Origin of the sequence: Psychroflexus longus, from assembly GCF_020164595.1 — a bacterium.
GTDB lineage: Bacteria > Bacteroidota > Bacteroidia > Flavobacteriales > Flavobacteriaceae > Psychroflexus > Psychroflexus longus.
On the sequence record NZ_JAIQZE010000001.1, the window covers coordinates 173,015 to 229,254 of the forward strand.

Sequence of the window (56,240 nt, forward strand, 5' to 3'; positions counted from 1 at the left end):
TGCTTCTACTGTATAAAGTGCTTCATCAGCTGCATAATCTCCTCTAAAAGGTTTGAAGTTTGCTAAAAAACAAGCTCTATCGTCCTTTGCGTAAGGACCACCCCATGGATATGTTCCTCCTTCAATACCTCCTCTTGCAGCGTATTCCCACTCAGCTTCTGATGGAAGTCTGAAAAAGTTAACATTAGCTTCCTTTTTCTTTTTCCTGAAGTCATTCAAATATTTAGTTCTCCAGTTAGCGAAAGCTTTAGCTTGCCCCCATGTCACACCGACTACCGGATAATTATCGTAGGCAGTATGAGAGAAATAATCATTGTGCATTGGTTCATTATAAGAATAGTTGAAATCTTTTATCCAAACGGTTGTGTCTGGATAAACCATAACTTCCTGTTCTGTGATAAAATCAGTACGCTCACCTTTTTTTCTTGCGGCAGCATCAATATCCATCGTTTTGTAGCTGTACTTAAATTGGGTAACATCCAGCATTCGTCTGCCGTTATAAGACTGGTCGTTAGATAAATAAAATTCATCCATGACGTAAACATAATCTTCATCAGGATACTGTGCAGGATCCCATATGATCTTAGGGTTCCAGTTCAAAGCTTGATCTAAAGGATCATAATGCTTTGAAAATTCTTCGTAAGGACTTAGCTCCTCTTCATCATTGTTGCCTGCGTTTTTAAAAGCATACCTCTGTATACCTTCCTCATTTCCATCGGCATCTCCAGATAACTCTGCAGCTTCTGCCAATTTTTGTCTAATAACTGAGTCCCTTACTCTTTCAACGAATTGTCTATACTCTGAATTTGTAATTTCTGTTTCATCCATGTAGTAAGAAGGAACTGTTACAGTCTTGGGAGGAGCATTTTGAACACCTGCTAAATCATCGTCCGATTTACCCATGATAAAAGAGCCTCCTTTAACTAAAACCATACCGTATGGTTTTTCAGGATACCACTTCTTTCCTTCTACTCCAACAAGCTGGCCTTTATCGCTTTTTCCACAACTCATCACTAGAAAGGCTAGCAATGCGACATAAAAACCTTTAGAAGATGCAAAATAAAATTTCATAATTTATTGATTAAATTCAAATCTTGTGTACAAATAAACAATTTTTTTCTTAACAACAATTAAATTATTTATGATTATATACTGTTTTTATATTTGGCTTTCAGCCATCTATCCGGTATTGTGGAAGAAATGGCATCCAAATAATCTTGTTTATCACATGCTAATAACGAGGGTTTATGTTCATTATTATTTGCATTAGGAATTTTGATCCACCAACGGTCTGAAACTTCACTTTTGATAAAGACCAAAATTTCATCCTGAATAGGTACGTTGTATTTCAAAAAGCTGGAGTTATTCTCCGATACTTTTTCATTTAACCTCAAACTGAAACCTTCCAAAAAATACCATAACATTTGAGAAATCAAATGAATGAGGCTTTCAGACTTTTTCATCGCTTGCAACTCATATATTCCAAAAGAACTTAATTTGTCACTCATCCCTGCATATCTTGACAACTTGCACAAATCAAATGTACTGAATCCATTAATATTTTTATGACTTGGATCAGCAATTTCTGAAGATTTAACACAATAAATATCAACACTAAATAAGTCAGTGTCTCTCAAAACTGGTTCAGCTCTAGTAAAATCTTGCTTCAGCTCTCCTAACCTGAGGGTTTCAAAAAAAAGCTTTTCCATCAAATCAATTTCTTCCTGAGGAGACAAAAATGTTTGATAACCCAAATTGCAATAATTAAAAAGATTATAAGGCTCATCAATAATCATTTTACCAACATAAGATTGTCCATCCATTGGTAGATCTGAATTGCCCAGGTCAAATTTATGATCTGCACTAGTAAGATTAACCATGTACTTAACACCATCATAGGCCCTATATTGATAAAAAGTGAAATCCTGACTACCCCCCAAAACAATTGGAATAATCGATTTCTGATAAAGTCGATTAAGAATTGTTTTTAGAACATAGGCTGTATCTGACACCTCATCACCTTCTAAAATATCTCCTAAGTCTAAAATATTCAACTTCCAATTACCTACATACATATTGTAAAGTTGAGTTCTTATATCATCAAAGTAAAAATCTGTTTTATCCGCATAATTACTATTACGAGAATCTTTTACACAAATTATAGCTAGCTGAATGTTTTCTAAACTTACCTCCTCGCCGTTATAAAAACTTACGAAATTGGATAAAGTTTGGTTTGAAAAAGATTGGAAACTTCCCTGTAATTCTTCACTTACGGGTTTTAGATATTCAAATACCATTTAATTCGGTTAGGATTTTTTTGACTTAGATTTTGTGCTAGTAGATTTTTTAGCAGCAGTTTTTTTTGCTTTAGAAGTTGTTTTCTTTTTAGCAGGTGCTTTCTTTGTTTTAGTTGCAGCTTTCTTTTTAGCTGGTTTTTTCTTAGTCTTCGTATTTTTTTCCAGAATAGCTTGAGCTTCATCTAGCGCCATTCCTTCAGCATCAGTGGTCTTAGGAAGTTCTACTTTCGTTTTTCCTTTAGACAATTTATACCTTCCCCATCTTGCTTTTTCCAGCTTTATACCTTCTTCCTCCCAGTGATGAATGAGTTTATCTTTTTCCTTCTGAATTTTATCCTCGATCAACTCGACAATGTTATCTTCACTTAAATTATCAAAGTCGTATTTCTTGTTTACATTAATGAACATACCATCCCACTTTAAAAAGGGACCAAAACGACCGACACCTTTTTGTACTCCTTTATCCTGATAATAATAAATAGGTTCTTCAGCTTTTTCCTTTGCTTTGATCAATTCAATAGCCCTGTCATAGGAGACATCCAAAGGATCTTCCCCTTTTTCAAGAGAAACGAATTTCTTACCAAAACGCACATACGGTCCATATCGACCAATATTAGTTTCTACTTCCTCACCCTCATACTCTCCAAGTTGCTTAGGAAGCTTAAACAGGTCCATTGCTTCCTCATAAGTCACAGAATTTAAAGTCTGACTTGGCTTTAGACTAGCAAATCTTGGCTTTTCATCATCTTCTACAGAACCAATTTGAACCATAGGCCCAAATTTACCTAAGCGGGCACTTACTGGCTTTCCTGTTTCAGGATCTTCTCCAAGAACCCTTTCACCAACTTCTCTCTCAGCATTTGCTGCAACATCTAAAACAGTTGGATGAAAATGGATATAAAAATCACTCATCACCTTAGTCCACTTGGCATTCCCTTCAGCAACCTCATCAAAATCCTGCTCTAGTTTGGCTGTAAAATTATAATCCAATATACTCTTGAAATGCTTTACAAGAAAGTCTGTCACAACCATTCCTACATCTGTTGGAACCAGTTTTCCTTTATCACTTCCAACTTTTTCTGAAAGGGTTTCCGTCTTTATTTTATCGTTTTTGAATGTGTATTGAACATATTCGCGTTCAGTCCCATCCACATTTCCTTTTTCAATATACTTTCTATTCTGAATGGTAGAGATTGTCGGAGCGTAGGTTGACGGTCTACCAATACCGAGCTCTTCTAATTTTTTCACTAAAGAAGCTTCTGTATATCGTGAAGGCGGTCTAGTATAACGTTCGGTAGCCTGAATGTATTGATTCTGTAAAGACTCCCCCACCTTCATTGCTGGCAGCAATCCGCTTTGCTCTTCATCTTCTTCGTCTTTCCCTTCCAGATATACTTTAAGAAATCCGTCAAATTTGACTACCTCGCCATTGGCTGAGAATTCTCTTTCATCTTTGTCTGAAGATATTCTAACGTTTGTTCTTTCTAAAGCTGCATCACTCATTTGTGAAGCAATTCCACGTTTCCAGATCAACTCATAAAGTCTTTGTTGATCACGTTCGGCATCGATTTGGTGAGTCGCAAAATTAGTTGGTCTTATAGCTTCGTGAGCTTCCTGAGCACCTTTGGACTTACCTTTATAATTACGTGCTTTATGGTATTTATCACCGTACGCACTTTTAATTTCGTCTTCGGCACTTTGTTTTGCCTGGCTGGATAGATTAACACTATCTGTCCTCATATATGTAATATGACCAGCTTCGTAGAGACGCTGAGCCATATTCATTGTTTTACTTACCGAGAAATAAAGCTTTCTAGCCGCTTCCTGTTGTAATGTTGATGTGGTAAATGGTGGCGCAGGAGATTTTTTTGCTGGCTTTTGAGTAAGATCGCTTACCTCAAAACTGGCTTGTTTTTGAGCTTCAAGAAATGCTTCTACCTCCTTTTGAGAGCTTAAGTTTTTAGGAAGCTTAGCTTTAAAACTAGATCCTTTTTCTGTTTTAAATTCTGCATCAACTCTATAAAATACTTCTGGGTTAAAATCCAGAATCTCACGTTCGCGCTCAACTATTAATCTGACAGAAACCGACTGAACTCTTCCTGCAGACAAACCGCCTTTTACTTTTCTCCATAAAATTGGAGAAAGTTCGTAGCCTACCAAACGGTCTAAGACTCTCCTGGCCTTTTGAGCATTTACCAGATTATAATCAATTTCTCTAGGATTTAAAATTGCGTTTTTAATGGCAGATTCAGTAATTTCAGAAAAAACTATACGTTTGGTTTTTTCCTTGTCAATTTTTAGCTCATCCGACAAGTGCCAGGCTATTGCTTCTCCTTCTCTATCTTCATCACTTGCAAGCCAAACCGTTTCAGATTCCTTTGCCATCTTGGTAAGTTTTCTTACCACGTCCTTTTTATCGCTGTTTACAACATATTTGGGTTTGAAGTCATTATCTACATCTACACCTAGTTCCTTTGAAGGTAAATCGGCAATGTGTCCAAAACTCGAGGCTACTTTATAATCTTTCCCTAAAAATTTTTCTATAGTCTTTGCTTTCGCAGGAGACTCAACAATTACTAGATTTTTGGCCATTTAGTTATAATTTATATTGCAAAAGTATACGATTTTTTGGATTTCAATTTAAGAACTTCTGTAAAGTAGTCATATTAGCTACTTCAAGTTTGCTTTTCGATATAAAAATAGAGATTTCCAAAAACAATAAAATGACAGTTTGTCAGTAAATACAGATCACGTATCTTTGCGTAAAATTTACAGCTTTACATGGAGAAGATTATTGATGAAACTCTACAGGGACAAACCCTGGTTAAGAAAGAGAAAAAAAGCAATTCAAAGAAGCTTTACATTGAAAGTTATGGGTGCGCTATGAACTTTAGCGATAGCGAAATTGTGGCTTCTATTTTAGATAAACAAGGTTACAATACCACAAGAGAACTAGCCGAGGCTGATTTGGTACTTGTAAACACTTGCTCAATAAGGGACAAGGCAGAGCAAACCGTGAGAAAGCGCCTTGAAAAATTCAATGCGATCAAAAAAGATAACCCCTCTATGAAGGTTGGGGTTTTAGGTTGCATGGCAGAGCGATTGAAACATAAATTTCTAGAAGAAGAAAAAATCGTAGATCTTGTTGTTGGTCCAGATGCTTATAAAGACTTGCCAAATTTATTGGAAGAAGTTGAAAATGGCAGAGATGCTATAAATGTGATTCTTTCCAAAGAAGAAACTTATGGAGATATTTCGCCCGTAAGGTTACAAAGCAATGGCGTTTCAGCATTTGTTTCCATCACAAGAGGTTGCGATAATATGTGTACGTTCTGTGTGGTTCCTTTTACTCGGGGTAGAGAAAGAAGCCGTGATCCAAAAAGTATTTTAGACGAAGTAAATGATTTGTGGTCAAAAGGTTTTAAAGAAATTACTTTACTCGGGCAAAACGTTGACAGTTACCTATGGTATGGTGGTGGACTAAAAAAGGATTTTAAAAAGGCTACAGATATGCAAAAAGCAACCGCAGTTCATTTTGCTGATTTGCTGGATATGGTGGCAAAAGCCCAACCTGGGATGCGCATTAGGTTTTCAACGTCCAATCCTCAGGACATGACTCTCGATGTGATTAAGGTTATGGCAAAACATTATAATATTTGTGACTATATCCATTTACCGGTGCAAAGTGGTAGTGATAGAATTTTAAAGAAAATGAATCGCTTGCATACCAGGGAAGAATATTTCAAACTCATTGATGACATAAGATCCGTTATTCCAGATTGCGGTATCTCTCAAGACATGATTGCAGGTTTCCCAACAGAAACTGAAGAGGATCATCAAGATACTTTATCGTTAATGAAGTATGTCAAATATGATTTCGGCTATATGTTCGCTTATTCTGAACGTCCAGGAACGCTAGGCGCTAAGAAGTTTGAAGACGATATTCCAGAGTCGACCAAAAAGAGAAGGCTTCAAGAGATTATAGACCTACAACAGGAACATTCACGTTTAACTACTGAAAAACACCTAGGAAAGATTGAAGAAGTATTGATCGAGAAAGAATCAAAAAAATCAAATCTTCAATGGAGTGGTAGGAATACGCAGAATACTACGGTTGTTTTCCCAAAAGAAGATTATAAGGTTGGCGATTATGTCCTTGTAAAAATGAAAGATTGCACAAGTGCTACATTGATAGGCGAAGCCGTAGGTTATGGTCCAATGCAAACCATTTTATCCTAAATTAAATTCAGAATATGGAATCACCACAAGCTGTCAAACAGCGATTTGAAATTATAGGAAACGATCCCAGTCTTAATAGAGCAATAGAAAAATCCATACGTGTTGCACCAACAGATATTTCTGTACTGGTAACAGGTGAAAGTGGTGTAGGTAAAGAAAGTTTACCAAAAATAATACATGCCTTATCTCACAGAAAACACGCAAAATATATTGCTGTTAACTGCGGCGCCATACCAGAAGGCACCATAGATAGTGAATTATTTGGTCACGAAAAAGGGGCATTTACTGGTGCAAATCAAGCCAGAGACGGGTACTTTAAGGAGGCAGATGGCGGAACTATATTTCTGGATGAAGTAGGAGAATTACCCTTGACCACTCAAGTTAGATTACTTAGAGTTTTGGAGACAGGCGAGTTCATTAAAGTAGGATCTTCTAAAGTTCAAAAATCAAGTGTAAGGATTGTTGCCGCTACTAATGTTGACATGATCGAGGCGATTAAGAATAATAAATTCAGAGAAGATTTATATTATAGATTAAATACGGTTGAAATTAATTTATCCCCGTTAAGAGAGAGACGTGGTGATATTCATTTGTTATTTAGAAAATTCGCATCAGACTTTGCTTTGAAGTATAAAATGCCCACCATTAGACTTACTGACAGAGCTGTGAAAGCTCTCGAAAATTGCAGGTGGCCTGGAAATATCAGACAGCTAAAAAATGTAACTGAACAAATTTCAGTCTTAGAGACCAGCAGGGAGGTTGATGAAGATACTTTGAATCACTACTTGCCTAAAAGCTCAAGCTTACCTTCGGTAATTTCTAAAGAAAAAAGCAGTAGCAAAGGGGATTTCAACAATGAAAGAGAAATTCTTTACAAGGTACTTTTTGATATGAAGGGTGACTTAAATGACTTGAAAAAACTCACTATGGAACTCATGGAAAGAGATAATGATGAGAAATTCAAGGAGGACAATATCAATTTAATTAAGAAAGTTTATGGGGAATCTGATTCAAAAAAAGAATTCACAGATGAGACCCATGAAGAGCAATTAGAAATTCTACAGCTTCCTAATCAGAAAAGAAATCGGGAAATGGATCAAAAAATCGAAGATCCCTATGATTATGCAGAAGATATTGAGGAAGAGGAGACATTATCACTGCAAGATAAAGAAGTTGAACTCATAAAAAAATCACTTGATCGTCATCACGGTAAACGCAAGCCCGCTGCCGATGAACTTGGCATAAGCGAAAGAACCTTGTATAGAAAAATTAAGCAATACGATTTATAATGAAGATAAAATATTTGGCAACCCTATTATCAATTTTGATTTTGCAGTCATGCGGAAATTATTCATTCACAGGGGCAGATACTGGAAATGCAGAAACTTATCAAGTTAACTTTTTTCAAAATACAGCCCAGCTTGTTGAACCGGGAATTGACCGGGATTTCACCCTGCAATTGCAAGATTTAATCCTAAATCAAACCAAACTTAGTTTGGTAAACGCCAACGGAGATTTGATATACGAGGGTGAAATTATAAGGTATTATGTAGCCCCTATGACTGCGACAGCAGATAGCAGAGCAGCGCAGAATAGACTTACGATAGAAGTAAACGTTAGATTCTACAATACTTTAGATCCGGAAAAGGATTTTGAACAAAGGTTTTCTTTTTACTTTGACTTTGATGGTAATGCACAATTGACTGGTGCTCAAAAAGAGGAAGCCATCAATGAAATATTCACAAGAATTACGCAAGATGTTTTCAACGCCTCACTAACAAATTGGTAATGGAAAAGGAAAATTTACTCAACCTCATCAAAACACCAATTAAATTTGAGACCAAAACCTTGAGTTTAATCGATGAGACCATTGAGAAATATCCATACTTCCAACCTCTTTTTGCCTTAAAATTGAAACTTTTAAAACATTCTGGAAGTTTTAATTATAACAGGTTTTTAAAAGAAACGGCAGCAAGAACTCAAGATAGAGCTGTACTTTTCGACTATATCACTTCCAAGGAATTTCATCAACTTGAAATCGCCAACAAAATTGATTTACTGATTCAACATTCTAAAGAAAGTAGTGAATTCGAAATCAACGAAGAAGTTGCTAGTAAAATAAACGATCCCGATCTTTTTATTGAAAAGGAAACTAAGCAGCCAGAGAAAACAGGAAAACCTTTGGAGTTTAATTCTTCAGAGACTCGCTCTTTCAAAGAGTGGTTGAAATTAACTCAAATTGAACCCTTAAAAGAAAAAGAGGAAACTCAGGAAATATTGGTAGCTAACCCTCAATTTCAGGTGATAGACGAATTTATCAAGAATAATCCTAAAATTGTTCCTGCCAAATCTTATGAGAGTTCAGATAAAATAAATGCAAGGCACGAACCTTCATCTAGCCTGATGACAGAGACTCTGGCAAGAGTTTATATGGAACAAAAAAGATACGATAAGGCAATTCAAGCATTTAAGATATTAATTTTGAATAATCCCGAAAAAAGTTCTTTCTTTGCAGACCAAATTCAAGAAATAGAAAGACTTAAAGAAAATAAATAATGAGTACATTTTCAATATTTTTAATTTTAATCGTTATCGTAGCTTTTTTACTAATTGTCGTCATTATGGTCCAAAACCCTAAAGGTGGTGGATTATCTTCTTCATTTGGTGGAGGTGGCTCTCAACAAGTTGGTGGAGTTAAACAGACTTCAGATTTTTTAGATAAAAGTACTTGGGCACTTGCTACATTACTTTTAATACTGATTTTACTATCCAATGTAACTATCATCAGTAATAGAACTGGAGGTGACTCCAAATTATTAGATGGAAATCAAACTCCTGTAGAAAACACTCAACAACAGAACAATCTACCTCCTTTAGAACAAGAATAATACAAGGATATATACAAGATTTAAAATGCCAGCTTATGACAAGCTGGCATTTTTTTTTGGCGTTTGACATGCTGAAGCTAGTGGCACACTTTTAGACAATTTATTTAATATAAAACTAAAAACTTATTAATAATGGCAGTAAACATTAAACCATTGGCAGATAGAGTGCTTGTAGAGCCTCAAGCCGCAGAAACTAAAACAGCTTCTGGAATCATTATTCCTGAAACTGCTAAAGAAAAACCACAACGTGGAAAAGTTGTAGCAGTTGGAAATGGTAAAAAAGATCATGATATGACAGTGAAAGTTGGAGATGTCGTTCTTTATGGAAAGTTTTCAGGAACTGAGCTTAAGCATGATGACAAAGATTACCTCATCATGAGAGAAGATGATATCTTAGCGATCGTATAAAATATAATAACTAACTAAAACTAAATAAAATGGCAAAAGATATAATTTTTGATATTGAAGCAAGAAATGGCGTAAAGCGAGGTGTAGATGCACTTGCAAATGCTGTAAAAGTGACTTTAGGACCTAAAGGTAGGAATGTCATCATTGGCAAATCATTTGGAGCGCCAATGGTAACTAAGGATGGTGTAAGCGTTGCTAAAGAAATAGAACTTGAAGATGCTCTTGAAAATATGGGAGCTCAAATGGTAAAGGAAGTTGCTTCTAAAACCAATGACCTTGCTGGTGACGGAACAACAACAGCAACAGTACTTGCCCAAGCTATTGTAACAGAAGGATTAAAGAACGTTGCTTCAGGAGCAAATCCTTTAGACCTAAAAAGAGGTATTGACAAAGCTGTAGAAGCAGTTGTTGCAGAGTTGGCTAAACAAGCTAAATCTGTTGGTGATACTTCAGAAGAAATTAAACAAGTAGCTTCAATTTCAGCTAATAATGATGACCAAATTGGCGAATTAATCGCTGAAGCTTTTAGCAAAGTTGGTAAAGAAGGAGTCATTACTGTAGAAGAAGCTAAAGGAACTGAAACTTATGTGGATCTTGTAGAAGGAATGCAGTTTGACAGAGGTTTCTTATCTCCTTATTTTGTGACTGACAGCGAGAAAATGACAACCGATCTTGAAAATCCATACATTTTACTTGTGGACAAAAAGATCAATTCCATGAAGGACTTGCTTCCAGTATTGGAACCTGCTGCACAAAGTGGAAAACCATTGTTGATCATCGCAGAAGACATCGAAGGTGAAGCATTAGCAACACTTGTTGTCAATAAATTAAGAGGCTCTCTAAAGATTGCTGCTGTAAAAGCTCCTGGATTTGGAGATCGTAGAAAAGCAATGTTAGAGGATATAGCCATTCTTACAGGCGGAACTGTTATTTCTGAGGAAAGAGGCTTTACATTAGAAAATGCTACCCTGGATATGCTAGGAACGGCTGAAAATGTAACTATCGATAAAGACAATACTACAATTGTAAACGGTGGTGGAGAAAAAGAAAATATTCTTAATCGTGTTAACCAGATAAAAGCACAGGTAGAATCTACAACAAGCGACTATGATAAAGAAAAACTACAAGAACGCTTAGCAAAACTTGCTGGAGGTGTTGGAGTACTTTACGTTGGAGCAGCTTCAGAAGTGGAGATGAAAGAGAAAAAAGACCGGGTAGATGATGCACTTCACGCAACTCGTGCTGCAGTAGAAGAAGGTATTGTCGCTGGTGGTGGCGTAGCCTTAATAAGAACTTTAAAAGCTTTAGAAGGCCTAAAAGTAGAAAACGCAGACGAACAAACTGGTATTAACATCATCGCTAAAGCCATAGAATCCCCTATGAGAACTATAGTTGAAAATGCAGGTGGAGAGGGCTCTGTTGTCATCAATAGAGTGTTGGAAGGCAAACTAGGTTACGATGCCAAAACCAATACCTTTGTAGACATGCTTAAAGCAGGTATTATAGACCCTAAAAAAGTCACGCGTATCGCTTTAGAAAACGCAGCTTCTGTTGCAGGAATGATTCTAACTACAGAATGCGCTCTTGTGGACATAAAGGAAGACGATAATGGTGGCGGCGGAATGCCACCAATGGGCGGCGGAATGCCAGGAATGATGTAAAATCACCCATACAGAATTCATACTAAGCCGTTTCTTTCATTAGAAGCGGCTTTTTTATTTGGAGCTTTTCCAGCTTTCCGCTTGTATTCCTCAACCCAAGAAAATTTGGGTTTGCGGGATACCGCTGCAATCTGGGCTAGGGTACTCATTGTAAAACATTGATTTCTTTACAACCATTTTTTAAATATAAAATACCTGTTCACATAAGAATCCCAGATTTAACTGCACATTTTTTGAAAGCTTAGTATATTTAAGCCAAAATATAAACACATGAAAAAAATAGTAACACTACTTCTCGTCTTTGCATCATCTTACGCTTTCTCTCAATCTGTAGACTTCAACGTAGATGAAACCGTAATAACGAATCATGAGGTTACCATCAATGGTAAAAAATTAAATTATACTGCAGAAACTGGCATGCAACCTGTTTGGAATAAGCAAGGTGAACCAATAGCCGGTTTACAGTTCACCTATTATAGCAGAGGAGACCAGGGCTCCAAGGCATATAAAGAACGCCCTCTAGTTATTTCCTTTAACGGTGGACCAGGCTCTGCTTCAGTCTGGATGCATTTGGCATATACAGGTCCTAGAATATTAAATATAAGTGACGAAGGGTTTCCTGTACAGCCCTACGGCTACAAAGAAAATCCTCATAGCATTTTAGATGTTGCTGACATTGTTTACGTCAATCCAGTGAATACAGGTCATTCAAGACCTATATTGGACGAAAATGGAAATTTTGATAGAAAAACATTTTTTGGTGTAAATCCAGATATTGAATATTTAGCCGAATGGATCAATACATTCGTGAGCAGAAAAGACAAATGGCTTGCTCCAAAATATCTGATTGGTGAAAGCTATGGAACACCCAGAGTTTCCGGATTGTCTAATGAGCTACAAAATTCACATTGGATGTATATCAATGGTGTCATATTGGTATCGCCAACTGAACTTGGTATAGAAAGAGAAGGACCTGTAGAAGTAGCAAATAGACTACCTTATTTTGCTGCAGCTGCCTGGTATCATAATAAACTATCTCCAGAATTACAAAACAAACCTATTCTAGAAATGCTTGATGAAGTTGAAAGCTTCACTATTCAAGAACTGATCCCAGCACTCTCAAAGGGTGGATTTTTAGATACTACCAAAAAAATGGAGATCGTGAAGAAAATGTCTTATTATTCTGGTATAAATGAAAAAGTATTTCTTCAAAATAATTTAGAACTCCCTTTTAATACATTCTGGAAAACTTTGAAAATTGAGGATGGATTTACTGTAGGTCGACTGGACTCAAGATACATGGGATTGGATGCAAAAGAGGCAGGAACCCGCCCAGATTACAATTCAGAATTAACTTCCTGGTTACAATTGTTTACACCAGCCATTAACGATTATTTAAAAAATGAACTCAACTATAAAACAGATTTGAAATACAATATGTTTGGAGATGTTCGCCCTTGGGATAGATCAAATAACAACACAGGTAGAGGTTTGAGACAAGCTATGGCACAGAATCCAAGTATGCAAGTCTTAATTCAATCTGGATTGTTTGACGGAGCTACCACCTACTTCAATGCTAAGTATACCATGTGGCATATTGATGAAAGTGGAAAAATGAAAGACCGACTTCACTTTAAAACTTATGAAAGCGGTCATATGATGTATCTAAGAAAAGAGGATTTAAAAAATGCTAATGATGACATTAGAGAATTCATCAGCAATAGTATTCCTAAAAACAATGCTCCAATCAAATACTAGGTTTTCACATACTCTAGAAAAGTAAAGTCAAATTGATAATGTTCAATTTAAACTCTTGAAAAAGTAATTTTTCAGGAGTTTTTTTACAGTGAAACTGCCATTAATGATAAAAGTCAATAACCCATTTGATCCACATCAGGTCATTAAAAAAGCCTTTCAGAAGAATCTGAAAGGCTTTGTATTTAATTTCTAATAGGATAATTTATTTCACAGTTAAAACCCCATTCATTAAAGCAACGTGGCCAGGAAAACTACAGATATAATCGTACTTCCCTTTAGCAGGTGCTTTAAAAGTGATTTCGGTTTTTTCACCTCCACCAAGCATTTCAGTATGAGTGATGATAGCGTCTGAACCTTCTGGAATATAATCGTTTTCCTTAAATTCTAGTGCTTCTTGACCAAACTCCTGAACATTTGTACCTTCTTTAAGAAGTACGAAATTATGCCCCATTGTCTCCTTAGGCAATTTTCCAACGTGTTCGAAAGTCAAGATTACTTTATCCCCAGCATTGACTACAATTTCATTCTTATTGAATTTCATTTGGTCACTACCCGTTAAATAAACTCTGGTTACACCTTCTTCTTTTTCTTCATTAGGCTTTTCTTGAGTATTTAATTTTATAGAATTCTCTTTTTTCTCTTCTTTTTTGCCATCTCCACCACAACTTATAAGTAGTGTTGTTGAAAGCAATAACATTAAAATCTTTTTCATTATATATTTTTTAAAAATTTACTTAATTATCTTTTATCTAAAGGTTTGAATTCTCTGTGTGTTTCTCCAGTATAAACTTGTCTTGGTCTGCCAATAGGTTCATTGGCAAGACGCATTTCTTTCCACTGTGCAATCCAACCTGGAAGTCTTCCGAGAGCGAACATTACTGTAAACATCGATGTTGGTATTCCAAGAGCTCTATATATAATTCCAGAGTAGAAATCGACATTAGGATAGAGCTTTCTTTCAATGAAATAATCATCATTTAAAGCTACTTCTTCAAGACCTTTAGCAATTTCCAGGATTGGATCATCAATACCTAATTTTTCTAAAACATCATCAGCTGCTTTTTTGATGATTTTTGCTCTTGGATCAAAATTTTTGTAAACTCTATGACCAAATCCCATTAGTCTAAATGGATCATTTTTATCCTTAGCTTTCGCCATGAATTTATTTACATCACCACCATCGGCTTGAATAGCCTCAAGCATTTCTATTACAGCTTGATTTGCTCCTCCATGCAATGGTCCCCAAAGTGCAGAAATACCTGCAGAAATTGAAGCATATAAACTCGCGTGAGAAGACCCTACAACTCTTACAGTAGCTGTAGAACAATTTTGCTCATGATCTGCGTGTAATATCAATAACTTATCAAGTGCTTTTGAAATAACTGGGTCCACGTGATACTCTTCAGATGGTACAGCAAACATCATTTTCAAAAAGTTAGAAGGATAATCTAAATTATTGTCAGGATAATTAGCCTTATGACCTACTTTGTTTTTGAAAGCCCATGCTGCCATAGTAGGCATTTTGGCAATCAATCTCATGATGGTTTGATCTACTTCAGCAGCAGATCTGTTTGGGTCTAAAGATTCTGGATAAAAAGCTGTTAACGATGATACTAGAGAACATAAAACTCCCATTGGATGAGAATTCGATGGGAAACCATCAATAATGTTTTTAATATCTTCATGTATTAACGTATGGTATGTGATTTCCTTTTTATAGGATTCTAGAACACTCGCTGTTGGTAGTTCTCCATAAATTAACAGATAGGATACTTCCAAGAAGCTGGCATTCTCAGCTAGATCTTCAATTGAATATCCTCTGTACCTTAATATACCTTTTTCACCATTCAGGTAAGTAATATCACTGGAGGTTGACCCCGTGTTTTTGAAACCTCTATCAAGAGTGATGTAACCCGTAGAAGCTCTAAGAGAACTTATATCAATGGCTTTTTCATTTTCACTACCTGTGATTATCGGGAGTTCAATTTTTTTCCCGTCTAAAATTAATTCTGCTTTATCTGACATTTTGAATATTTTTTATGCAAAATAAGTTTAATAAAAACAATTACAAAATTTAGCTTATTAAATGTATGTGAAGCTATTTAAGAGATACGACGCCTTTCATGACATCAATTTAAGCTTCAAATCATTAAATAAATAGTTCGCAATTCTTAAGTCGTTTTCATTTAAAACCTAAGTCTGGTTAATGTATTATTTTTTTATTTTGAAAGCCTTCATTTTTGGAAAATAAGCATTGTCTCCAAGCTCCTCTTCTATTCTAATTAACTGATTGTATTTAGCCATACGATCACTTCTAGAGGCTGAACCTGTTTTAATCTGACCTGTAGATAGAGCTACTGCTAAATCTGCAATTGTATTATCTTCAGTTTCACCAGATCTGTGTGACATCACTGAAGTGTAACCTGCATTATGAGCAAGGTTTACAGCTGCAATAGTTTCAGTAAGCGTACCGATTTGGTTCACTTTAATCAAAATAGAATTTGCGATATTGTTTGTAATACCTTTTTGTAGACGTTTCACATTAGTCACAAAAAGATCATCTCCGACAAGTTGAACCTTATCACCGATTTTTTCGGTCAATATTTTCCATCCATCCCAATCATCTTCATCCATTCCATCTTCAATGGAAATTATTGGATATTTTTCAGAAAGTTCAGCTAGATAGCTTGCTTGTTCTTCAGAAGACATGGTTTTGGCAGAATCACCTTCAAATTTTTTGTAATTATATTTACCATCTTCATAAAATTCTGCTGCAGCACAATCAAGCGCAATCATTACTTCATCTCCAAATTTATAACCCGCATTTTCGACAGCGAGTTTAATAGAATCCAAAGCATCTTCAGTCCCTTCTAGTTTAGGTGCAAAACCACCCTCATCACCAACAGCGGTACTTAAATTTCTTTCTTTTAAAACCTTTTTAAGGTTGTGGAAAATCTCAGTACCCATCTTCAGAGCATGAGTAAAGTTATCTGCTTTTACTGGCATCACCATAAATTCTTGAAAAGCAATAGGAGCATCACTATGAGATCCTCCATTGATGATGTTCATCATTGGTACAGGAAGCGTGTTTGTAGAAACACCACCTATATATCTGTATAATGGTAAATTTAGTTCGTTTGCAGCAGCTTTTGCAGCGGCAAGAGAAACACCTAAAATGGCATTTGCGCCTAGTTTAGATTTGTTATCAGTTCCATCTAAATCGATCATAATTTGATCAATTTCAGATTGTTCAAAAACTGAAATTCCAAGTAAAGCGTTTGCAATTGTAGTATTCACGTTTTCTGCGGCTTTAAAAACCCCTTTTCCCATATAATCTAAACCACCATCTCTGAGTTCTACAGCTTCATGAACTCCTGTAGAAGCTCCGGATGGAACTGCAAATCTTCCAAGAGTTCCAGTTTCTGTAATAACGTCTACTTCCAAAGCTGGATTACCTCTTGAATCGAATATTTGTCTCGCGTGTATGTCTAAAATTGCACTCATTTTATTTATTTTTTGATTTGTTGCAATTTACGAAATAAAAGCTTATTCAAATCGATTTTAAGGTTATGTATGGATGAGCACGTTTAGCTAAAACGATATAGTTGATTTAAAGAACTGTGTAAAATTTGAATATTAATCTCATACAATGTGAAGTTAAATTATGAATGTAAAAAAACCAAGTGGCTTTTTCTTACGTACATTTAAATAACATATAAAAAAATGTCATGAAAAATTTAAAATTACAATTAGTCTTAGTTATGAGTGTTTTAGTAACCACTCTTTCTTACGCTCAAAACAAAATGGTAGGTGGAGCAGAAATGTATCCTACAAAAAACATTGTTGAAAATGCCCTAAATTCCAAAGATCACACGACTTTGGTGGCCGCAGTGAAAGCGGCAGAACTTGTTGAAACGTTATCAAGTGATGGCCCTTTTACAGTATTTGCTCCTACAAATTCGGCTTTTGGAAATCTTCCAGAAGGTACTGTTGAATCTCTTTTGAAGCCAGAAAACAAAAAACAACTTCAAACGGTATTGACTTACCATGTCATTGCAGGGAAATTCAACGCTGCAGATGTTGTTAGTGCTATTAAAAAAGGGGATGGAAAAGCAGAGCTGAAGACAGTGAGTGGCGGAATTCTTATAGCAATGCTTGATGGTAAAAATGTAAAAATTGAAGACTCTAAAGGCAATGTTGCAACTGTAACTATTGCAGACGTTAATCAATCCAATGGAGTGATTCATGTTATTGATACCGTATTATTACCATAATAGATTTCAAAATGAAATAAAAAGTGGGCATTTGCCCACTTTTTTTATGCTTCAACTTTTTGTTTATACATCATATCAAAAAAATCATCGAAGAGATAAGTAGCGTCGTTTGGTCCAGGACCAGCTTCAGGGTGGTATTGAACCGAAAAACAAGGTTTGCCTTTGATACGGATACCCGCAACAGACTCATCGTTCAGGTGTTGATGTGAAATTTCAACTCTGGAATTATTAACAGTAGAATCTTTATCTATAGTAAATCCATGATTTTGAGAGGTGATCTCACTTTTGCCTGTTTTGAGATTCTGTATAGGATGATTGATACCTCGATGTCCATTATGCATCTTGAGCGTTGGGATATCCATAGCAAGTGCAATAATTTGATGACCTAAACATATTCCAAAAGTAGGAACTTCATTTTTAATACACTTTTTTGCCAGTTCAATAGCCGAAGCCAAAGGTTCTGGATCTCCAGGACCATTGGAAATAAGAACTCCATCAGGATTCCAGTCCATAAGATCTTCAAAAGTAGAATCGTAAGGAAATACTTTTACAAATGCACCTCTTCCGGTGAGCCTTCTTAATATGTTTTTCTTAGTACCAAGATCAAGAACAGCTACTTTGTGATCAGAAAGTTTGTCTCCAAGTGAATAGGGGTCTTTTGTAGAAACTTTAGAAGCCAATTCAAGTCCTTTCATAGAAGGATGCTGAGATAACTCATTTTGCAATGCCTCGATGTTATGAATATCTGTAGACATGATTGCATTCATTGCACCATGCTTTCTAATATGAGAAACAAGAGCTCTAGTATCGACATCAAAAACAACAGGTAAATGTGCATCTTTTAGAAAATCTTCAAGAGTCTGGGCAGAATTTACCCTAGAAGGTGTGAATGAAAAGTTTTTACAAATCAAACCAGATATTTTAACCGAATCCGATTCGCTTTCATCTGAATTTACACCGTAGTTACCAATATGTGCATTGGTAGTGACCATGATTTGGCCGAAATAAGATGGGTCTGTAAATATCTCTTGATATCCAGTCATCCCGGTATTAAAACAAATTTCCCCCATCCGATTGGAAGTAAAAGGTTCAGTGGTCTTGCCATGAAAGACAGTTCCATCGGCAAGCAATAATACTGCGGGTGTTTTTAAGTTATATTTCATAGGTGTAGATATAAAAAAAGGATAAACTAATTAAAGTTTATCCTTTTGATTGAATTAAATATGTGATGTGTATTAAGCCTCATCAGTTTTAGTTTCAGAATCGTTTGAAGTTTCTGCTTGGTCTTCTACTTTTACTTTCTTACCAGCTCTTCTAGTTGATTTCTTCTTAGCTTGTTTCTTACCTGGTGTGTAAACATCATTAAAGTCAACAAGTTCTATCATTGCCATTTCAGCAGCATCACCAAGCCTGTTTCCCAACTTAATGATACGTGTATAACCACCTGGACGCTCTCCAACTTTAGGAGCAACCTCTCTAAAAAGTTCAGCAACCATATATTTATCTTTTAGTTTAGAAAAAACCAAACGACGATTATGAGTTGTATCTAATTTAGATTTAGTGATTAATGGCTCTACAAATGTTCTAAGAGCTTTAGCCTTAGCCACGGTAGTATTTATTCTTTTATGCTCAATTAGGGAACAAGCCATATTAGAAAGCATTGCTTTTCTATGTGAGGATGTTCTCCCTAAGTGATTAAATTTCTTTCTATGTCTCATGATTAATGTATTTTGAGCTTAACAAAAGTTAGTCTTTGTCAAGTTTATATTTTGAGAGATCCATTCCAAAGTCAAGACCTTTATTTTCTACAAGTTCTTCTAGTTCAGTAAGTGATTTTTTACCAAAGTTTCTAAACTTCATTAAATCACTTTTGTTATGAGATACTAAATCACCTAAAGTTTCAACTTCAGCAGCTTTCAAGCAGTTAAGTGCTCTTACTGAAAGATCTAAATCTACCAACTTAGACTTAAGTAATTGTCTCATATGTAGAGACTCTTCATCATATGTCTCAGCTTGAGACATTTCTTCAGTTTCTAAGGTTATTCTCTCATCTGAAAATAACATGAAATGATGAATAAGAGTTTTTGCAGCTTCTGTAAGTGCATCTTTAGGATGAATAGAACCATCACTGCTAATTTCGAATATCAGTTTTTCGTAGTCAGTTTTTTGCTCAACTCTAAAGTTCTCGATGCTGTACTTTACATTTTTTATTGGAGTAAAAACAGAATCAGTAAAAATTGTACCAATAGGAGCTTTTGAAGTTTTGTTTTCTTCAGCAGGAACATATCCTCTGCCTTTTTGAACAGTGAGTTCAAGATTGAGAGATACTTTCTTATCCATCGTACAAATTTCAAGATCTGGATTTAAGATATCAAAACCTGTAAGGTATTTTTGAAAATCTCCAGCAGTCATTTTTTCATTACCAGAGAAAGAAATAGAAACGGTCTCGTTATCTACATCTTCTGCTCTTTTTTTGAATCTGATTTGCTTTAGATTTAAGATGATTTCAGTAACATCTTCAACAACTCCCTCAATTGTAGAGAATTCATGATCAACACCTTCGATTCTCACAGATGTGATTGCAAAACCTTCTAATGATGATAACAAGACTCTACGTAAAGCGTTTCCTACTGTTAGACCGTAACCAGGTTCTAATGGTCTAAATTCGAAAGTGCCCTCAAAATCGGTAGAATCGATCATGATCACCTTATCGGGCTTTTGAAAATTAAATAATGCCATAAATTTGAGTGTTGTCAGTTATTATTTAGAGTATAATTCGACGATGAATTGCTCATTGATTTTTTCAGGAATCTGAGATCTTTCAGGAATATTTACAAGTGTACCTTGCATTTTCTCGCTATTCCAGGTCATCCATTCATGAACAGATTTGCTATTTGAAAGAGATTCTTGGATTACATTAAGAGATTTTGATTTCTCTCTTATTCCAACAACATCATTTGGTTTTACTTGGTAAGATGGTATGTTTACTAACTCGCCATTTACAGTAATATGTTTGTGTGAAACCAATTGTCTTGCAGCACTTCTTGAAGGTGCAATACCTAGACGATACGCAACGTTATCTAATCTTGATTCACATAATTGAAGCAAAATCTCACCAGTAATTCCTTGAGATCTAGTTGCTTTTTTAAACATATTACGGAATTGCTTTTCTAGAATACCATAAGTATATTTTGCTTTTTGCTTTTCCATAAGCTGAACAGCGTACTCAGACTTCTTGCCTCTTCTTCTGTTATTTCCATGCTGTCCAGGAGGGTAATTTCTTTTTTCGAAAGATTTGTCGTCTCCAAAAATGGATTCTCCAAATTTTCTAGCTATTTTGGTTTTAGGACCGGTATATCTTGCCATTGTTATGTATTTATTATTTTTCTATTATGAATTAAGGTCTTATCCTTCGATAATAGTAATGATTGATTTATAATAATTAGACTCTTCTACGCTTAGGAGGTCTACATCCATTGTGAGGTATAGGTGTTACATCTATAATCTCTGTAACTTCAATACCTGAATTATGTAAAGATCTGATTGCAGATTCTCTTCCGTTTCCAGGACCTTTAACATATACTTTTACTTTACGCAAACCTGCTTCGTGTGCAACTTTACCTGCATCTTCAGCAGATAATTGTGCAGCATAAGGAGTGTTCTTCTTACTACCTCTAAAGCCCATCTTACCTGAAGATGACCAAGAAATAATATCACCATTCTTGTTTGTCAATGAAACAATGATATTATTAAAAGAGGCAGAAATATGAGCTTCGCCATATGCATCTACAACTACTTTACGCTTTTTTGTTGTTGACTTTGCCATTTTAATTATTATTTAGTTACCTTTTTCTTATTAGCAACTGTTTTTCTTCTTCCTTTTCTAGTACGGGAGTTGTTTTTAGTTCTTTGACCTCTTAATGGAAGTCCAGATCTATGTCTTATTCCTCTGTAGCAACCAATATCCATTAATCTCTTAATGTTAATTTGTACTTCAGATCTTAACTCACCTTCTATTGTGAATTTACCAACAGCTTCTCTAATTTTTCCGATTTGATCATCATTCCAATCAGAGACTTTGATACTTTCGTCTACTCCGGCTTCACTAAGGATTCTTTGAGCTCTGCTCTTTCCGATACCGAAGATATAGGTTAAAGCTATAACTCCGCGTTTTTGTTTTGGTATATCTACACCTGCAATTCTAGCCATAATTATCCTTGTCTTTGTTTAAATTTAGGATTCTTTTTGTTGATGACATAAAGACGTCCTTTTCTACGAACTATCTTACAGTCAGCACTTCTCTTTTTTATTGATGCTCTTACTTTCATAGTAATTAATATCTATAAGTTATACGAGCCTTTGATAAATCATAAGGACTCATTTCTAATTTTACTTTATCCCCTGGTAAAAGTTTAATGTAGTGCATTCTCATTTTACCAGATATATGAGCTGTAACTATGTGCTCATTTTCGAGTTCTACTCGAAACATTGCATTGGACAATGCTTCAATAATAGTTCCATCTTGTTCTATAGAGGGTTGTTTTGCCATAATTATGCTACTGCTTTTCTATTTTTTCCAGATTTCATTAATCCATCATAATGTCTATTCAATAAGAAAGAATTTACTTGTTGGATAGTATCTATCGCCACACCTACCATGATTAAAAGTGAGGTACCTCCAAAAAATAAGGCCCATCCTTGTTGAACATTTAAAAGTGAAACTACAATTGCTGGAAAAACAGCAATGATTGCTAAGAATACTGAACCTGGCAATGTGATTTGTGACATAATTCTATCCAAATACTCAGAGGTTTCGGATCCAGGTCTTATACCGGGAACAAAACCACCACTTCTTTTTAAGTCTTCTGCCATTTTATTGGTTGGAACCGTTATCGCTGTATAAAAATAAGTAAAAACTATTATCAATACACCAAAAACTAGATTGTACCAAAAACCAAACATATCTTGAAAAGCAGCTGTAATACCTTGTGCCATTTCAGTGTCGGACAATCCGGCAACAGCGGCAGGTATAAACATAATAGCCTGAGCAAAAATAATTGGCATAACACCAGAAGCATTTAATCTCAAAGGAATAAACTGTCTAGCACCCCCAACTGAAGCTTTCTCATACTTTCCTGAAGCATTTTTTCTAGCATACTGTACAGGTATTTGCCTAACAGCTCTAACTAACATAACAGATGCTAAGATGATAACGAACCAGATTACTAATTCAATAAGAATTAAAATTAATCCACCATTAGATTCAGTCACTCTGGAAATAAATTCTTGAATAAAAGCCTGTGGTAATGTTGCTATAATACCTACCATTATCAACAAGGAAATCCCGTTACCGATTCCTTTATCAGTAATCTTCTCACCTAACCACATTGCAAAAATACACCCGGTGGTAAGAATGATAACAGATGAAGCAACAAACGTAAAAGTACTGTCCATTAAAAATGCCGACGATGGCAAAATATTATACAAATTAATGATATAACCAGGACCTTGTACTAAAGTAATAGCAATAGTTAACCATCTAGTAATTTGAGTAATCTTTTTCCTTCCACTATCACCTTCTTTTTGAAGCTTTTGAAGATAAGGAATTGCTATTGTCATCAATTGCACGACAATTGAAGCAGATATATAAGGCATAATTCCTAATGCAAACACTGAAGCATTAGAAAATGCACCACCTGTAAAAGCGTTCAATAAACCAAGAATTCCACCATCAGTTTGAGATGACAAGCTAGCTAGCTGAGCTGCATCGATACCAGGCAAAACGATTTGAGCACCAAATCGATAAACCAGTAATAAACCTAAGGTGAGAAGAATTCTGTTTTTTAATTCTTCTATTTTCCAAATATTCTTTAATGTTTCAAAAAACTTCATAAGGTGATTAGTTAAATAGTGATAGCTTCTCCACCAGCTGCTTCAATTGCAGATTTAGCTGAAGCAGAAAATTTGTGTGCAGAAACTTTCAATTTTGCTTTCAATTCACCTCTACCTAAAACTTTAAGAGGTAAGTTTTTATTGACTTGATCCATCGCATGTAAAGTACCAAAATCAACAGAATCAGAAATTAATTTATGGTCTACTAATTCTTGTAAACGATCTAAATTGATAGTCTGATATTCAACTCTGTTAGGATTGGTAAATCCAAATTTAGGAACACGTCTTTGCAAAGGCATTTGACCACCTTCAAATCCTATTTTTCTGGAATAACCAGAACGGGACTTGGCACCTTTATGTCCTCTACCAGCAGTTCCACCATTACCAGTCGCCTCACCTCTACCGAGTCTTTTGGATGTGGTTTTAACGGAACCTTTGGCAGGTTTTAAATTGTGTAATTCCATAGTATTAATTTATTTCTTGTACAGAAACTAAATGTTTCACTTTATTAATCATACCCATCAATGAATCTGAAACTTCAAACTCATTAGACTGGCCGATTTTTCTCAAACCCATCGCTTCTAAAGTAAGCTTTTGGTTTTTTGGACGCTTTATAGCGCTCTTGGTTTTAGTAACTTTAATTTTAGCCATAATAAGGGTCTTAACCATTAAATAATTTCTCGAGGGTAATTCCTCTTTGCTTAGCAATTTGCTCTGCACCTCTTAATTTTAAAAGGGCATCGAAAGTTGCTTTAACCATGTTGTGTGGGTTAGATGAACCTTGATTTTTAGAAAGTACATCATGCACACCAACAGATTCCAATACCATACGAGTTGGTCCACCAGCAATAACACCAGTACCTTCAGATGCAGGCAACAAGAAAACTCTCGCTCCACCATACTTACCTAACTGCTCATGTGGCAATGTAGATTTATGTAATGGAATTCTAACTAAGTTTTTCTTAGCATCTTCAACAGCTTTAGAAATAGCATCAGCAACCTCTTTGGATTTACCTAAACCATGTCCTACTACACCGTTTTCATCACCTACAACAACAATAGCAGAAAAACCAAATGCTCTACCACCTTTTGTAACTTTCGTAACACGTTGAACTCCAACTAGACGATCTTTAAGATCGAGTCCACCTGGTTTTACTGTTTCAACATTTTTATAATCTTGATACATATATTAAAATTTTAAGCCTCCTTTACGAGCACCTTCGGCTAATGATTTTACTCTACCGTGATATAAATAACCACTTCTATCAAAAGAGATTGAGTCAATTTTTTTATCTAATGCTTTTTTAGCAATAGTTTCACCAACAATAATTGAAGCCTCAGACTTCGTTTTATTAGTGACATCAATATCTTTATCTCTTGAGGATGCTGAAGCTAGAGTAACTCCATTAACATCATCAATCAATTGCGCATAGATTTCATTATTACTTCTAAACACGGAAAGCCTTGGCTTAACCGGTGTACCAGTAATTGTTTTTCTTACACGCTTGCGTATCTTAAGTCTTCTTTTTTCTTTAGAAAATCCCATAATTAAGCTGATTTACCTGCTTTTCTTCTTATATATTCACCTACGTATCTGATACCTTTTCCTTTGTAAGGCTCAGGTCGTCTAAATGAACGAATTTTAGCAGCTACTTGTGAAACAAGTTGTTTGTCAAATGACGATAATTTAATGATTGGATTCTTACCTTTTTCTGAGATTGTTTCCAATTTTACTTCGGGTGCCAAATCTATAACAATGTTGTGAGAAAAACCAACAGCGATATCTAATTTTTGACCTTGATTTGATGCTCTATAACCAACACCTACAAGTTCCAATTCTTTAGTAAAGCCTTCAGTAACTCCTTCGATCATATTGTAAACAAGAGATCTGTACAAACCATGCTTGGCTTTGTGCGTTTTCTTATCAGAAGGTCTCTCAAAAAGAATTTCATTGTCCTCTATTTTGATTGTAATCTCACTGAAAGTTTGTGTTAACTCCCCAAGCTTACCCTTCACTGTAATAGTATCATCTTTTAAATCAACTGTGACGCCTTCTGGAATACTAACTGGACTATAACCTATTCTTGACATAATTTTTGTCTTTTTATATTAGTATACGTAACAAAGGATTTCACCTCCAACGTGTTCTCTCTGTGCTTGCTTTCCTGTCATTACCCCTTTTGAAGTAGATACGATTGAAATACCAAGTCCGTTAAGAACTCTAGGAATTTCATCGGAACCGGAATACTTTCTTAAACCTGGCTTACTTACTCTCTGTAATTTTTTAATTACAGGATCGTTTGTAAACTTGTCATATTTTAAAGCTATCTTGATAATACCTTGAGTATCATCATCGATAAACTTATAGCTTAAGATATAGCCTTGATCGAACAATATTTTTGTGATCTCCTTTTTTAGGTTAGAAGCCGGTATTTCGACAACTCTATGAGAAGCCAAAACTGCGTTTCTAACTCTAGTTAAATAATCTGCAACTGGATCAATATTCATTTTATTGCATTTTTAAATTAATTACCAACTTGCTTTTTTAACCCCTGGGATGAGACCTTGATTAGCCATTTCTCTAAACATTACTCTAGAGAGACCAAATTGTCTCATGTATCCTTTTGGTCTACCTGTAAGCTTACATCGGTTATGCATTCTCACAGGAGAAGCATTCTTAGGTAGTTTTTGTAAAGCTTCAAAATCTCCAGCTTCTTTCAAAGCTTTTCTTTTTTCAGCATATTTTTCAACCGTTTTCTGGCGTTTCACCTCACGGGCTTTCATTGATTCCTTTGCCATAATTATTTCTTTTTAAATGGTAATCCCAATTCAGTCAACAAAGATTTTGCTTCTTGATCAGTTTCAGCTGAAGTCACAAAACTTATATCCATTCCTGAGATTCTATTTACTTTATCAATGTTAATTTCAGGAAAAATAATCTGCTCAGTAATACCAAGGTTGTAGTTTCCTCTACCATCGAATCCATCTGGATTGATACCGTTGAAATCCCTTACTCGAGGTAATGCTGAAGTTATTAGTCTATCCAAAAATTCATACATTCTATAACCACGAAGAGTCACTTTAACACCAATTGGCATTCCCTTTCTTAATTTGAAAGAAGCAACATCCTTCTTTGATATAGTCTGAACAGCTTTCTGGCCAGTTATTGTAGAAAATTCTTCAATAGAGTGATCTATTAATTTTTTATCTGCAATTGCTGCACCAACACCCCTACTCAATACTATTTTCTTGAGTCTTGGAACTTCCATAGTATTGGAATAACTAAACTCTTCACGAAGAGCTGGAAGTATTTTACTGTTATATTCTTCTTTTAATCTTGGTACGTAACTCATAATTAAATCACTTCATTTGTTTTCTTAGCAACTCTTACTTTTTTGCCATCTTCTATTTTAGTTCCAAGTCTTGTAGTTTTACCATCTTTAGTGATAAGGGACAAGTTTGAAACATGAATAGGAGCTTCTTTTTTAGTAATTCCACCTTGTGGATTTGTTGCAGAGGGCTTTTGGTGTTTAGAAATCATATTGACTTCTTCGACTATTGCCTTATCTTTTTTTACAAGTATATCTAATACTTTGCCTTCTTTTCCTTTATGATCACCAGCAATTACTCTTACTTGATCACCTTTTTTAATTCTACTTCTTTTCATCATGATAGATTTAAAGCACCTCAGGTGCAAGTGAAACAATTTTCATAAACTGATTTTCACGAAGTTCTTTGGCAACTGGTCCAAATACACGTGTACCTCTCATTTCTCCAGTAGGATTTAATAAAACACAGGCGTTGTCATCGAAGCGAATGTAAGAGCCATCAGGACGTCTTACTTCTTTACTTGTTCTTACAACTACGGCTGTAGATACAGCACCTTTCTTTATATTACCGTTTGGAGTAGCTTCTTTAACGCTGACTACAACTTTATCGCCAACCGAAGCATATCGTCTATTCGTACCACCTAGGACACGGATAACTAAAACTGATTTAGCACCAGTATTGTCTGCTACTCTTAATCTTGATTCTTGTTGTACCATAGTTATTTAGCTCTTTCAATTATATCAACCAATCTCCAGCGCTTTGTTTTGCTGAGAGGTCTAGTCTCCATAATTCTTACTGTATCACCGTCATTGCAGTCATTCTTTTCATCATGCGCAACGTACTTTTTCGTTTTCAAAACGAACTTACCATACATTGGATGCTTTATTTTCTTGACTTCAGAAACGACAATGGATTTATCCATTTTGTTGCTAGTCACAACACCGATACGTTCTTTTCTTAAATTTCTTTTTTCCATTGTAAGTAGAATTAATCTAATTCTCTTTTATTGATTTCGGTAGCGATTCTCGCAACTGTTCTTCTGACTTTTTGAATTTCAGAAGGATTTTCTAAAGGAGAAAGTACATGAGTCATTTTCAATTCAGACAACTTAGTCTGCTGGTTTGTCAATTCTTCGTGCAATTCTTCTACCGAAAGCTCTTTTACTTCAGATTGTCTCATCTTTATTTATTCTTGATAATCTCTAGCGACTATAAATTTTGTTTTAACAGGTAATTTTTGGGCGGCTAATCTCAAAGCTTCTTTTGCAACAGCTTGAGGTACACCACCAATTTCAAATAAAATACGACCTGGCTGTACTACAGCTGCCCAATATTCTACTGAACCTTTACCTTTACCCATACGGACTTCAAGAGGCTTCTTGGTTATAGGCTTATCTGGAAATATTTTGATCCAAATAGAACCTTCCCTTTTCATGTAACGCGTTGCTGCGATACGTGCAGCCTCAATTTGTCTTGCAGTAACAAAAGAAGAATCTAAAGATTTGATTCCAAAAGTTCCATTAGAAAGTCTGTGGCCTCTTTGCGAGACTCCTTTCATACGTCCCTTTTGCTGCTTACGAAATTTTGTTCTTTTTGGCTGTAACATCTCTTATCTTAATCTTTAATGATTATTTTCTACGACGTGCTTTAGGTCGTCTCGCTTTTCCTTTAGTCTCATTTTTAGCTAAGCCAACTAATGGAGATAGCTCACGCTTTCCATAAACTTCACCTTTCATGATCCATACTTTGATACCCAATCTACCATAAGTAGTGTGAGATTCAACCAAAGCATAATCAATGTCAGCTCTAAAAGTAGACAAAGGAATTCGTCCTTCTTTATAAGTTTCAACTCGAGCCATTTCAGCTCCATTTAAACGTCCAGATACCTGAATCTTAATTCCCTCAGCATTCATTCTCATAGCTGCCGCGATAGCCATTTTGGTAGCTCTCCTATAAGAAATCCTGTTTTCAACTTGTCTAGCCACACTGGTAGCCACAAGATGCGCATCTAATTCGGGTCTTTTGATTTCAAAAATATTTACCTGAACTTCCTTATCCGTAATTTTTTTAAGCTCTTCTTTCAACTTGTCTACCTCTTGGCCACCTTTCCCGATAATGATACCTGGTCTAGCAGTAGTGATAGTAACGGTTACAAGCTTAAGAGTACGCTCAATAATTACGCGCGAAACACTAGCTTTAGTTAAACGTGCATGGATATACTTTCTAATCTTGTAGTCTTCTGCAAGATTATCACCGTAATCGTTGCCTCCGTACCAGTTGGATTCCCATCCTTTAATGATACCGAGTCTGTTACCGATTGGATTTGTTTTTTGTCCCATAGTCTATCTAGCTTTCAGTGTTATTTTTTTCTCCTAGTATAAGAGTGACATGATTGGAACGCTTACGTATTCTGTGAGCACGACCTTGTGGTGCTGGACGTAGACGTTTTAACATACTGCCACTATCAACTTTAATCTCTTTTATAAAAACTCCAGCTTGCTCAAGATCTGCATCTTCGTTCTTAGCCTGCCAGTTAGCAATAGCAGAAAGAAGTAATTTCTCCAATCTACCTGAAGCCACCTTAGTGCTAAACTTTAATATTTGCAAAGCATAACCAACATCCTTACCTCTCACCAAATCAGCAACAAGTCTCATTTTACGTGGAGATGTTGGACAGTTATTCAATTTTGCAATAGCAAGTTGACTTTTCTGTTCCTTAAGCATTTCTGCTCTATTTCTTTTTCTTACTCCCATTGTTCAATTATTTTTTTCCTTTATTCTTGGAACCTTGGTGACCTCTGAAAGTACGAGTTGGAGAAAATTCCCCAAGTTTATGACCTACCATGTTTTCTGTTACAAAAACAGGTACGAATTGTCTTCCATTGTGCACACCAAAAGTCTGACCAACGAAATCAGGAGTAATGGTGGATGCTCTTGACCATGTTTTAATCACAGATTTTTTACCTGAATCAAGGTTTTGAGCAACTTTTTTATCTAATTTATAATGGACAAAAGGTCCTTTCTTTAATGAACGTGCCATATCTTATTTCTTTTTACGCTCTATGATGTGCTTATTACTAGACTTCGTCTTAGAACGTGTTTTATAACCTTTAGCAGGTATACCGTTTCTTGATCTTGGATGACCTCCTGAAGATTTACCTTCACCACCACCCATTGGGTGATCGACGGGATTCATTACTACAGGTCTTGTTCTAGGTCTTCTTCCTAACCATCTGCTTCGACCAGCTTTTCCTGATATTGTCAATTGGTGATCACTATTGGATACTGCACCAACTGTAGCTATACAGGAAGATAATACCATTCTAGTTTCTCCAGATGGAAGTTTGATTGTTACATACTTACCATCTTTTGCCATCAATTGAGCAAAAGTACCAGCACTACGAGCCATAACTGCTCCTTGTTCTGGTCTTAGTTCAACACATGATATGATAGTACCAAATGGTATCTGGGATAATGGCATTGCATTACCAATTTCAGTTGGAACCTGTGAGCTGCCAGATATAATTTTTTGACCTACTTTAATTCCGCTAGGTGCAATAATATATCTTTTCTCACCATCTTCATAATGTAACAAAGCGATGAATGCTGTTCTGTTTGGATCATACTCTACAGTCATAACTTCAGCTTGGATATCTTTTTTATCCCTTTTGAAGTCAATAATCCTGTAACGCTTCTTGTGACCACCACCAATGTAGCGCATGGTCATCTTTCCTGAATTATTTCGTCCACCGGAACGTTTGCGAGAGGCAAGCAAAGATTTCTCTGGCTTGCTTGCAGTAATAGCATCAAAGCCATTAGCCACTTTAAATCGTTGTCCTGGTGTGTTTGGTTTTAGTTTTTTAACCGACATGTTTTAAGCTTATAGATTACTATACAAATCAATTGTTTCTCCTTCAGCTACTTTTATAATAGCTTTCTTGTACGCAGAAGTTTGACCTGTTACCATACCCGTTTTTGTATAACGAGATTTGATTTTAGGGATAACATTAAGTGTACGTACTTTTTCTACCGTAACGCCATAAGCTGACTCAACTGCCTCCTTAATTTGGATTTTGTTGGCATTACGATCTACGACAAATGAAAATGCGTTTCTTAGTTCGCTTTCATTTGTTGCTTTCTCTGTAATAATTGGTTTTACCAAAATGCTCATAGCTACTATTTGTTGAGATTATTTTGTAATTCTTCTAATCTGCTTTCAGTAATTAATAAAACAGTGCTATTTAAAATATTGTAAGTGTTTAATTCTGAGACATTTACAACTTTAGCAGATTTCAAATTACGGGACGACAAATATACGTTTTTATTCGACTCATCCAAGACAAGTAGAGATTTTTTATCTCTAATGTTCAGATTATCAAGAACATTAAGAAACTCTTTTGTTTTGGGTGCTTCGAAACCAAAATCTTCGACAATCATCAATTGATTGTTCTTTAATTTTTGTGACAAAACAGTTTTTCTAGCCAATCTCTTCAACTTCTTATTCAGCTTAAAGTGATAGTCTCTTGGTCTTGGACCAAAAACTCTACCACCACCTTTGAAGATAGGAGATTTAATACTACCAGCACGAGCAGTACCCGTACCTTTTTGTTTCTTTATCTTTCTTGTACTACCAACAATCTCAGCTCTTTCTTTAGCTTTGTGAGTTCCTTGACGCTTATTAGCTAAATGCTGCTTAACATCAAGATATACTACGTGATCGTTAGGTTCCAATCCGAAAACAGATTCTGAAAGTTCTACCTCTCTACCTGTTTCCTTTCCTTTTATATCTAAAACTGATACTTTCATTACTTCTGAATAGTTACATAAGTGTTATTATGACCAGGAATACATCCCTTGATCACGATCAAGTTCTTTTCCGGAACAACTTTCAACACTTTTAGATTTTGTACTTTTACTTTTACATTTCCCATTTGTCCACCCATTTTCATTCCTTTGAAAATACGAGCTGGATATGAGGCAGCACCAACAGAACCAGGAGCTCTTCCCATACTTTGCTGTCCGTGAGTTCTCTCAGAACCTGCAAAGCCATGACGTTTTACAACCCCTTGGAATCCTTTTCCTTTAGATGTAGCACTAACGTCTACAAATTCGTTTTCTTTAAATAAGTCTACAGTGATATGATCACCTAACTTATACTCTTCTTTGAATCCTTGGAATTCCATGACTTTACGTTTGACAGAAGTACCAGCTTTCTTAAAGTGACCTAAGTCTGCTTTTGTGGCATTTTTGTCTGATTTGTCATCGAAACCAAGTTGAAGCGCTTCATACCCGTCAACCTCGTTGGTTCTGACTTGGGTAACTACACATGGACCAGCTTCTATAACAGTACAAGGGATGTTTTTCCCGTTCTCGTCGAAGAGACTAGTCATGCCGATTTTTTTTCCTATTAACCCAGACATAATTAATTTTTGATTATTACTATTTATCTAAAAAAAATTCAGGACAAAAAACACTTCATCCTGAATGTATTTTTCTTCCGTTTTTCCCTCGTCTAATGCTCGGGACATGTTAACTCCTACTCGGTAGGAATTTTAAGATTCCCGCTTTCGCGGGAATGTACTTATACTTTAATCTCTACTTCTACTCCACTTGGTAATTCCAGCTTCATCAATGCATCAATTGTTTTTGATGAAGAACTATAGATATCCAATAATCTCTTAAAAGAGTCTAATTGGAATTGCTCTCTAGCTTTTTTATTGACGTGAGGAGATCTTAATACAGTAAAGATTTTTCGCTTAGTAGGTAATGGTATTGGACCAGTAACCACAGCGCCAGTTGTCTTCACCGTCTTTACAATCTTCTCAGCAGATTTATCTACCAAATTGTAGTCGTATGATTTTAGTTTAATTCTTATCTTTTGACTCATAATAAGCTCTAATTATTCGTTTAAACCTTTAGCACTCTTGATTACTTTTTCAGAAATACTTGCAGGTGTTTCTTCAAATTTTAAAAATTCCATAGTTGATGTTGCTCTACCTGAAGATAGTGTTCTTAAAGTAGTCACATAACCAAACATTTCTGAAAGCGGTACATCAGCTTTGATGATTTTTGCACCAGATCTGTCAGACATATTATTCACTTGACCTCTTCTTCTGTTTAAGTCACCCACGATATCACCCATGTTTTCTTCAGGAGTTACCACTTCAACTTTCATAATTGGTTCAAGAACAATAGCACCTGCGCTTTTAGCAGCTGATTTGAAACCTAATTTAGCAGCAAGTTCGAAAGATAATTGATCGGAATCCACAGGGTGGAAAGAACCATCCTTAAGAGTAACTTTCAACGTATCCATTCTAAACCCTGCTAAAGGACCATTTTTCATTGCTTCTGTAAATCCTTTCTCTACAGATGGAACAAATTCTTTTGGAATTCTACCACCTTTGATTTGATCTACAAATTGCAATCCTGTGCCTTCGAAGTCTTCATCAACAGGTCCCATTTCGAAAACAATATCAGCAAACTTACCACGACCACCAGATTGTTTCTTATAAACTTCTCTATGCTCGGCAGTTTTAGTTACTGCTTCTTTGTATTCTACCTGAGGCTCTCCTTCATTAACTTCAACCTTGAATTCACGCTTTAAACGATCCACCAAGATTTCTATGTGAAGTTCGCCCATTCCAGAAATAATAGTTTGTCCGGAAACTTCATCCGTCTTTACTTGGAATGTAGGATCTTCTTCTGCTAGTTTACCTAAAGCGACACCGAGTTTCTCAACATCGGCTTTTGTTTTTGGCTCAACGGCTATACCAATAACTGGTTCTGGGAAAGACATGGATTCCAAGGTAATTGGATGTTTCAAGTCTGTCAACGTATCACCAGTTTTGATATCTTTAAAACCAACAGCTGCACCAATATCTCCAGCCTCGATGAAATCAATAGGCTCTTGCTTATTGGAGTGCATTTGATACATTCTAGAAATACGTTCTTTTTTACCAGAACGATTGTTTAACACATAAGAACCAGCTTCTAATCTACCTGAATAGGTTCTAAAGAATGCTAAACGACCAACGAAAGGATCTGTAGCAATTTTAAAAGCTAAAGCAGAAAACGGAGAGTCAACGTGTGGCTTTCTAGTCTCGATTTCACCAGTCTCAGGATTCTCACCTTCAATAGCTTCAACATCTACAGGAGAAGGAAGATATCTCATAACAGCATCAAGCATTGCTTGCACACCCTTATTTTTAAATGCAGAACCACACATCATTGGTATGATAGACATATCTATAGTAGCAGCTCTCAAAGCAGCAATTATTTCATCTTCTGTGATAGAATCTTCATCTTCGAAGAATTTCTCCATCAACTCCTCATCATATTCAGCTACCGCTTCTACTAATTCGGTTCTATATTTTGTAACATCAGCCTCAAGTTCAGCTGGAATATCAATTTCTTCATAAGTCATTCCGAAATCTTCTTCATTCCAGATGATAGCCTTTTTAGAAATCAAATCCACAACACCTTTAAAGTCGATTTCATCTCCAATTGGCACCTGAAGAGGTACTGGGTTTCCACCCAACATTTCTCTAACTTGGTTACATACATTGAAGAAATTCGCTCCTTGTCTATCCATTTTATTAACAAAACCAAGACGTGGAACTTTATATTTATCAGCTTGTCTCCAAACTGTTTCAGATTGCGGCTCAACACCATCAACAGCACTAAACAAAGCAACAACACCATCAAGTACTCTTAAAGAACGTTCAACTTCAACAGTGAAATCAACGTGTCCTGGAGTATCAATAATATTTACAATGTACTCATGGTCTCTGTATGGCCATGTACAATGCGTGGCTGCAGAAGTAATTGTAATACCTCTTTCTTGCTCTTGCTCCATCCAGTCCATAGTGGCAGCACCATCATGAACTTCTCCTATTTTGTGACTTATACCAGTATAATACAGAATACGCTCAGTTGTGGTGGTTTTTCCAGCATCAATATGAGCAGCAATTCCAATATTTCTGGTAAATTTTAAATCTCTTTGTGCCATTGTTTAGAATCTAAAATGTGAAAATGCTTTGTTGGCTTCAGCCATCTTATGCGTATCTAATCTTTTCTTAACGGCTGCTCCTTCTTCTTTTGCAGCTGCCATGGATTCCCCAGCAAGTTTTGCTGCCATGGTTTTTTCGTTTCTCTTTCTAGAATATCCAATCAACCATTTCATGGCAATTGATATCTTTCTATCTGGACGAATTTGAGAAGGGATTTGAAATGTTGCACCACCTACACGTCTACTTCTTACTTCGACGTGTGGCATTACATTAGATAAACCTTCTTTCCAAATTTCTAGGGCAGATTTTTCGTCATCTTGCTTTTTCTCTTCTATAATATCCATCGCATCATAAAATATTTTAAAAGCAATTGATTTTTTTCCGTCCCACATCATCATATTGACGAATCTTGTTACTAACTGATCATTAAACTTTGGATCTGGAAGTATGGGACGTTTTTTGGCCTGTCTTTTTCTCATGTCTTTACTTTAACTCTGATTATTTTTTAGGTCTTTTTGCACCATACTTGGATCTACGTTGTAGACGACCTTCTACTCCTGCCGTATCTAAAGCACCACGAACAATATGATACCTTACACCAGGTAAATCTTTTACTCTCCCGCCTCTAACTAATACTATCGAGTGCTCCTGTAGATTGTGTCCTTCACCTGGAATGTATGCGTTTACTTCCTTACCATTGGTCAACCTTACACGAGCAACTTTACGCATCGCTGAATTAGGTTTCTTTGGTGTAGTAGTGTAAACTCGCGTACATACTCCACGTCTTTGAGGACAAGAATCTAAAGCCGCCGATTTGCTCTTCTTAGTCATCTTGCGTCTTCCTTTTCTTACTAACTGTGAAATTGTTGGCATAGTTTTACTTAAATTGTTTTAAAAAATCTATTATTTTTAAGGTTTGCAAATGTAGATATTTAATATTAATAAACAAATTTTAATCTATTAATTTTCAGCAACTAAGAATATGTGCGACGCTTTATATGTATACAACTCACAAACTCAATTGAATCTTGTATAATAAGATAATTCATAATTACGTTTGCAGAACGAAACTACAAATCCTCAAAACTTATTAAAATCCAATACATGAAAAGATTAATTGTTATATTTTTCATTGTATTAGGAGCCAGTAACTCTTTACATTCTCAAGATTTTATACTTTTTACTAAATTCACAAATGACTCTATTGCGAGAGAAACAAAACAAAAATTCGATTCTTACAAGAAAGCAGAGACAAGATTAAATTTCAAAATAGACAGTCTCAAATCTTCAGGCTACTTATTTTTATCAGAGAAAAGAAAAGTCGAAAAAAACAATCTTTTTTCTGCTATCACTTTGAATCAAAAAATCGATTCATTATCTATCCATATTAATGAAAACGATTTTAAGCTTTTCCCTAAAAACTTATCAGTGGTTAGTGGCAAAATCCAGATACCCTATTCAGAAATTGACAATACCCTTAATTTCGTTGTCCAACAGCTAAAAAACTCAGGTCTGGCATTTGGAAAAGCTTCATTATCAAATATTAGAATGAATGAAGAATCTATGCAAGCCGACTTAGTTATTGATACTGGAGTTATGAGAACAATTGATAAGATAAATATCAAAGGCTACTCATTATTATCTGAAACCTATATCACTAGGTATTCAAATTTAAAAGTTGGATCTAAGTTTAAAGAGTCCGACATCCAAAAAAAAACTGAGCAACTGGACAACATCGTTTTTATAAAAGTAAAGAAGCCAACTGAAGTATTATTCAAAAAAGATTCAACGGAATTGTTCTTATATTTAGACAAGTTGAATTCGAATAGTTTTGATGGTTTCCTAGGCTTTGGCAGTGATGAAGAAAATAACTTCCAGCTAAACGGCTATTTAAATATGGTTCTGCTTAACAATTTAGACTTTGGCGAGCGACTTAGCATCAATTATAAAAATAATGGTTTCGGCTTACAAATATTTGAAGGCGACCTGAAGCTTCCATTTGTATTGAAGTCGCCAATAAGTATTGAGGCTGGTTTGAGACTTTTCAGAAGAGACTCTCTTTTCTCAAACAATAGCCAAAATATAGACTTAAATTATCAAATCAATGAAAGGTTAAGTCTACAAGGAGGGATAGACTTTACAAACTCAACGAACTTACAACTAGAAGAACTAGTTTCTTATCAGGAAATTGTTGACTATAAATCTACATTTTATGGTGTAGGGTTTAAATTTATAAAGCTAGGCTCAAGACAGGGATTTAATGAAGATACCTTTGTTAATATCAATACGTATTTAGGAAGAAGAGAATCACAAATAAACGCGGACCAATATAAATTATCGATAGAAGGACAGCACCAAGTCACTATTGATTACAGAAATAAAATTTACATGCATCTAAATAGTCAGTTTCTTATTTCTGACACCTATTACAATAACGAGTTATTTCGCTTTGGAGGGGTAAACTCAATTCGAGGATTTGCAGAAAATTCGCTTATTGCAAATCGTTTTGCAGTGCTTCGTTCTGAATATAGATATCTTCTTGACGATAACTTATTTGTAAATAGTGTTCTGGACATTGGAAATTATAATGACAAAATAAGTAGAATTGACGAAAATATTTTAGGATATGGAATTGGCTTAGGGCTGAGGTCTAAAGCAGGAATTTTTAGATTGATCTTAGCAAATGCAATTTCAGACAGTCAAAATTCAGATTTGTCAAGCAGCAAAATTCACATTGGATTTATTTCATTTTTCTAATAAATGTTACCTGCATATTAATTTTTAACAGTAGTTATATTAAAATAATGCCAATAAAAGTTGTGAGATTAACTTTATATTTTCATTTTTGGCGTTGGCTAATTCAAATAAACAAAAAGATGAAATTAAAAATTAATGGATTATTGACGCTAGTATTAGCGTTTGTTGTGCAAATAAGCTTTGCACAAACCAAAACAGTATCCGGGATGGTAACAGACCCCGACGGCATGCCTCTACCAGGTGTGAACGTCTTAGTTGAGGGCAAAAACACTGGAACGCAAACTGATTTTGACGGAAACTATGTTATCGACGCAGAGAGCTCAGATAAACTTACGTTTTCTTATGTTGGCTTTGACAAGCAAACTATTGCAGTTGGAGCTAAAAATAGAATTGATGTTCAACTCCAAAGAGGTGAATCCTTAGATGAAGTGGTTGTTGTAGGTTATGGAACAACTACAAAACGATCATTCACAGGTACGGCGTCCGTGATCGAGTCAAAGAACATTGAAAACAAAAACTTTTCAAACGTATCACAATCACTTGCTGGTGAATCTGCAGGTGTGAATGTTATTAATACATCTGGTCAGCCAGGTACCAGTTCTACTATTAGAATTAGAGGATATGGTTCTGTAAATGGTAACAGAGATCCATTGTATGTTGTTGATGGTGTTCCATTCACAGGTACTTTAAATGCCATTAATCCAGGAGATATTAAAAGCACAGTAATTTTAAAAGATGCGTCTGCAACTGCTATCTATGGATCCAGAGGTGCTAATGGTGTAATTTTAATTACTACCAAGGCAGGAAGTGCAAAAGAATCTTTTATTGAGGCAGATTTAAGATCTGGTATCAGTACTCAAATGATTCCTCGTTATGATGTTATTACTTCTCCAGAAGAGTCTATAGGGCTTGTGTGGGAGGCTAACAGAAATAAATTCAGATTAAGAGGAAATGCTGATCCTGAAGGCGATGCAAGTAATGCACTTTTTGGTTCTGTTGTTCCAGAGGCTTACAATATGTGGAATGTTGCTAACGGTAGTGAATTAATAAATCCGGCGACTGGTCAAGTAAGAGACGGTGTAACAAGACGATACACACCTCAAAGATATGATGATGTAGGATTTAGAACAGCAATAAGAACTGAAGCCAACGTGAGAATGGGTGGTGGAGACGATAAGACCAAATATTTCTTCTCAGGAGGATTTTTGGATGATGAGGGTTATGCAATCAACACTGGATACGAAAGGTTTTCAAGTAGATTGAATTTAGATTCTCAAGTCAAAGATTGGTTAAAAGTTGGAGTTAATATAGGTTATAGTTATTCTGAAAACATTCAAAACGGTCAAACTAACGGAGCTGAAAACCTGTTTGAATTCGTAGACAAAATGAATCCATTTTATCCAGTATTCTTAAGGGATGAGAACTATGAATTAGTTCCTGATCCAATATTTGGTGGAAATCAATTAGACTATGGTTCCACATCTGCACCGGGCAGAAACAGACCAAATTCTAACAACTTAAATCCAATCGGATCTGCGCTTTATGACTTTAATGGATTTGAAAGAAATGAACTAGTAGGAAACTTTAGAGCTGATATTGATATCACTAATAATTTAAAGTTTGAAACCAATTTTGGTTACCAGTATTTCAATAATAAATTTCTATCCATGGGTAACCAGTTTTATGGAGTATCTGTGCAAAATCAAGGTGATTTATTTGTAAATGATACTGAAAGAACAACAATGAATGCTCTGCAATTATTGAGATATAATAACACATTTGGAGATCATAATTTTGAAATCTTGGCTGCTCATGAAACAAATGACTTTGAAGAAACTAGAAAAACTTCTTTTAAAAGTAAAGCAATTATTCCTGGTGGTCTAGTAGCAGACAATTACATTATTAATTTGCAACAACCAACTGGATTTACTTTTGGAAGAAAATTAGAGTCATACTTTTCACAATTAAATTATGATTTTGATGAAAAATACTTTCTATCTGCATCGTTCAGAAGAGATGGCTCTTCAAGGTTTGCTAACAACAAATGGGACAATTTTGGATCGATTGGTGCTGCATGGGTACTTTCACAAGAAGATTTCTTAGCAGATACAGATTGGATTGACTTCCTGAAATTGAAAGGATCGTATGGTGTAATTGGTGATCAAGGTATTGCAGGTGGAGTAATTGAAGCAAACTATCAAGGAATCAATACTTTTGATGTTGGTAACGTAAATAATGGTTTCGCTATTTCTCCAGCTTTGTTTGCTAATCCAGACTTGACTTGGGAAACATCAAAAATCTTACAATTTGGTGTAGAAACCAATATAGCAAAATGGCTTGATGTCTCTGTTGACTATTACATAAGAGATACTGAGAACTTACTCTTTACAAGAAGAAATGCTCCATCATCTGGTGTAGCTGTTTTGGATGTAAATGACGGTGTATTAAGAAACGAAGGTTTAGAATTCAACTTTGATGTTAAGGTTATTGAAAAACAAGATTTTGGACTTGGAATAAATATTAATGGTGCATCTTATTCTAACGAAATAACAACTATGCCGATTGATCCTGCAACAGGACAACCAGCTATTCAAAACATTGTTGGTAGATACGCTTATTCCAAGGGAAGCTCAATATTTGATTTCTACATGAGAGAATCTGCTGGTGTGGATCCTTCAGATGGTTTCCCAATGTGGAATCAGTATTACAATGATGTGGATGGATCCGGAACATTTAATGCTGACACAGATGAAATAATTGCTTCTATGACTCCATATTTAGCTGATAATCCTGATGCTAACGTGCAAAAGCAAATCACTAAAACATATGCTAACGCTACACAGAAATATATCGGTAAATCTGCAATCCCTGATGTACAAGGTGCATTCCGTATCAATGCAAGATTAAAGGATTTCACTTTATCAACTCAATTTACCTATTCTATTGGAGGTTACGCTTACGATGCGCAATATGCTGAATTGATGCATGACAACAACGGTGGTATTGCTGCAACTAACAGACACGTTGATGTAAGAAACAGATGGAGACAGCCAGGAGATATAACTGATGTTCCATTGATAGCAGATAGAGAAATTCGAAACGTAAGTTCACAATCCACAAGATTCGTGACGAAAACAGATTTCTTAGCCTTAAACAATGTCTTATTGAACTATGATATGCCTAAGGACTATATTGAAAATATTGGATTAAGCAACTTAAACATTTATGCTTCAGGTGATAACTTGTTTATCAGCAGTGTAAGAGAAGGTTTTAATCCAACAACTAGTGAAAGTGGAAATTCAGGAAGAGGATTTTATGCCCCATTAACTACATTCTCATTGGGTGTAAGAGCAAGATTTTAATTAAAACAAAAATGAAAATGAAAAAAGAGATTTTAAAAATCACATTTATCGCATGTGCAGCTTTAGCTATAACAAGCTGTAGCGATGACTACCTGGTTGAAGAACCAACTGGGAACGAACTTAACATTAGGCAGCTTGGTGAAGCTGCTGATGTAAATCCAGAAATACCTGGTGCATTTATGACTGGTGTATATTCTACCATGTTTACAAGAGGAACAGGTGGAACTGGATCTCAGGCAGATATGGGTCAAAAAGGTTATGATATTTATAGCGACATGATAAGTGGAGATATGGCATTAACCACGAGTACTTATGGATGGTACAGAGCTGCTATCACACAATTACAAGCTCCACAAGACTTTACTTTTAATGAAAATTATCATGTGTGGAGATATTACTACAGAGTGATCAACAGAGCGAATTTGGTAATCGAAACTGTTTTAGGAGGGCCACAGCCTGAAGAAGAAACAGAGTTGATGTCTATAATTTCAGAATTGGGTGATGCAAATAGACATATTGTAGCACAGGCCTTCGTAATGAGAGCTCATTCTTACTTTAACTTGACTCAATTTATGATTAATGATGTTACAGCATCATGGACTACTCCAACACTTCCTTTGTATTTAAGAGCTGGAATTGCTGGAAATCCAAAATCAACTACAGAAGAAGTTTATAATGCTATGGAACAAGATTTAACTAGAGCTATTCCATTATTGGCAGATTTTACAAGACCATCGAAAGTAGAAGTTGATCAATCTGTTGCACAAACTATCTTGGGCTATGTATTGGCATCAAGAAAGGACAGATGGAATGATGTGGTTGATATTACTGATGATGCATTAAGTACCACATCTGCTTCATTAATGGTTGATGATAATACCATAAATGGAATCTTAGGAGGTTTCAATGATGTCAACTCTACAGGATGGATGTGGGGAATTGATCTTAATGCAGATATTGGTTTAGGCTTAGTCTCTTGGTGGGGACAAATGGATGCGTTTTCATACAGCTATGCAGCTGTAGGTGACAACAAAGCCATGGATCAAGATCTTTACGAAAGTATGAGACCAGATGACGTAAGAAGAAATCAATACTTTAATAATCCTTCAAGTGCAAGACATTTACAACCTTTGTTTAAGTTTTATGATAGCGACAGAGTTATATTTGGTTCTTCACAAATTGTAAAAGCAGATTATATCTACATGAGATATGCTGAGCCTTTATTACTAAACATAGAAGCTTTAGCTAAATCTGGCAGTGAAGGTGCAGCTAAAACAAAATTGGAGAATTTTGTATCAGCACGTGGAATAGATCCTAGTTACATCTCTGCTTTAAATGGTCAAGCTTTGGAAGATGAGATCTACAAGCAAACAAGATTAGAACTATGGGGTGAAGGAAGATCTTACTTCGCACTTAAAAGAAATGAAGGTACTATAGTAAGAGGTCCAAATCATTTATCTTTTGTTGGTGAAGCTATGCAGTGGAATGATGAAAGATTAACTTTTGAAATTCCACAGCAAGAGATTCAAGACAATACTAATATTAGTGACCAAAACTAAAAACAAAAATAATGAAAAACGTATATAAGTTAATTATGATCAGTATCACAGCTTTATTTCTAAGCTGTGATAACGATGAGATATTAGCTCCAGAAAACTATGCTACTTTTGACACTTCAATGGTTGGGGTAAGCTTAGACGTGGGAAGTTCAGTATCAGGTGAAGTAAAAGTTTTTAAGGGAGGAACTTCTGGAGGTACTTATAATCTAATTATAGACGAATCGACAACAGTACCAATGTCAAGTATTGACGTGCCTAGTTCTGTAGAAATTCCTGGCGGAGCTAACGAAGCTACTGTAGGTTTTACTGTCAATTATACTGATGAATTCAGTGTAACTGGAGGAAATTTAGTTTTGAGATTGGAAGACAATGCTGAAAACATTCTTGGAACTTCTCAAGTAACTGTCCAGGTAAGTGTAACCTGTGAGAATCCAGCAACTGTTAATTTCGAATTCGATGGCTATGCCAGTGAGACAACATGGTCTATCACAGACATGGATGACAACGTTATTTACTCAGGAGGTGGCTATTCAGATGGACAAGCATCATTCACGCGTGAAGTATGTTTGGCAGATGGAAACTACAAATTTGTTGTGAATGATAGTTTTGGAGATGGATTGTCCTTTCCAAACATTGGAACTGCAAGCATAAGTTTTAATGGAAATGTTTTGACAGAAGCTGTTGGAGATTTCGGAACTGGATTTGTAGGGGAATTTACAATTCAGAATTAGACGTAGAATTTATTAAATATTTATTAACTCCGGTTTAGTATAATTATAATTATATTAAACTGGAGTTTTTAATTTAAAATATTATGAGAATATTATTACTTAGTTTTTGTTTATTAAGCACACTTTTAAGTTTTCCTCAGCAGGATTTGAAAGATTTGAAAGAAAAGACTGAAAAGTTCAACAATGAGAGAACCGAAAGAATTTCTAGTTATAGAATGGAATACCCAAAAGCAAGTCTGGAATCAAATGAAAGGCTTTTATGGGATGTAATGAACGGAAAACCAATATACATAGAGAATTATAACCTAAAGGCAGAAAAAGCCTTGAGAACAGACTTTTTAAAAACAAACGGGGCTTTAAGATTAGACTTAAGTGGTAAAGGATTCACAATAGGCATATGGGAAGTCGGAGGTATTCCTGAACTTCTTCATTCAGAGTTTATTGATAATGATTCTATATCAAGAATAGTAGTGAGAGATTCTAGCGAAGTAGAAACTTTCCATGCCACACATGTTGCTGGAACACTTATAGCTAAAGGGTCAAATACGGAAGCTGAAGGAATGGCGCCAGAAGCAAGCTTAGATGCTTATGATGCAGAAGATGATTTTAATGAAGTTATAGAAGCATTGGAAAACAATGAAATAATCATTTCGAACCACTCCTATGGGGTACCAGTTAGAAACTTAGATGGTAATGAATGGTATATAGGCGCTTATTCCTCAATATCTGAAATTTGGGATATAATAGTAAACTTTTTTCCACATTACACTCCAATATTTGCAGCTGGGAATGATGGTAATGCAATATATGATGGTGGTTTTTTGGAGAATTACGATAAACTTACAGGTACCATAACATCAAAAAATACATTATCTGTAGCAAATGCAAGCAGCGTGGATATTGGTAGAAGATCCGGAGATTTTGAAAGAGCTGAGATTAATTTAAGTAGCTCTCAAGGACCGACTGATGATGGAAGGATAAAACCAGATATTACTGGTCTTGGAACATCAATCATATCATCATCGCTGGAAAGCCAATATAGTAATGCAACTGGGACTTCAATGGCATCTCCAAATGTTGCAGGCTCTGCTCTACTATTACAAGAATTGTATGAGAATTTAAATAATGAATTTATGCTCTCTTCAACTCTGAAAGGTCTAATTTCTGTTACTGCAGACGATGCTGGACTCAAAGGTCCAGATCCTAAATTTGGTTGGGGTATTATGAATTCAAAAAGAGCAGCAGAAGCAATAATAAATAATGGAAGTGGAGATTTAATAAAAGAAGACTCGCTTGTTAGTGGTGAAAATCACAGACTAAGGATTGAAAATAGTACAGGAAAAACAATGAGGGTAGCAATTGCCTGGAATGATCCTGCCGGAACTTCTGTTAGAGATACTTTGAATGATCCGACACCCGTGCTTGTTAACGATTTGGATATAAGAATTTCCAACATTAGTAATCAAGAACAATACCTTCCATGGAAATTAGACATTGATGACGCTTCTGCAGCGGCTAAAACTGGAGATAATATAGTTGATAATATAGAGGTCATAGAAATTGATGATCAAGGTGTGTTTGATGTTTCAATAACTCACAAAAACGAGTTGAAAAATGGAAGTCAGATGTATAGCTTGATAATATTAAATGGTTTACAACAGTCCCTTTCTAATTCAGAATTCAATTCTGCAGAAATTTCTTTATGGCCAAATCCTGTAAAGAATAGTTTAAATATCACATCATCAGAAGTGAATTTTGGCAACGATACTAAAGTGTCGATTTACGACATGTTGGGTCGTGAAGTTTTTAATCAGCAAGGGTTTGAATCAGAATCAAATTTGAGTATTGATATGAGCACGCTTTCAAAAGGGATTTATATATTAAACTTAACAGATGGTATGCAAAGCATCCAAAAAAGAATTATTAAAGAATAGATTAACTATTCATAGGATTACTAAAGGGATTGACATAATTTTGTCAATCCCTTTTTAATTATTCATCATGGAAGATTCACACATCATATTCGGCATACATAGTGTTGCAGAAGCTCTAAAGCAAAATAAGGATATTGAGAAAATCAATTTGCTTAAGGATTCTGATAATCCGAAACTCAAGGAGATCGAAGGTTTAGCTAAACAACAGACTGTAAAAGTTTCTTTTGTGCCGATCCAGAAATTTAAAAAGTTTGAAAACTCAAATCATCAGGGTGTCATTGCCTATACCTCTCAAATCACTTACCAGGATTTTGAATCTACAGTTGAAGCTGTATTAGAAACAAAAGAAAAACCTCTATTCTTACTTTTGGACGGAGTAACCGATGTAAGAAATTTAGGGGCGATTTTACGTACTGCAGAATGTACTGGAGTGGATGCCGTCGTGTTGCCGAAAAGCGGCAGTGCACAAGTGAATAATGAAACTATAAAAACTTCTGCTGGTGCAGCTTTTAACATCTCCATCTGTAAGGTAGATCACCTCAAAGACGCTATATTCTACTTAAAGTCTTCAGGAGTAGAACTCGTGGCAGCAACAGAAAAAACTGAAGACACTATTTATGATCTGGACCTGAACAAACCTATTGCATTGATTATGGGTGGTGAGGGTGAAGGTATACAATCCAGTATATTAAAAATGGTTGACCACAGAGGAAAACTTCCTATGCTGGGAAATATAGAATCCTTGAATGTGTCTGTTGCATGTGGAGTAATTTTATACGAAAGCTTAAGACAAAGACTGTCTTAAGCTAATTTAGGAATTAGGATCTTTCCTATAAGTCACTTGCTGTTCATCATCTGCAGTAGAGTCCTGACTATATTTTATGGCATCATCCTCCGGATCAACTGGTCTGAAATTTCCATGATCATCAAATTGCTTCAAAAATTCATCATCTTTGTCGCTTTGAGTCCTAGGTTTATGTACGGCAGGTAAACTGCTGAAATGCGTTGATTTCAAAATAAAGCTAAAAACCAGTCCAGCTAAAAAACCAGAAAGGTGACCTTCCCAAGATATTCCGGGCTTGCCTGGCATTGTTCCCCAAACCAGACTACCATATAAAAAAACAACAATTAGAGACAAGGCAATGAGTCTGAAATTTTTAGAGCGAACGCCTTTGAAAAATAAAAAGGAAGCTAGAAAATAAACCATGCCACTAGCTCCTATGTGGTAAGACGAACGACCAATAAGCCAAGTTAACAGACCGGAGAATAACAAACCGTATAACAAGGACTTCAAGGCAATATCTTTATAGAAGTAAAATAAGCTGGCGGTAAGTACCAAAAGTGGAACAGAGTTCTTGTAAAGGTGCTCGATGCCACTGTGAATAAAAGGAGAAGCTAGGACACCTATCAAACCTTTCACTTGTCTTGGATATACACCAAACGAAGTGAAGTTGAATCTAAACTTAATTTCGATCCAATACACTATCCATAAGAGTAACACCAGCAATATAGGCCATAAAATGGCTGCGACTACCGAACGTTTATGATGCTGGACGATTAGTTCCTTTTGATTCATAATTCAAAAGTATTGAAAAAAGAAGTCAAATAGATTTTTGACGAGAACATAAGTTAGATGTATTTATGGTCAGGAATTAATTCATAATTTTGAAAAATGAAAGCACCTTTAGCAGAACGTCTAAGACCAAAACAATTATCAGATTACTTAAGTCAAACTCATCTCGTTGGTGAAAACGGGACGATTTCACAAATGATAAAACGAGATTTAGTTCCGTCCATCATTCTCTGGGGACCTCCAGGCATAGGTAAAACGACTCTAGCTAATTTAATTTCGAAAGAGACTAAACGGAGCTTCTTCACCCTTTCAGCGATAAGTAGTGGTGTAAAGGACGTAAGAGAGGTCATACAAAAAGCAAAACAAGACCAGGGCCTATTTGAACAAAAGAATCCTATTTTATTTATAGATGAAATTCACAGATTCAGTAAATCACAGCAAGACTCCCTGCTTGGCGCTGTCGAAAAAGGATGGATCACACTTATTGGTGCCACTACTGAGAATCCAAGTTTTGAAGTGATTCCGGCCTTGCTATCCAGATGCCAGGTTTATGTCTTAAATGAATTTTCAAAAGAAGATTTGATTCAATTGCTTCAGAGAGCATTAAAAGAAGACGATTATCTTTCCAAAAAACACATAAATCTTAAAGAGACTACTTCCCTACTCCGGATAAGTGGTGGTGATGCTAGAAAACTTTTAAACATGTTTGAGCTGGTAGTTAATTCTGTTGATGAGGAACATATTATCATCACAAATGAATTGGTCGAAGATAAAATTCAGCAAAAAACAGCCAGATACGACAAAACCGGCGAGCAACATTACGACATTATATCTGCTTTTATTAAATCAATTCGAGGTAGTGATCCCAATGCAGCCGTCTATTGGCTAGCAAGAATGATTGAAGGTGGTGAAGATGTAAAATTTATCGCCAGAAGGTTAATTATCTTAGCCAGTGAAGATATTGGAAATGCCAATCCTACTGCTTTAATTATGGCTAACAACACTTTCCAAGCAGTGAATACCATAGGATTTCCAGAAGCCAGAATTATTCTTAGCCAATGTGTGATTTACCTGGCTACTTCGGCCAAAAGCAATGCTTCATATCAAGCCATCAACAAAGCCCAAGCCTTAGTAAAAGAAACAGGAGACTTATCTGTTCCTTTGTCTATTAGAAACGCTCCTACAAAGCTTATGAAGGATTTAGGTTACGGCGATAACTATAAATATGCTCATAGTTATGAAAACAACTTTGTCCAAGCAGAATTTTTACCTGAAGATATCAAAAACAGTGTTTTTTATGAACCTGGAAATAATAAAAGAGAAGAACAATTAAGGCAGTTTCTCAAACAAAAATGGACTGGAAAATATAAGTATTAATCTATTTTCCTGAAGGTGATATGTTGAATTTCACCCAAATCTTCATCCATGTATTCTACATTGAGATTACCATTAGCATCAAAAAAAGCAGCTCCAATTATTTTTCCTGAGTTAAAAATATAAGTTCCTCTATCTGCAGTTTCCAGTTCAGCATAATTTACTTTCCCCTCACTTGTCAGAAGAATAAAATTTTTATCCTGTTCAATGAGCCAATACGTTTCTCCGCCGAACTTATAGATTTTTTTATTTGGATATTTACTTCCAGACTCAGTGACCTCATCGGCAGATCCGGAAGATTTCTTTTTTACATTGCTAATGCTTTTGAAAGGAGCAGGACTCAAATTTTCATCATAACGATAATTCTCATCTGCCAGAAAAGTAAATGCCTGCTTTAGAGCAGCTTGGTAACCTTCTTTATATTTTTTAATTTTAGTTGAGACTTCTTCAGACTCAAAAATCACATTATCATAGCAGTCTTTTAGCCTGACAATCAAACTTATATTTAGAAAACCACTAGTATCTTCAATTTCAAAAAATAAGGGAGCACAAGTATCTCCTAAAAGTTCCATAGGTCTTTCTTCCTTATCCATATAAACTTCGAATCCCTCTTCTTTCAATAATACGCGTGAAAGAATATTGAGCTGGTATTGATTAGACTCACTCTGAAAATCAAACTGCATAGGGACTATGACATGTTTATATGCATTAAGATTTGATTCTTGGCTTAGCCCAATCTGGGACAGAAACATCAAAACTAAGATTAAGCGTATTCTCATATTAGAATATTTTTTTAAGCTCATTTAAATTTTGGACTTGTAGCCCTTTATAACTTGGATCCTTACCAAAAAATATGGCTTCCATGCCTGAAGCTTTAGCACCTTCTACATCGGCTTCAAGGTTATCACCAATCATAATACTATTAGCATTATATGTCTTAGCTAAATCTAAAGCATATTCAAAAATAATTTTGTTGGGTTTTTTCACACCTGCGTCTTCTGAAGTCGTTACTGTTTTAAAGTAGGGCGACAACTTCGAGTTGCCTAGTTTTTTATGTTGGACGTCATAAAACCCGTTGGTGATAATGTGAAGTTTATACCTATTCTGAAGGTAATTCAATACTTCAAAGGTATCGGGAAATAAATGATTGTGATTGGGTAAATAATCAATGTAGGCTTGTGAAAGGTCGTCTATCATTTGATCTGAAGTTTGAAATTTTAATACCTCAAAAACCTCACTCAATCTCTGAAACCTCAAATTTTGTTGTTCAATTTTTCCTTCTCGAAATAGTTTCCAATATTTTCTATTTATTGGAAGATAAACTTCAATAAACTCTTTAAGTGGTAATTCTATGTTATGCTTATCAAAAATTGTTGCAAAGGTTAGTTCAGAATTTTTATCAAAATCCCAAAGCGTATGATCCAAGTCGAAAAATATATCTGTAATTCCTTTCATTTATAGCATTTCTTTCATGAGTGCAAAAATAGCGTTTTTAGATCCAGATTCAGCAAAATCTGAATTTTCAAATAAAAAATTCATTTGTCCATTTACAGCCTTAATGGATGATTTTAACTCTTTCAGCTCTTCAATTTTATTATACGTGTCGACTGTTTTAAGCACATTAGAATTCAAAACGTAAGGCTGAAGGACAAGACCGGATACTTGCTCCAGGTTTAAATCATAAAATTGAAACGATGTACAGGTTCCAGCTCTAAAGCCTATGTTCTTCTGATAACCCATAGAAAAATCCTCATCGATTTCTAGTTTATTAAAATTAAGATAAGCATCGGGGAAATTAAGATGGTAGTTTTTTATCAGGGTTTTAGACAGGCTTCTATTGACAATACTTTCCCAGCGTTTTTTCTCTTTTTTCAAAATCTCAAAACTATACAAGGCTTCAAAGCCTGGCAAAAGTCCTAAATCCCCATAGTCTCCCATAGATTTTATCAATTTATGGTAAATTCTTTTGTTATAACTTATACCCTTAGTGTAGCGAGAATAATTACTGAGCTGAAAATAAAAATCCAACTTCATTCTATTTTCTTTGGCAAAATTGATGAGTTCATCGTAAACATCATAAGGATCCTGCTGTAACCTCAGCATTGTTTTAAATCTATCAAACATAGATTTTAGCTGTAATTGAAGTAAATCTCTGAGAGATGCACCGACAAATCTTACAAATCCATTATGTCTATGTTTAAATGCCTTGGAAACAGAAATAAGAAACTGACTTTTGAATTTTTTTTGAGGGAATTTAATATCCGGGAATTTAGCTTCAAGTATTGCTTTCAACTTATAAGCCCAAACATCCACGACAGGTGTTCTCAGAAAATCATGTTGATACGCTAAACTTTCTTCTATAGGATAAGAATCTACGTCATTTTTGACGTGCGGTTGATACTCTTCATACCTTGTCACCAGATAGAATGAAGCCGAAAAAATATCAAAAGGGATATCGCTTTCAGAAGACACTCTAAAAAAACAAGGGACATTTTCCCAAAGGTCCATGCTGAAATTTAGGTCGTTAATCCCTAACTCTTCCAGCAGTCCAAATTTTTGAATAAAAACTTCGTTTCCCAACCTTTTTTTAGCATAAGAAAACTTAACCCCTTCAAAAGAAATAAAATCTTCAACTTTTGAAGTAAACTTGACCTTAAACCCTAAAATTCTTCCGCAAATATGTCTAAAAATATAATTTATTCTGGGAGTTTGCTTGGGAATGTAAACCAGTAGTTCCATAAATTAAAGTATGCTTTCATCAGCAAAGCTAAAGTAAGTTTTTTCTGTTACAATGATGTGGTCGAGTACCTTTATATCGAGCAGTTCGCCAGCTTTCTGGATCTTCTGTGTAATGGTTTTATCGGCTTGGCTCGGCTGCAAAGTGCCGGATGGATGATTGTGAGCCAAAATTAACGCCGTTGCTCCTTGGGCCAGCGCACTTTTGAATAACAAACGCGTGTCCACCATAGTCGCTGTAATGCCACCTTTGCTCAATGGAAATTTAAAAATGACTTTGTTGGAATTATTCAACATCAAAATCCAGAATTGTTCGTGGTCCAAATCTCCAATGTAGGGATTCATGATCCTAAACACATCTTTGCTGGACGTGATTTTATCAAACTCTTCCAAAGGTTCTGCTGCTCTTCTCTTGCCAAGTTCCAAAGCAGCCAATATACTTATGGCTTTGGCTTCCCCAATCCCTTTAAATTCCTGAAGCTGTTTCAAATTGAATTTTGCCAGCTTATGCAAACTATTTTCAGACGAATGAAGTATTTTTTTACATAGTTCTACGGCGCTTTCTTCCCGGTTTCCTGATCCGATAAGAATAGCTAAAAGCTCTGCATCGCTTAAGCTTGATTTTCCTTTATGAATTAATTTTTCTCTTGGCCGGTCATCTTTTGACCAATTTTTAATACTGAAGGATTTGGAGGTGGATGCCATCTTTTTCAAAGTTTGATTTAAATATAATTAAACAGAAAATTAAAACTTCTTTTCGAAACCTTCAGAAATAAATTTTCTGAAGTTACCATGAATTTTAATTAGGTTGTAATTTTGAAATCCAAATACACCTTAAGAATTATGAGCTACTTACCAGATCATTTCACTGAAAACAACTGGGGAAATATTAAACCCTTTATTGAGTTATTTCCCTTAGCAACAATGATTACAAGTTTTGAGAATGAAATTTTTACCTCGCATATTCCTTTTATTTTTGAAGAAAATAGACTTCTCGGGCACATCAATAAAGACAACCCACAATTCCATCACCTTGATGAGTGTAGAGTCGAGCTAGTATTTCATGGGGGTGATGCGTACATTTCTCCATCACTTTTTCTTACTGATGAGCTCCCCACCTTTAATTACGCAAAAGTTCACGTGAAAGGTAAGGTCACTTTCGTGGATGATGCCAGGCTAATCACAAGTTTAGTTAACATGACCGATCAGCTAGACTCTAACTTTAAACTTGACTATTCCCATCCGCGAATAGACAAACTAAAACATTTTATCCAGGGTTTTGAAATCTCATTAGAAAGTTTTCATGGTAGGTTCAAGATGAGTCAGGATAAGTCTAAATCTCATTTTAAAAGGGCGAAATCTGTACTAGAAGAAAGTCAGAATCAAAGGTTAAGATCCTTCCTCAAAGGATTAGAGTATTGAATTAATATTATAAAATTTCCAGCCTTTGCGAAAGTCTTAGCGATTTTTGCGTGAACCCTCACCTCCATCAGCTTTTAGAACATCAAAGGTAATTTCAACTTTTTGTTTGCCCCATTCCAAAGCAGCTTCTTCGTCCAGACCCATGTAGATGTCAATCTTGTTGGTCCAGCGTTTGTTCATTTTGTCTTTCACTATATAAGTACCTGGAAAACCATCTATCTCAACTTCTTGATTGTGATCGAGACCAAGTTCAATCAAATCTCTGGACACCGCTATCGCTTTTTCCTCCGCTTGCAAAGTATCTCCCCAGGCAGTTAAAAAAGGATCTCCTTTTTTGGTTTGAGCTTCAGTAGAATTGTAAGCTGTTGCTGTTACAGTCATAGTAATCTCCTCGGAATTTTCACTGTTTTTACAACTTGATAAAAGCAGTAAAGCAACTATTGAAAAAACCATTAAGCATTTTTTAAATGAGTAATTATATGTCATGATTTGTAAATTTTCTGATTACAATTTTTCGCTTAATTTTTTCCGAGTGTACGTATTTAGAGATGAAAGGGGAAGCCCCTTTATGTTCTATTCTCTTTGTTCTAAATGAAGCGTAGCATTCTAAATTCTATCGTTTTTTCTCAATAAAACGCAACACTTTATTCTCTGAATTACTGGATCCAATTTTTAACTTCATTAAAATCTAAGCCTCCATAATTCCCTGAACTCATCAAAAGCAATACATGATCAACGTAAACTTTAGACTTTAAGAATTCTTGAAATGCTTCCGGTTCTGTGAATACTTTTAGATCTTTTCGACCAAAAGCATCGAATATCTGTTCTTCAGTTATAGCTTCCAGCTGTTTTATCTCCAGAGCTTTCGGTGAATAAAAAACAACTGCTTCATCAGCAGCATCCAGAGCTTCTTTATATTCTGCAAGAAATTCTGAATTTAAGCTACTATAAGTATGAAGTTCCAGGCAGGCTAAAACAACTTTGGAAGAAAATTGAGCCTTTACCGCTTTGGTTGTTGCCAGAACTTTGGAAGGGGAATGCGCGTAATCTTTAAAAACGATGGCTTTTTCAGATTTAGCTATTTTCTCCAGGCGCTTGGAAGCTCCTTTAAAACTTGTAATTGCTTCATAAAAATCATCCTCATCCACGCCCATATGCTGGCAGATCCACTTGGCACCAGCGATATTCTGTAAATTATGCTTGCCAAAAACTTCTACAGGCATTGGACCTTCTGCGGTTTCAAGATAGGTTTCACCATTATCAATGCTGTGTTCTGGAGTGGAATAAGCGTGCTTTCGGGTTGGCTTTTTCGAGTTTAGGGCCAACTGAGTCAAAATATCATCTTCTTCATTATAAACCAAAGTGCTTCCATTGGTCATCGTATCCAGAAAGATCTCAAACTGCTCTACATAATTTTCGAATGTAGGAAACACATTGATGTGATCCCAGGCGATACCACTTAACAAGGCAATATTGGGTTCATACAAATGAAACTTTGGTCTGCGATCCAAGGCAGAGCTCAGATATTCATCGCCTTCCAGTAATATGAAATCATTCTCATCTGTCAAATGCACCATCGTATCAAAACCTTCCAACTGCGCTCCTACCATAAAATCGACTTCCTTATCATGGTAATGCATTACATGCAAAATCATAGCAGTAATAGTTGTTTTCCCATGAGAACCGCCTATGACCACCCGTGTTTTTTGTTTGGAATGTTCGTATAAATATTCAGGGTAAGAATAGATTTTCAATCCGAGCTCTTTAGCTTTCAGAAGTTCCGGATTATCGGCTTTAGCATGCATTCCTAATATAACGGCATCAAGTTCAGAAGTTATTTTTTCAGGAAACCAGCCAAATTTATCAGGTAGCAAACCTTTTTTCTCTAATCTCGATTTTGAAGGCTCAAAGATTTCATCATCACTACCTGTGATGTGATCGCCTTTTTCGTGAAGTGCCAAGGCTAAATTGTGCATGGCACTCCCTCCTATCGCTATAAAATGTAAATGCATGAATGTTTAAATTTAATTCAAAGATAAAGGTTTCCAGCCTAGTTGAAAATATCTCAACTTCAAACCTTCGTAAAGTTTCATTAATCCAGTTGAAATTTTAGTCGAACGAGTTTTTCTTTTTCTTCGGAATTTAATTCTGCTAGATTAAATATGTTTAGAATTTCTAAAGCTTTAAGTCGATTTCGGTTCAGCGTGAGGGCTCGATCGACATAAACTGAAGCTAAAGCGATAGAATTCAATTTTTTCATTCCTGATTCTAAAGTCTGAAAGAAAGCTGAGTCGTTTTTGGAACGCTTATAGAGTTCTGCCAATTCTCTATAAGTCGTTTCAGATTGACCAAGTTCCACAGCTTGTTTGTAATGAATTTCGGCCTTATCATAGTTTTCTAGTTCTCTTTCAATGTACCCAAAAGCCAAAGCACCGTCAACTGGACTTATCAACTTTAATTCTGAAGCATATGCTCGAGAAGTACTTTCGCTTCCACCAATAATCGCGGGGAGTTCAAGATACATTTGCAACAAAGCCCAACGGGAATTGATATGTTTCGGATCAAGTTCAGCCGCTTTTTTCAAGTGAAATTTCACATCGCCAATCAGGCTGGCTGCTTTAAATGGATTGGAACTTTTAGCTACCAATCCGAGGGCACCACCGTATCTAAAGTGGTATTCTGCATTTTCAGGATAATCTTCAACTAATGTTTTATTGACCTCAGCACTTTTTTCCCAGCTTTCCAAAGAGGCATAGGCTTGTCCCAGATAATCTCTGGCCATCTTATCTGAAGGTTTATCTTCAAGAACTGCATTCAAAATAAAAACGGCCTTTTGGTGTTCACCAGCTTCAAATGCATTTTTTCCTTCTTCTAAAGAATTTTGAGAGCAAAGAAACAATGGAAAAAACAGGAACAAAAACAGTATTTTCATAAGCTGAAATTTCAACTAATTTAATTTGTTTTGTGGTTTAAAAAACAAAAACCAAGCTTCAAAAGCTTGGTTTTATAAATTCACTACCTATAAAAATTAGTATCTGTAGTATTCTGGTTTAAATGGACCTTGTTGTTCAACTCCGATGTAGTCTGCCTGGTCTGATTTAAGCTCTGTTAATTCTACACCAAGACGTTCTAGGTGAAGTTTTGCTACTTTTTCATCAAGATGTTTAGGCAACATATAAACTTCATTTTTATACTTATCTGTATTTTGCCATAATTCCATCTGGGCCAAAGTCTGGTTTGTAAAGGAATTACTCATCACAAAACTTGGATGACCTGTGGCACAACCAAGGTTAACCAATCTACCTTCAGCAAGTAGAATAATATCTTTTCCGTTGATGGTGTATTTATCGACCTGAGGCTTGATTTCAACACGAGTATCACCATGGTTTTTCTTCAACCAGGCTACATCAATTTCGTTGTCAAAATGACCAATGTTACACACTAAAGTTTTGTCTTTAAAAGCTTCGAAGTGTTCTCCCCTAATGATGTCTTTATTTCCGGTAGTAGTTATAACGATGTCAGCCGTTGGAGCTACAGTTTCCAATTTTTTCACTTCAAAACCGTCCATTGCGGCTTGTAAAGCACAAATAGGATCAATTTCAGTAATAGTGACAATAGAACCAGCCCCTTTGAAAGATGCTGCTGTACCTTTACCTACATCACCGTATCCACAAACGACAACACGTTTTCCGGCAAGCATCAAGTCGGTTGCCCTTCTTATCGCATCTACAGCACTTTCTCTACAACCGTATTTGTTATCAAATTTAGATTTAGTAACAGAATCATTAACGTTAATAGCTGGCATTACCAAAGTTCCATTTTTCATACGTTCGTATAAACGGTGAACACCAGTTGTGGTTTCTTCAGAAAGTCCTCTAATTCCTTTTGCTAATTCTGGGTATTGATCAAAAACCATGTTGGTTAAATCTCCTCCGTCATCAAGAATCATATTCAGTGGATTTCTCTCTTCACCAAAAAATAAAGTTTGCTCGATACACCAATTAAATTCTTCCTCGGTCATCCCTTTCCAGGCATAG

The 56,240-nt window shown here is 35.6% G+C and carries 66 protein-coding genes (2 of these 66 running past the window's edge); 17 read left to right on the top strand and 49 right to left on the bottom strand.

Annotation, left to right across the window (positions count from 1 at the left end):
* The 3 genes from porK to topA all read right to left on the bottom strand — a co-directional run.
* Positions 1–1,071 carry the 5' portion of a T9SS ring complex lipoprotein PorK/GldK gene (gene porK / locus LB452_RS00785; protein WP_224459826.1) on the bottom strand. It extends 288 nt beyond the left edge of the window, so only the first 1,071 of its 1,359 coding nucleotides appear in the window; the start codon lies at positions 1,069–1,071; the stop codon falls past the left edge of the window.
* A 74-nt stretch (positions 1,072–1,145) separates the two neighbouring features.
* Entirely contained in the window at positions 1,146–2,297 is a 1,152-nt protein-coding gene (locus tag LB452_RS00790) for a formimidoylglutamase (RefSeq protein ID WP_224459827.1), read from the bottom strand.
* A gap of 9 nt (positions 2,298–2,306) precedes the next feature.
* The gene (topA, locus tag LB452_RS00795) at positions 2,307–4,889 is read right to left on the bottom strand and encodes a type I DNA topoisomerase (protein WP_224459828.1); all 2,583 of its coding nucleotides are present in this window, start codon (positions 4,887–4,889) and stop codon (positions 2,307–2,309) included.
* A 189-nt stretch (positions 4,890–5,078) separates the two neighbouring features.
* Here topA and miaB point away from each other — a divergent pair, with 189 nt between their 5' ends.
* The 7 genes from miaB to groL all read left to right on the top strand — a co-directional run bounded on the left by miaB (position 5,079) and on the right by groL (position 11,493).
* On the top strand, positions 5,079–6,536 hold the full coding sequence (miaB, locus tag LB452_RS00800; protein WP_224459829.1) for a tRNA (N6-isopentenyl adenosine(37)-C2)-methylthiotransferase MiaB: 1,458 nt from the start codon (positions 5,079–5,081) through the stop codon (positions 6,534–6,536).
* A gap of 14 nt (positions 6,537–6,550) precedes the next feature.
* The gene (locus tag LB452_RS00805; RefSeq protein WP_224459830.1) at positions 6,551–7,825 is read left to right on the top strand and encodes a sigma 54-interacting transcriptional regulator; all 1,275 of its coding nucleotides are present in this window, start codon (positions 6,551–6,553) and stop codon (positions 7,823–7,825) included.
* Complete coding sequence (locus tag LB452_RS00810; RefSeq protein ID WP_224459831.1) at positions 7,825–8,325, top strand: LptE family protein; 501 nt, start codon at positions 7,825–7,827, stop codon at positions 8,323–8,325. The genes LB452_RS00805 and LB452_RS00810 overlap by 1 nt, the downstream gene beginning before the upstream one ends.
* Positions 8,325–9,092 (top strand): hypothetical protein, encoded by a 768-nt coding sequence (locus LB452_RS00815; RefSeq protein ID WP_224459832.1) that lies wholly within the window; start codon positions 8,325–8,327, stop codon positions 9,090–9,092. The genes LB452_RS00810 and LB452_RS00815 overlap by 1 nt, the downstream gene beginning before the upstream one ends.
* Entirely contained in the window at positions 9,092–9,424 is a 333-nt protein-coding gene (gene secG / locus LB452_RS00820; protein WP_224459833.1) for a preprotein translocase subunit SecG, read from the top strand. The genes LB452_RS00815 and secG overlap by 1 nt, the downstream gene beginning before the upstream one ends.
* A gap of 132 nt (positions 9,425–9,556) precedes the next feature.
* Positions 9,557–9,832, top strand: a complete 276-nt coding sequence (locus LB452_RS00825; protein WP_224453504.1) for a co-chaperone GroES — start codon at positions 9,557–9,559, stop codon at positions 9,830–9,832.
* Positions 9,833–9,861: 29 nt separating this feature from the next.
* A complete protein-coding gene (gene groL / locus LB452_RS00830) occupies positions 9,862–11,493 on the top strand; it encodes a chaperonin GroEL (protein WP_224459834.1) in 1,632 nt (543 codons plus the stop codon).
* 17 nt (positions 11,494–11,510) lie between these two features.
* Here groL and LB452_RS13520 read toward each other — a convergent pair whose 3' ends face one another.
* Positions 11,511–11,642 (bottom strand): hypothetical protein, encoded by a 132-nt coding sequence (locus tag LB452_RS13520; RefSeq protein ID WP_262902939.1) that lies wholly within the window; start codon positions 11,640–11,642, stop codon positions 11,511–11,513.
* 121 nt (positions 11,643–11,763) lie between these two features.
* Here LB452_RS13520 and LB452_RS00835 point away from each other — a divergent pair, with 121 nt between their 5' ends.
* Positions 11,764–13,251 carry a S10 family peptidase gene (locus LB452_RS00835; RefSeq protein ID WP_224459835.1) on the top strand — a complete coding sequence of 496 codons (1,488 nt, stop codon included), beginning with the start codon at positions 11,764–11,766 and terminating at the stop codon, positions 13,249–13,251.
* A gap of 202 nt (positions 13,252–13,453) precedes the next feature.
* Here the strand turns inward: LB452_RS00835 and LB452_RS00840 are convergent, their stop codons facing one another.
* The 3 genes from LB452_RS00840 to eno all read right to left on the bottom strand — a co-directional run bounded on the left by LB452_RS00840 (position 13,454) and on the right by eno (position 16,755).
* Positions 13,454–13,963 (bottom strand): plastocyanin/azurin family copper-binding protein, encoded by a 510-nt coding sequence (locus tag LB452_RS00840; protein ID WP_224459836.1) that lies wholly within the window; start codon positions 13,961–13,963, stop codon positions 13,454–13,456.
* Between the two features lie 26 nt (positions 13,964–13,989).
* The gene (locus LB452_RS00845) at positions 13,990–15,276 is read right to left on the bottom strand and encodes a citrate synthase (RefSeq protein WP_224459837.1); all 1,287 of its coding nucleotides are present in this window, start codon (positions 15,274–15,276) and stop codon (positions 13,990–13,992) included.
* A gap of 186 nt (positions 15,277–15,462) precedes the next feature.
* Positions 15,463–16,755 (bottom strand): phosphopyruvate hydratase, encoded by a 1,293-nt coding sequence (gene eno / locus LB452_RS00850; protein WP_224459838.1) that lies wholly within the window; start codon positions 16,753–16,755, stop codon positions 15,463–15,465.
* A 224-nt stretch (positions 16,756–16,979) separates the two neighbouring features.
* Here eno and LB452_RS00855 point away from each other — a divergent pair, with 224 nt between their 5' ends.
* Positions 16,980–17,525 (top strand): fasciclin domain-containing protein, encoded by a 546-nt coding sequence (locus LB452_RS00855; RefSeq protein ID WP_224459839.1) that lies wholly within the window; start codon positions 16,980–16,982, stop codon positions 17,523–17,525.
* Positions 17,526–17,569: 44 nt separating this feature from the next.
* Here LB452_RS00855 and carA read toward each other — a convergent pair whose 3' ends face one another.
* The 33 genes from carA to rpsL form a co-directional block, all read right to left on the bottom strand.
* Entirely contained in the window at positions 17,570–18,688 is a 1,119-nt protein-coding gene (gene carA / locus LB452_RS00860; protein ID WP_224459840.1) for a glutamine-hydrolyzing carbamoyl-phosphate synthase small subunit, read from the bottom strand.
* A 72-nt stretch (positions 18,689–18,760) separates the two neighbouring features.
* Positions 18,761–19,243 (bottom strand): 50S ribosomal protein L17, encoded by a 483-nt coding sequence (gene rplQ, locus LB452_RS00865; protein ID WP_224453496.1) that lies wholly within the window; start codon positions 19,241–19,243, stop codon positions 18,761–18,763.
* Positions 19,244–19,271: 28 nt separating this feature from the next.
* The gene (locus LB452_RS00870) at positions 19,272–20,264 is read right to left on the bottom strand and encodes a DNA-directed RNA polymerase subunit alpha (RefSeq protein WP_224459841.1); all 993 of its coding nucleotides are present in this window, start codon (positions 20,262–20,264) and stop codon (positions 19,272–19,274) included.
* A 21-nt stretch (positions 20,265–20,285) separates the two neighbouring features.
* The gene (gene rpsD / locus LB452_RS00875; protein ID WP_224453494.1) at positions 20,286–20,891 is read right to left on the bottom strand and encodes a 30S ribosomal protein S4; all 606 of its coding nucleotides are present in this window, start codon (positions 20,889–20,891) and stop codon (positions 20,286–20,288) included.
* Positions 20,892–20,967: 76 nt separating this feature from the next.
* The gene (gene rpsK, locus LB452_RS00880; RefSeq protein WP_224459842.1) at positions 20,968–21,351 is read right to left on the bottom strand and encodes a 30S ribosomal protein S11; all 384 of its coding nucleotides are present in this window, start codon (positions 21,349–21,351) and stop codon (positions 20,968–20,970) included.
* Between the two features lie 8 nt (positions 21,352–21,359).
* Positions 21,360–21,734 (bottom strand): 30S ribosomal protein S13, encoded by a 375-nt coding sequence (rpsM, locus tag LB452_RS00885; RefSeq protein ID WP_224459843.1) that lies wholly within the window; start codon positions 21,732–21,734, stop codon positions 21,360–21,362.
* A 2-nt stretch (positions 21,735–21,736) separates the two neighbouring features.
* Positions 21,737–21,853, bottom strand: a complete 117-nt coding sequence (ykgO, locus tag LB452_RS13610) for a type B 50S ribosomal protein L36 (protein WP_015361145.1) — start codon at positions 21,851–21,853, stop codon at positions 21,737–21,739.
* Between the two features lie 5 nt (positions 21,854–21,858).
* Positions 21,859–22,074: a translation initiation factor IF-1 gene (gene infA / locus LB452_RS00895; RefSeq protein WP_093364570.1), complete on the bottom strand. Its 216-nt coding sequence runs from the start codon at positions 22,072–22,074 to the stop codon at positions 21,859–21,861.
* Positions 22,075–22,076: 2 nt separating this feature from the next.
* Positions 22,077–23,417, bottom strand: coding sequence for a preprotein translocase subunit SecY (gene secY, locus LB452_RS00900; protein WP_224459844.1), 1,341 nt, complete (start codon positions 23,415–23,417; stop codon positions 22,077–22,079).
* An 11-nt stretch (positions 23,418–23,428) separates the two neighbouring features.
* A complete protein-coding gene (rplO, locus tag LB452_RS00905; RefSeq protein ID WP_224459845.1) occupies positions 23,429–23,881 on the bottom strand; it encodes a 50S ribosomal protein L15 in 453 nt (150 codons plus the stop codon).
* Positions 23,882–23,885: 4 nt separating this feature from the next.
* On the bottom strand, positions 23,886–24,068 hold the full coding sequence (gene rpmD, locus LB452_RS00910; RefSeq protein ID WP_093364563.1) for a 50S ribosomal protein L30: 183 nt from the start codon (positions 24,066–24,068) through the stop codon (positions 23,886–23,888).
* A 10-nt stretch (positions 24,069–24,078) separates the two neighbouring features.
* Complete coding sequence (rpsE, locus tag LB452_RS00915; RefSeq protein WP_019039505.1) at positions 24,079–24,603, bottom strand: 30S ribosomal protein S5; 525 nt, start codon at positions 24,601–24,603, stop codon at positions 24,079–24,081.
* 3 nt (positions 24,604–24,606) lie between these two features.
* Positions 24,607–24,963 carry a 50S ribosomal protein L18 gene (gene rplR / locus LB452_RS00920; protein ID WP_224459846.1) on the bottom strand — a complete coding sequence of 119 codons (357 nt, stop codon included), beginning with the start codon at positions 24,961–24,963 and terminating at the stop codon, positions 24,607–24,609.
* A gap of 2 nt (positions 24,964–24,965) precedes the next feature.
* Positions 24,966–25,508 (bottom strand): 50S ribosomal protein L6, encoded by a 543-nt coding sequence (rplF, locus tag LB452_RS00925; protein WP_224459847.1) that lies wholly within the window; start codon positions 25,506–25,508, stop codon positions 24,966–24,968.
* Between the two features lie 18 nt (positions 25,509–25,526).
* Positions 25,527–25,925, bottom strand: coding sequence for a 30S ribosomal protein S8 (gene rpsH / locus LB452_RS00930; RefSeq protein WP_224459848.1), 399 nt, complete (start codon positions 25,923–25,925; stop codon positions 25,527–25,529).
* Between the two features lie 21 nt (positions 25,926–25,946).
* Positions 25,947–26,216: a 30S ribosomal protein S14 gene (gene rpsN, locus LB452_RS00935; protein WP_224453487.1), complete on the bottom strand. Its 270-nt coding sequence runs from the start codon at positions 26,214–26,216 to the stop codon at positions 25,947–25,949.
* A gap of 2 nt (positions 26,217–26,218) precedes the next feature.
* On the bottom strand, positions 26,219–26,770 hold the full coding sequence (gene rplE / locus LB452_RS00940) for a 50S ribosomal protein L5 (RefSeq protein WP_224459849.1): 552 nt from the start codon (positions 26,768–26,770) through the stop codon (positions 26,219–26,221).
* A gap of 2 nt (positions 26,771–26,772) precedes the next feature.
* Positions 26,773–27,084, bottom strand: coding sequence for a 50S ribosomal protein L24 (rplX, locus tag LB452_RS00945; protein WP_224459850.1), 312 nt, complete (start codon positions 27,082–27,084; stop codon positions 26,773–26,775).
* A 10-nt stretch (positions 27,085–27,094) separates the two neighbouring features.
* Positions 27,095–27,463, bottom strand: a complete 369-nt coding sequence (gene rplN, locus LB452_RS00950; protein WP_019039498.1) for a 50S ribosomal protein L14 — start codon at positions 27,461–27,463, stop codon at positions 27,095–27,097.
* Between the two features lie 2 nt (positions 27,464–27,465).
* Positions 27,466–27,723 (bottom strand): 30S ribosomal protein S17, encoded by a 258-nt coding sequence (gene rpsQ / locus LB452_RS00955; protein ID WP_019039497.1) that lies wholly within the window; start codon positions 27,721–27,723, stop codon positions 27,466–27,468.
* Between the two features lie 11 nt (positions 27,724–27,734).
* Entirely contained in the window at positions 27,735–27,926 is a 192-nt protein-coding gene (rpmC, locus tag LB452_RS00960) for a 50S ribosomal protein L29 (protein WP_224459851.1), read from the bottom strand.
* Between the two features lie 6 nt (positions 27,927–27,932).
* Positions 27,933–28,352 carry a 50S ribosomal protein L16 gene (rplP, locus tag LB452_RS00965; RefSeq protein ID WP_224453483.1) on the bottom strand — a complete coding sequence of 140 codons (420 nt, stop codon included), beginning with the start codon at positions 28,350–28,352 and terminating at the stop codon, positions 27,933–27,935.
* A gap of 22 nt (positions 28,353–28,374) precedes the next feature.
* On the bottom strand, positions 28,375–29,085 hold the full coding sequence (gene rpsC / locus LB452_RS00970; protein WP_224453482.1) for a 30S ribosomal protein S3: 711 nt from the start codon (positions 29,083–29,085) through the stop codon (positions 28,375–28,377).
* 7 nt (positions 29,086–29,092) lie between these two features.
* Positions 29,093–29,500: a 50S ribosomal protein L22 gene (gene rplV, locus LB452_RS00975; protein ID WP_224459852.1), complete on the bottom strand. Its 408-nt coding sequence runs from the start codon at positions 29,498–29,500 to the stop codon at positions 29,093–29,095.
* A gap of 7 nt (positions 29,501–29,507) precedes the next feature.
* A complete protein-coding gene (rpsS, locus tag LB452_RS00980) occupies positions 29,508–29,786 on the bottom strand; it encodes a 30S ribosomal protein S19 (RefSeq protein ID WP_224459853.1) in 279 nt (92 codons plus the stop codon).
* Between the two features lie 3 nt (positions 29,787–29,789).
* Complete coding sequence (gene rplB / locus LB452_RS00985; RefSeq protein WP_224459854.1) at positions 29,790–30,617, bottom strand: 50S ribosomal protein L2; 828 nt, start codon at positions 30,615–30,617, stop codon at positions 29,790–29,792.
* Positions 30,618–30,626: 9 nt separating this feature from the next.
* Entirely contained in the window at positions 30,627–30,917 is a 291-nt protein-coding gene (gene rplW, locus LB452_RS00990; RefSeq protein ID WP_093364523.1) for a 50S ribosomal protein L23, read from the bottom strand.
* Between the two features lie 5 nt (positions 30,918–30,922).
* The gene (rplD, locus tag LB452_RS00995; RefSeq protein WP_224459855.1) at positions 30,923–31,552 is read right to left on the bottom strand and encodes a 50S ribosomal protein L4; all 630 of its coding nucleotides are present in this window, start codon (positions 31,550–31,552) and stop codon (positions 30,923–30,925) included.
* A complete protein-coding gene (gene rplC, locus LB452_RS01000) occupies positions 31,552–32,166 on the bottom strand; it encodes a 50S ribosomal protein L3 (protein ID WP_224459856.1) in 615 nt (204 codons plus the stop codon). Before rplC ends, rplD begins: the two co-directional genes overlap by 1 nt.
* Positions 32,167–32,327: 161 nt before the next feature.
* Positions 32,328–32,633 carry a 30S ribosomal protein S10 gene (gene rpsJ, locus LB452_RS01005; RefSeq protein WP_019039487.1) on the bottom strand — a complete coding sequence of 102 codons (306 nt, stop codon included), beginning with the start codon at positions 32,631–32,633 and terminating at the stop codon, positions 32,328–32,330.
* Between the two features lie 12 nt (positions 32,634–32,645).
* Positions 32,646–34,754, bottom strand: coding sequence for an elongation factor G (gene fusA / locus LB452_RS01010; protein WP_224459857.1), 2,109 nt, complete (start codon positions 34,752–34,754; stop codon positions 32,646–32,648).
* Positions 34,755–34,757: 3 nt separating this feature from the next.
* The gene (gene rpsG, locus LB452_RS01015) at positions 34,758–35,234 is read right to left on the bottom strand and encodes a 30S ribosomal protein S7 (protein WP_224453475.1); all 477 of its coding nucleotides are present in this window, start codon (positions 35,232–35,234) and stop codon (positions 34,758–34,760) included.
* Positions 35,235–35,253: 19 nt separating this feature from the next.
* Positions 35,254–35,628 (bottom strand): 30S ribosomal protein S12, encoded by a 375-nt coding sequence (gene rpsL / locus LB452_RS01020; protein WP_019039484.1) that lies wholly within the window; start codon positions 35,626–35,628, stop codon positions 35,254–35,256.
* A 231-nt stretch (positions 35,629–35,859) separates the two neighbouring features.
* On the opposite strand from rpsL, the gene LB452_RS01025 reads away from it, so the two are divergent.
* The 6 genes from LB452_RS01025 (at position 35,860) to rlmB (ending at position 45,903) form a co-directional block, all read left to right on the top strand.
* A complete protein-coding gene (locus LB452_RS01025; protein ID WP_224459858.1) occupies positions 35,860–37,512 on the top strand; it encodes a ShlB/FhaC/HecB family hemolysin secretion/activation protein in 1,653 nt (550 codons plus the stop codon).
* A 119-nt stretch (positions 37,513–37,631) separates the two neighbouring features.
* On the top strand, positions 37,632–40,874 hold the full coding sequence (locus LB452_RS01030) for a SusC/RagA family TonB-linked outer membrane protein (protein WP_224459859.1): 3,243 nt from the start codon (positions 37,632–37,634) through the stop codon (positions 40,872–40,874).
* 17 nt (positions 40,875–40,891) lie between these two features.
* Positions 40,892–42,433, top strand: a complete 1,542-nt coding sequence (locus tag LB452_RS01035; RefSeq protein WP_224459860.1) for a RagB/SusD family nutrient uptake outer membrane protein — start codon at positions 40,892–40,894, stop codon at positions 42,431–42,433.
* Positions 42,434–42,444: 11 nt separating this feature from the next.
* On the top strand, positions 42,445–43,164 hold the full coding sequence (locus tag LB452_RS01040; RefSeq protein ID WP_224459861.1) for a hypothetical protein: 720 nt from the start codon (positions 42,445–42,447) through the stop codon (positions 43,162–43,164).
* Between the two features lie 83 nt (positions 43,165–43,247).
* The gene (locus tag LB452_RS01045) at positions 43,248–45,098 is read left to right on the top strand and encodes a S8 family serine peptidase (RefSeq protein WP_224459862.1); all 1,851 of its coding nucleotides are present in this window, start codon (positions 43,248–43,250) and stop codon (positions 45,096–45,098) included.
* Positions 45,099–45,165: 67 nt separating this feature from the next.
* Positions 45,166–45,903: a 23S rRNA (guanosine(2251)-2'-O)-methyltransferase RlmB gene (rlmB, locus tag LB452_RS01050; RefSeq protein WP_224459863.1), complete on the top strand. Its 738-nt coding sequence runs from the start codon at positions 45,166–45,168 to the stop codon at positions 45,901–45,903.
* Positions 45,904–45,909: 6 nt separating this feature from the next.
* Here rlmB and LB452_RS01055 read toward each other — a convergent pair whose 3' ends face one another.
* Positions 45,910–46,674, bottom strand: coding sequence for a rhomboid family intramembrane serine protease (locus tag LB452_RS01055; protein ID WP_224459864.1), 765 nt, complete (start codon positions 46,672–46,674; stop codon positions 45,910–45,912).
* 96 nt (positions 46,675–46,770) lie between these two features.
* Here LB452_RS01055 and LB452_RS01060 point away from each other — a divergent pair, with 96 nt between their 5' ends.
* Positions 46,771–48,048 carry a replication-associated recombination protein A gene (locus LB452_RS01060; RefSeq protein WP_224459865.1) on the top strand — a complete coding sequence of 426 codons (1,278 nt, stop codon included), beginning with the start codon at positions 46,771–46,773 and terminating at the stop codon, positions 48,046–48,048.
* Here LB452_RS01060 and LB452_RS01065 read toward each other — a convergent pair.
* From LB452_RS01065 to radC, 4 genes are read right to left on the bottom strand one after another with little or no spacing between them, the layout of a single operon-like run.
* Positions 48,045–48,824, bottom strand: coding sequence for a hypothetical protein (locus LB452_RS01065; RefSeq protein ID WP_224459866.1), 780 nt, complete (start codon positions 48,822–48,824; stop codon positions 48,045–48,047). The two genes, LB452_RS01060 and LB452_RS01065, sit on opposite strands and share 4 nt — an antisense overlap.
* 1 nt (position 48,825) lies before the next feature.
* Positions 48,826–49,500, bottom strand: a complete 675-nt coding sequence (locus LB452_RS01070) for a YjjG family noncanonical pyrimidine nucleotidase (protein ID WP_224459867.1) — start codon at positions 49,498–49,500, stop codon at positions 48,826–48,828.
* Positions 49,501–50,784: a polysaccharide deacetylase family protein gene (locus tag LB452_RS01075; protein WP_224459868.1), complete on the bottom strand. Its 1,284-nt coding sequence runs from the start codon at positions 50,782–50,784 to the stop codon at positions 49,501–49,503.
* A gap of 3 nt (positions 50,785–50,787) precedes the next feature.
* Positions 50,788–51,486 (bottom strand): RadC family protein, encoded by a 699-nt coding sequence (gene radC, locus LB452_RS01080; protein ID WP_224459869.1) that lies wholly within the window; start codon positions 51,484–51,486, stop codon positions 50,788–50,790.
* 138 nt (positions 51,487–51,624) lie between these two features.
* On the opposite strand from radC, the gene LB452_RS01085 reads away from it, so the two are divergent.
* Entirely contained in the window at positions 51,625–52,203 is a 579-nt protein-coding gene (locus LB452_RS01085; RefSeq protein WP_224459870.1) for an FMN-binding negative transcriptional regulator, read from the top strand.
* Positions 52,204–52,239: 36 nt separating this feature from the next.
* Here the strand turns inward: LB452_RS01085 and LB452_RS01090 are convergent, their stop codons facing one another.
* The 4 genes from LB452_RS01090 to ahcY all read right to left on the bottom strand — a co-directional run.
* The gene (locus LB452_RS01090; RefSeq protein WP_224459871.1) at positions 52,240–52,656 is read right to left on the bottom strand and encodes a 3D domain-containing protein; all 417 of its coding nucleotides are present in this window, start codon (positions 52,654–52,656) and stop codon (positions 52,240–52,242) included.
* A 203-nt stretch (positions 52,657–52,859) separates the two neighbouring features.
* On the bottom strand, positions 52,860–54,215 hold the full coding sequence (locus LB452_RS01095) for a UDP-N-acetylmuramate--L-alanine ligase (RefSeq protein ID WP_224459872.1): 1,356 nt from the start codon (positions 54,213–54,215) through the stop codon (positions 52,860–52,862).
* Positions 54,216–54,295: 80 nt separating this feature from the next.
* A complete protein-coding gene (locus LB452_RS01100; RefSeq protein ID WP_224459873.1) occupies positions 54,296–55,135 on the bottom strand; it encodes a tetratricopeptide repeat protein in 840 nt (279 codons plus the stop codon).
* Between the two features lie 96 nt (positions 55,136–55,231).
* Positions 55,232–56,240, bottom strand: partial view of an adenosylhomocysteinase gene (gene ahcY / locus LB452_RS01105; RefSeq protein ID WP_224459874.1) — the 3' portion only. It continues 308 nt past the right edge of the window; only the last 1,009 of its 1,317 coding nucleotides appear in the window; its start codon lies off the right edge, out of view; its stop codon occupies positions 55,232–55,234.

What these genes read in the sequence shown, in the direction of transcription:
- LB452_RS00790 (WP_224459827.1), bottom strand. Translation starts at nt 2,297, where the DNA reads ATGGTATTTGAATATCTAAAACCCGTAAGTGAAGAATTACAGGGAAGT.
- topA (WP_224459828.1), bottom strand. Translation starts at nt 4,889, where the DNA reads ATGGCCAAAAATCTAGTAATTGTTGAGTCTCCTGCGAAAGCAAAGACT.
- miaB (WP_224459829.1), top strand. Translation starts at nt 5,079, where the DNA reads ATGGAGAAGATTATTGATGAAACTCTACAGGGACAAACCCTGGTTAAG.
- LB452_RS00805 (WP_224459830.1), top strand. Translation starts at nt 6,551, where the DNA reads ATGGAATCACCACAAGCTGTCAAACAGCGATTTGAAATTATAGGAAAC.
- LB452_RS00810 (WP_224459831.1), top strand. Translation starts at nt 7,825, where the DNA reads ATGAAGATAAAATATTTGGCAACCCTATTATCAATTTTGATTTTGCAG.
- LB452_RS00815 (WP_224459832.1), top strand. Translation starts at nt 8,325, where the DNA reads ATGGAAAAGGAAAATTTACTCAACCTCATCAAAACACCAATTAAATTT.
- secG (WP_224459833.1), top strand. Translation starts at nt 9,092, where the DNA reads ATGAGTACATTTTCAATATTTTTAATTTTAATCGTTATCGTAGCTTTT.
- LB452_RS00825 (WP_224453504.1), top strand. Translation starts at nt 9,557, where the DNA reads ATGGCAGTAAACATTAAACCATTGGCAGATAGAGTGCTTGTAGAGCCT.
- groL (WP_224459834.1), top strand. Translation starts at nt 9,862, where the DNA reads ATGGCAAAAGATATAATTTTTGATATTGAAGCAAGAAATGGCGTAAAG.
- LB452_RS13520 (WP_262902939.1), bottom strand. Translation starts at nt 11,642, where the DNA reads ATGAGTACCCTAGCCCAGATTGCAGCGGTATCCCGCAAACCCAAATTT.
- LB452_RS00835 (WP_224459835.1), top strand. Translation starts at nt 11,764, where the DNA reads ATGAAAAAAATAGTAACACTACTTCTCGTCTTTGCATCATCTTACGCT.
- LB452_RS00840 (WP_224459836.1), bottom strand. Translation starts at nt 13,963, where the DNA reads ATGAAAAAGATTTTAATGTTATTGCTTTCAACAACACTACTTATAAGT.
- LB452_RS00845 (WP_224459837.1), bottom strand. Translation starts at nt 15,276, where the DNA reads ATGTCAGATAAAGCAGAATTAATTTTAGACGGGAAAAAAATTGAACTC.
- eno (WP_224459838.1), bottom strand. Translation starts at nt 16,755, where the DNA reads ATGAGTGCAATTTTAGACATACACGCGAGACAAATATTCGATTCAAGA.
- LB452_RS00855 (WP_224459839.1), top strand. Translation starts at nt 16,980, where the DNA reads ATGAAAAATTTAAAATTACAATTAGTCTTAGTTATGAGTGTTTTAGTA.
- carA (WP_224459840.1), bottom strand. Translation starts at nt 18,688, where the DNA reads ATGAAATATAACTTAAAAACACCCGCAGTATTATTGCTTGCCGATGGA.
- rplQ (WP_224453496.1), bottom strand. Translation starts at nt 19,243, where the DNA reads ATGAGACATAGAAAGAAATTTAATCACTTAGGGAGAACATCCTCACAT.
- LB452_RS00870 (WP_224459841.1), bottom strand. Translation starts at nt 20,264, where the DNA reads ATGGCATTATTTAATTTTCAAAAGCCCGATAAGGTGATCATGATCGAT.
- rpsD (WP_224453494.1), bottom strand. Translation starts at nt 20,891, where the DNA reads ATGGCAAGATATACCGGTCCTAAAACCAAAATAGCTAGAAAATTTGGA.
- rpsK (WP_224459842.1), bottom strand. Translation starts at nt 21,351, where the DNA reads ATGGCAAAGTCAACAACAAAAAAGCGTAAAGTAGTTGTAGATGCATAT.
- rpsM (WP_224459843.1), bottom strand. Translation starts at nt 21,734, where the DNA reads ATGGCTAGAATTGCAGGTGTAGATATACCAAAACAAAAACGCGGAGTT.
- ykgO (WP_015361145.1), bottom strand. Translation starts at nt 21,853, where the DNA reads ATGAAAGTAAGAGCATCAATAAAAAAGAGAAGTGCTGACTGTAAGATA.
- infA (WP_093364570.1), bottom strand. Translation starts at nt 22,074, where the DNA reads ATGGCAAAACAACCCTCTATAGAACAAGATGGAACTATTATTGAAGCA.
- secY (WP_224459844.1), bottom strand. Translation starts at nt 23,417, where the DNA reads ATGAAGTTTTTTGAAACATTAAAGAATATTTGGAAAATAGAAGAATTA.
- rplO (WP_224459845.1), bottom strand. Translation starts at nt 23,881, where the DNA reads ATGGAATTACACAATTTAAAACCTGCCAAAGGTTCCGTTAAAACCACA.
- rpmD (WP_093364563.1), bottom strand. Translation starts at nt 24,068, where the DNA reads ATGGCTAAAATTAAAGTTACTAAAACCAAGAGCGCTATAAAGCGTCCA.
- rpsE (WP_019039505.1), bottom strand. Translation starts at nt 24,603, where the DNA reads ATGTATCAAGATTATAAAAATGTTGAAACAGTAAAACCAGGTGGACTC.
- rplR (WP_224459846.1), bottom strand. Translation starts at nt 24,963, where the DNA reads ATGGGATTTTCTAAAGAAAAAAGAAGACTTAAGATACGCAAGCGTGTA.
- rplF (WP_224459847.1), bottom strand. Translation starts at nt 25,508, where the DNA reads ATGTCAAGAATAGGTTATAGTCCAGTTAGTATTCCAGAAGGCGTCACA.
- rpsH (WP_224459848.1), bottom strand. Translation starts at nt 25,925, where the DNA reads ATGAATATTGATCCAGTTGCAGATTATTTAACTAGAGTTAGAAACGCA.
- rpsN (WP_224453487.1), bottom strand. Translation starts at nt 26,216, where the DNA reads ATGGCAAAGGAATCAATGAAAGCCCGTGAGGTGAAACGCCAGAAAACG.
- rplE (WP_224459849.1), bottom strand. Translation starts at nt 26,770, where the DNA reads ATGAGTTACGTACCAAGATTAAAAGAAGAATATAACAGTAAAATACTT.
- rplX (WP_224459850.1), bottom strand. Translation starts at nt 27,084, where the DNA reads ATGAAAAGAAGTAGAATTAAAAAAGGTGATCAAGTAAGAGTAATTGCT.
- rplN (WP_019039498.1), bottom strand. Translation starts at nt 27,463, where the DNA reads ATGGTACAACAAGAATCAAGATTAAGAGTAGCAGACAATACTGGTGCT.
- rpsQ (WP_019039497.1), bottom strand. Translation starts at nt 27,723, where the DNA reads ATGGAAAAAAGAAATTTAAGAAAAGAACGTATCGGTGTTGTGACTAGC.
- rpmC (WP_224459851.1), bottom strand. Translation starts at nt 27,926, where the DNA reads ATGAGACAATCTGAAGTAAAAGAGCTTTCGGTAGAAGAATTGCACGAA.
- rplP (WP_224453483.1), bottom strand. Translation starts at nt 28,352, where the DNA reads ATGTTACAGCCAAAAAGAACAAAATTTCGTAAGCAGCAAAAGGGACGT.
- rpsC (WP_224453482.1), bottom strand. Translation starts at nt 29,085, where the DNA reads ATGGGACAAAAAACAAATCCAATCGGTAACAGACTCGGTATCATTAAA.
- rplV (WP_224459852.1), bottom strand. Translation starts at nt 29,500, where the DNA reads ATGGGAGTAAGAAAAAGAAATAGAGCAGAAATGCTTAAGGAACAGAAA.
- rpsS (WP_224459853.1), bottom strand. Translation starts at nt 29,786, where the DNA reads ATGGCACGTTCATTAAAGAAAGGACCTTTTGTCCATTATAAATTAGAT.
- rplB (WP_224459854.1), bottom strand. Translation starts at nt 30,617, where the DNA reads ATGTCGGTTAAAAAACTAAAACCAAACACACCAGGACAACGATTTAAA.
- rplW (WP_093364523.1), bottom strand. Translation starts at nt 30,917, where the DNA reads ATGAGCATTTTGGTAAAACCAATTATTACAGAGAAAGCAACAAATGAA.
- rplD (WP_224459855.1), bottom strand. Translation starts at nt 31,552, where the DNA reads ATGAAAGTATCAGTTTTAGATATAAAAGGAAAGGAAACAGGTAGAGAG.
- rplC (WP_224459856.1), bottom strand. Translation starts at nt 32,166, where the DNA reads ATGTCTGGGTTAATAGGAAAAAAAATCGGCATGACTAGTCTCTTCGAC.
- rpsJ (WP_019039487.1), bottom strand. Translation starts at nt 32,633, where the DNA reads ATGAGTCAAAAGATAAGAATTAAACTAAAATCATACGACTACAATTTG.
- fusA (WP_224459857.1), bottom strand. Translation starts at nt 34,754, where the DNA reads ATGGCACAAAGAGATTTAAAATTTACCAGAAATATTGGAATTGCTGCT.
- rpsG (WP_224453475.1), bottom strand. Translation starts at nt 35,234, where the DNA reads ATGAGAAAAAGACAGGCCAAAAAACGTCCCATACTTCCAGATCCAAAG.
- rpsL (WP_019039484.1), bottom strand. Translation starts at nt 35,628, where the DNA reads ATGCCAACAATTTCACAGTTAGTAAGAAAAGGAAGACGCAAGATGACT.
- LB452_RS01025 (WP_224459858.1), top strand. Translation starts at nt 35,860, where the DNA reads ATGAAAAGATTAATTGTTATATTTTTCATTGTATTAGGAGCCAGTAAC.
- LB452_RS01030 (WP_224459859.1), top strand. Translation starts at nt 37,632, where the DNA reads ATGAAATTAAAAATTAATGGATTATTGACGCTAGTATTAGCGTTTGTT.
- LB452_RS01035 (WP_224459860.1), top strand. Translation starts at nt 40,892, where the DNA reads ATGAAAAAAGAGATTTTAAAAATCACATTTATCGCATGTGCAGCTTTA.
- LB452_RS01040 (WP_224459861.1), top strand. Translation starts at nt 42,445, where the DNA reads ATGAAAAACGTATATAAGTTAATTATGATCAGTATCACAGCTTTATTT.
- LB452_RS01045 (WP_224459862.1), top strand. Translation starts at nt 43,248, where the DNA reads ATGAGAATATTATTACTTAGTTTTTGTTTATTAAGCACACTTTTAAGT.
- rlmB (WP_224459863.1), top strand. Translation starts at nt 45,166, where the DNA reads ATGGAAGATTCACACATCATATTCGGCATACATAGTGTTGCAGAAGCT.
- LB452_RS01055 (WP_224459864.1), bottom strand. Translation starts at nt 46,674, where the DNA reads ATGAATCAAAAGGAACTAATCGTCCAGCATCATAAACGTTCGGTAGTC.
- LB452_RS01060 (WP_224459865.1), top strand. Translation starts at nt 46,771, where the DNA reads ATGAAAGCACCTTTAGCAGAACGTCTAAGACCAAAACAATTATCAGAT.
- LB452_RS01065 (WP_224459866.1), bottom strand. Translation starts at nt 48,824, where the DNA reads ATGAGAATACGCTTAATCTTAGTTTTGATGTTTCTGTCCCAGATTGGG.
- LB452_RS01070 (WP_224459867.1), bottom strand. Translation starts at nt 49,500, where the DNA reads ATGAAAGGAATTACAGATATATTTTTCGACTTGGATCATACGCTTTGG.
- LB452_RS01075 (WP_224459868.1), bottom strand. Translation starts at nt 50,784, where the DNA reads ATGGAACTACTGGTTTACATTCCCAAGCAAACTCCCAGAATAAATTAT.
- radC (WP_224459869.1), bottom strand. Translation starts at nt 51,486, where the DNA reads ATGGCATCCACCTCCAAATCCTTCAGTATTAAAAATTGGTCAAAAGAT.
- LB452_RS01085 (WP_224459870.1), top strand. Translation starts at nt 51,625, where the DNA reads ATGAGCTACTTACCAGATCATTTCACTGAAAACAACTGGGGAAATATT.
- LB452_RS01090 (WP_224459871.1), bottom strand. Translation starts at nt 52,656, where the DNA reads ATGGTTTTTTCAATAGTTGCTTTACTGCTTTTATCAAGTTGTAAAAAC.
- LB452_RS01095 (WP_224459872.1), bottom strand. Translation starts at nt 54,215, where the DNA reads ATGCATTTACATTTTATAGCGATAGGAGGGAGTGCCATGCACAATTTA.
- LB452_RS01100 (WP_224459873.1), bottom strand. Translation starts at nt 55,135, where the DNA reads ATGAAAATACTGTTTTTGTTCCTGTTTTTTCCATTGTTTCTTTGCTCT.